We start from the raw sequence: 56480 nt of genomic DNA on the forward strand, positions 1-56480 counted from the left end.
AACTGTCGATGGCGAAGGGGCCGATGGCGGTGATCAACCCCAGCAACAGGGCGAGGTGGGCGATGCTTCGAGACATGGGGTGTTCCGGGTGACGGCGAAAGATCGGCCAGCTTAGAGAGCCGCCCGAGGGGTTACAAGGTGGCGTTTACACAGGCGCTACATTTTTGGCCTTGAGCCTGTCGAGGCCGCCCATTCGGGCTGACCATTGATCTTTGCGCTGAAAAATAGATTGAATAATCACACTTAATGTTATTTAAATAACAAAACAAAAGCGCCACGACCTGCCTGGTCGTGCTGCAACAAGGTGGAATCGCAATGAGCAAGATCGCAGTCATCGGCAGCAATATGGTGGATCTGATTACCTACATCGACCGCATGCCGGCCCAGGGCGAAACCCTCGAAGCGCCGGGGTTTGCCCTCGGTTGCGGCGGCAAGGGCGCCAACCAGGCGGTGGCGGCAGCCAAGCTTGGGGCCGATGTATTGATGCTGAGCAAGGTCGGCGACGACATGTTTGCCGACAACACCCTGGCCAACTTCCAGCGCTTTGGCATCGACACTCGTTATGTGCAACGGGTGCCTGGCGTTTCCAGTGGTGTGGCGCCGATTTTTGTGCGGGCCGACTCCCACAACAGCATCCTGATCGTCAAAGGCGCCAATGCGTATTTGTCGCCGGCGGACATCGAGGCGGCGGCGGCTGATTTGCGTGAGTGCACGCTGATTGTGTTGCAGTTGGAGATCAACCTGCAGACGGTTTACTACGCCATCGAATTCGCCCACCGACATGGCATTGCGGTGCTGCTTAATCCGGCGCCGGCGCTGCCTGGCCTGGATGCCGACTACCTGGCAAAACTGGATTTTCTGGTCCCTAACGAATCGGAGCTGGCGCTGATCACGGGCCTCACCGTGGACTCGCCGGACTCGGCCCGCGCCGCTGCGCAAACCCTGGTGGCCAGCGGCATTCGCCACGTCATCGTCACGCTCGGCGAGCAGGGGGCGTTGTACGTGGGCGAGGAGGGCACCTTCCAGGTGCCGGGCCAGCGGGTGGTCGCCCGTGACACCACCGGTGCTGGCGACGCCTTTATCGGGTGTTTCATCCAGCACTGGAACCGCGATGGCGATATCCGCCATGCCATGGAGCAGGCGGTGGCGTATTCCGCGTGCTCGGTGACGGCGCTGGGTACGCAAACCTCCTATCCCGACAGCGAAGCGTTCACGCGCTTCCAGCAACAGCGCCAAGCCGTCTAACTCAGCTCCTTAATCCAGCCCGGAGAACAATAATGAACAAACCTGCGCTGCAACAGACACCCGATGGGTTCTACCTGAACCGCACGCCCTGGTTCGCTTTTATTCTGCTGTGCAGCATCTTCGCGTTGTGGGCCGCGGCGGCGAGCATGAACGACGTGCTGATCGCACACTTCAAGAAAGCGTTTTTGCTCAGCGATTTCCAGACCGCCTTTGTGCAGTCGGCGTTTTACCTGGGCTACTTTTTTGTGGCGATTCCGGCAGCGATGGTGGTGCGCCGCCTGAGCTACAAAAGTACGATCCTGATCGGCCTGTCGCTGTACATGCTCGGCTGTTTGCTGTTTTTCCCGGCGGCGTCGACGGCCAAGTACGGCATGTTCCTGCTGGCACTGTTTGTGATCGCGGCCGGGCTGTCGTTCCTGGAAACCGCCTGCAACACCTACTCGACGCTGATGGGCCCACGGGAAACCGGGACGCGGCGCTTGAACATCTCGCAGACCTTTCACCCGTTCGGCGCCATGGCCGGGGTTTATGTGGGCAGCTTTGTGATGTTCAAGGACACCGATGCCACCACTGCACAGCTCAAGCAGATGAGTGTCACCGATGCGGCGGTGCAACAATTGCAAATGATCCAGTCCACGCTGTTGCCCTACAAGTGGATGATCGCCGTGCTGGTGTTGATGTTCATCCTGATCGCCATTACTCGTTTCCCGGCCTGCAAGGGCAACGCACCTGTCGACAATACGTCTGGCAGCTTGCGCAAAAGCCTGGGGCGGCTGTGGCGTAACCCGCGGTTTACCTTTGGCGTGCTGGCGCAATTTCTGTATGTGGGCGCACAGGTGGGCGTGTGGAGTTTCACCATTCGCCTGGCCATGCAAATGGGCGGCATGAATGAGCGCAGCGCTTCATGGTTTCTACTGACCACCTTTGCCGCCTATTTTGTCGGCAAGTTGATCGCCAATCTATTGATGCGGCGCCTGCACCCGGCCAAGGTCTTGGCGATCTACGGGGTGCTGTGCATTGTGCTGCTGGCCTACACCATTCTGGTGCCGAACATTTCTGCGGTGTACGCCGCGGTCGGCGTGAGTATTTTTCTCGGCCCGTGCTGGCCGACCATCTACGGCCTGACCATCGATGGCCTGGGTGAAGACACGGGTGTCGGCGGTTCATTGCTGGTGATGAGCATCGTCGGCGGCGGGGTGATTCCGATCTTCCAGGGCCTGTTGTCCGACGCCAGTGGCGGCAACATGCAGCTGGCCTATAGCGTACCGCTGCTGTGCTTTATCGTGATTGTGATGTACGCGGTCAAATGCCTGCGCCAGCCGGACGCGTTGCCCTCAAGTGCAGCCGCGGCGGTGGCCTCATGAATACGCGTATCCCGTTGTACCGGGCGGTGTTTGCCGAGCAGGAAAGGGTGCTTTTGCAGTCTGAGGATTTCAAGGTCAGCGCCTGGACTTATGCGTCTGGCGTGTTGGCGGTGAGCCTGGAGAACAGCCGTGGACGTCTGGTCGTGTTGCCGTATCAAGGGCAGATGATCTGGTCGGCCGAATTTGACGGCTGCGACCTGACCATGCGCAACCTGTTCGACGCGCCCAGGCCAAGCCCGACGGTCATCGACACTTACGGTTGCTTCATGTTTCACAGTGGCCTGTTGCGCAACGGATGCCCGGCGCCGGATGACACGCATGCCTTGCACGGTGAAATGCCCTGCGCGCCCATGGACTCGGCCTGGCTGGAACTCGGCGAGGGCTTTGTGCGCCTGGGCGGCTCGTATCACTATGCCAAGGGATTTGGCGATCGCTACCGGGCGAGCCCGAGCGTAACGCTGCGCGCCGACTCAGCCTTGTTCGATATCGACATGGACGTGACGAACCTGGCCGGCAAGCCGATGGACCTGATGTACATGGCCCACATGAACTACGCGTACGTGGACGGCGCTCGATTCGTCGAGCCACTGGGCATGCAGCGCTTGCGCCTGCGCACCAGTGTGCCGGACCACGTCAAGCCGACGCCGGACTGGAGCGCCTACATGGCGCAACTGGCCGAGCATCCAACCCAGTTGGCCAGCCTCGACACGCCTGCGCTGTACGACCCTGAGATCGTGTTTTTCTTCGACGACGTGGGCACAGACGCCACGGGCTACGCACATTTCTTACTGGATCATCCGGCTGGTACGGCGTTCTACACCCGTTACCGCCCCGAACAATTCGCGCACGCTGCACGCTGGATTCTGTACACGCCGGATCAGCAAGTGGCGGCGTTCGTGCTGCCATCGACCTGCGAACCCGAGGGCTATAACGCCGAGAAAGCCAAAGGCCACGTGCGGTGCCTGGCGGCCGGGGCCAGCGCCTCGTTCAGCGTGACCACCGGCTATTTGAATGCGCAGGAACGGCAGACATTACTGGGTTAGATCAGCAACTGCGCGCCGCTGGCCTGGATGGCCTCTTTATAAGCACGCGGGATTTTCTTGTCGCTGACCACGTACTGGAAGTCTTCCAGGTTGGCGAAGTGGGCGGTGCGCACCGTGTCGAACTTGCTGAAGTCGGCCAGCAACACGCGCTGCTGGGCCTGGCGCAGGACCTTTTGTTTGACCTCGACTTCATTGAAGTTGAAGCACGTCACGCCGAACGCCTGGCTGACGCCGGCGGCAGTCACGAAGGCCCAGGTCAGGCGCACGCTGTCGAGGATGCTGCTCTCGGCGCTGCTTTCAAAGACCTGGTTCTTGCGGTGAAAGGTACCGCCGCACAACACGATGTGGCAGTTGGCTTTGTTCTGCAGCTTGAGCAGCACGTTCAACGAACTGCACACCGCGGTGAACTCCAACTCATCGGGGATGAAATCAATGACAAAGGGCGAGGTGGTGCCGCAGTCGAAAAACACTGTGTCGCCGGGCTGTATCAACCGCGCGGCGAGCTTGCCGATACGGCGTTTCTCCTCGACGTGGCGTGTGTCCTGGTCGGCTACGCGGTAATCGCCGACCTCGCCGCTGACCCGGGTGATGTAGCCACCCAGCAGGCGTACGTGCTCGGTGAAGTGGTTGAGATCGCGGCGCAGGGTCATCTCGGACACTTCCAGCAGCGCAGCCATTTCCCGCAGGTGGATGGCGTTCTGGTCCTGCAAAGCTTGTTGGATAAGCTTGAGTCGCTCGGCTTTTTTACTGTCCACGCGTATTCCAGGGCTTGATTGTTTGTGTTAGATAAGTAACATTTAATGATATTATTGTAACGCATTAATGTGGGCATTGTGACAAGCGCGTCCCACGATCATTGGCAACATACAGGCAAGGGCACGTTAAATGAACTCTCTTCAACCCGCAGCATTGGCCAAGTACATCGATCACACCTTACTGGCGCCCGACGCCTCCCGTGAGCAAATTCGCACCTTGTGCGAGGAGGCCATGCAGCATGGTTTTTATTCAGTGTGCCTGAACTCCGCGCAAGTGCCTTACGCCGCCTCATGCCTGACTGACAAGAACGTGGTGATCTGTGCGGTGGTGGGCTTTCCACTGGGTGCCGGCTTGAGCGACACCAAGGCCTTTGAAGCTGAACGAGCGATTGCCGCCGGGGCAGGGGAGATCGACATGGTGCTCAATATCGGCTGGCTGAAGGAAGGGCTGCTTGAGGCGGTGCGTGAAGACATCGCCGCGGTTCACAGGGCCTGCGGCGCTGTGCCGTTGAAGGTCATTCTGGAAACCTGCCTGTTGAGCGACGAACAGAAAGTCCAGGCGTGTGAAATCTGCCGGGACCTGGGGGTGGCATTCGTGAAGACGTCCACCGGGTTCAGCCGTAGCGGTGCGACTGCAGAAGACGTGGCGCTGATGCGCAAAACCGTGGGCGCCGACGTTGGCGTAAAAGCCTCCGGTGGCGTGCGTGATTATCCGACGGCGGTGAAGATGATCGAGGCCGGGGCTACGCGTCTGGGCAGCAGTTCGGGCATTGCCATAGTCAATGGGGCAACGACGGCGGCGAGCGGTTATTGATTGGTGCTTATATAACTCAACTAAATAGACATTTAGTTGAGTTATGCAATTAGATTATATTGAGGGGCGACTTTCAAGACGGGCGAGGGCAGCCATGCGACGCTCGCTGATGCGTTCCACAGCGTCCATGTGCTCTGTTCCCCACACACACAGCGTCCCCAATGCCGTGGCCAGCGAGCGCCCGAATGGCGTCAGCGAGTATTCAACCTTCGGCGGGATTTCCTGGTAGTCGACGCGGGCGATGATCTCATCACGCTCCAACTCCTTGAGTTGCTGGATAAGGACCTTATCAGTCACGCCACCGATCGCACGCCGTAGCTCTCCATAGCGGTGAACGTTCTGCGCCAGATGATAAAGGACCAGCGGCTTCCATTTCCCGCCAATCACCGCCAGGGCCGCATCGAGCCCGCAGCTGAACGTGTTACTTGACATGGCTCTACTCGCTGAATTGGGTACTTACCAAAAGGTGCATACTATTCAAAACAATAGCGCGGATCTAGAGTCGAGCCTCGACATTCTCGGGAGTTCACCATGAGCAGGCTCAACGGAAAAATTGCAGTGATCACCGGCGGCAACAGTGGCATCGGCCTGGCAACCGCCATTCGCTTCGCAACCGAAGGCGCACAGGTGGTCATTGTGGGGCGCCGGCAGCAGGAATTGGACAACGCGCTACGCCTGATCGGCCCTGAAGCCATTGCCATTCAGGGCGACATTTCAAACCTGGACGACCTGGATCGCATCTTCACGCAAATCAAAGCTGCCAAAGGCCGAATTGACGTGCTGTTCGCCAATGCGGGCCTGGGGGATTTTCAGCCGATTGGTTCGATCACGGAGGAATCGTTTGACCGTACGTTCGGCATCAACGTCAAGGGCACCTTGTTCACCGTGCAAAAGGCTTTGGCACTGATGAGCACTGGAGGCTCTGTCATCTTGACCGGTTCAACCACAGGCACCATGGGCACACCGGCGTTCAGCGTATACAGCGCCACTAAGGCCGCGCTGCGTAATTTCGCCAGAAGCTGGGCGCTGGACCTCAAAGGCACTGGCATTCGCGTCAACGTACTTTCGCCCGGGCCGATCGCGACGCCTGGCCTGGACCTGGCGTTGTCAGGCACTGGCCAGAAGGATGCGATCATTGACGACATGACTGCACAGGTTCCACTGGGCCGCATCGGCCAGGCAGAAGAAGTTGCGGCCGCAGCATTGTTCCTGGCATCGGATGAGAGCAGCTTCATGACCGGCAGTGAAATGTTCGTGGATGGAGGATTTGCCCAGGTGTGAAGCCAACAGGGGTTTTGCCCGTTGAAATCTGACGGGCACTGCCGCTGATTACGTAACATGATATTACGCATAATGTATATTATGTTAAATAGTATGTTATGTCACATAAAGTCCGTCAGAACCGACCTGGCCACCGAGACAACACTCCAGGTGGGCGCCAACAACAGCGGCAAGTCCTCAGCAACGTTGGCGCTGGGCAAGGTTGGCTTACAAATATCTCAAGCCGTAAGCTCTGCACTGTTCGAACTTCCGAGTACCTATCAGGGACGATCCAGCATGCCCGCAACGCTCATCCCATCAGAGAATGCGCAATGGTTCGCAATGCTCGGTCTGGGCGACATGCCCGACTACAGCGCCATCTCCATCACGCTGAGCAACGAGCCCATCGAGCATTGGTTTTACAAGCGCAATAAATTGAGACCTGAGAGCCTGAAGCTCCGGTTACTCGTTCCTTCCTTAGGAGGCTGGCGGGTCGAGCTGGAACGGCACGACGAGCTGTTCCTGGCTCAATGGCGCCCCAAGGACGACCTGCGAATTGAGTCTCAGCAATTGCGTTATCGAAAGCTAGTGGCGTGGCCACGCCTGTCGAGCATCATCGATTTTCCGCAATTGATCGGATCGCTGGAGCGCAGCCTTGAGGTAAGTGTCTTGCCGCATGCAGATATCGGCGCGCGCCTGATTGACCCCGAGACCTTGGCCGCAAATCTACAGCTACGCCAGTGGCTGGCTCCGTGCGCCAGTAGCCTCGGATGGAGCCTGAAAGTGCAGCCGATGTAGAGGCTGAACAACCAATCGGCACCACGCCTCGCATTAGAAATGCCTCAAGCCCCACCTCAATGCCGATCTCTTTAGCCATCGCGATCATGATGTCCAAGCGGTCGGCATTCACGATGAAACCCACGTGCTCGTTACCGCCAGTATTCAGGAGCAGATAGCTTGCGCCCTGCCCCCTCAATATTCAGTGTTCTCCTAGGTCAGAGCATTCAATAGTTCGTTAAGTGTGTTCGACATCCGCTTACGGCACACGCCCATACGGATCCGGTTTAGGTTGAACCTCTGCTGCTCGGGTGAACTCCCAACTCTAAATCTAGGAGGAACTCATGAGCCAAACAGCTTTGGTCGTCGGCGCCAGCGGTATTGTCGGCAGCGCCATCACTCAGTTATTAATCGACAACCATTGGCAGGTCGCCGCGCTATCGAGGCGCCCGTCGCAATCGCAAGGCGTGATCCCCATCGCCGCAGACCTCCAAGATCCCGCTTCGCTGGAACGTGCGCTTGCGGACCTGAAACCTACTCATGTGTTCATCACCACATGGTCACGGCAAGCCACCGAAGCCGAAAACATCCGCGTTAATGCCGCCATGGTACGCAACGTGCTGAATGCTATTCGACCAGCCAGGAGCGTTAAGCACGTAGCACTGGTTACTGGCCTGAAACACTACCTCGGGCCTTTCGAAGCCTATGGTAAAGGCAGCCTCCCGCAAACACCGTTCCGCGAGGATCAGGGGCGTCTGAATGTGGAGAATTTCTATTACGCCCAAGAGGACGAACTTTTCGCCGCTGCCGAAAAGGACGGCTTCACCTGGAGCGTTCACCGCCCGCATACCGTCACCGGCTTTGCCGTCGGCAACGCGATGAATATGGCAACCACCCTCGCCGTCTACGCCTCGATTTGCAAACAAACCAGTCGCCCTTTTGTATTTCCGGGATCAAGCGTGCAGTGGGACAGCCTCACCGATATGACGGATGCACGGCAGTTGGCGAAACAACAACTGTGGGCGGCCACTACGCCGGCGGCGGCCAACCAGGCTTTCAATGTCACTAATGGCGATGTGTTTCGCTGGAAGTGGATGTGGAGCCGAATTGCCGAATACTTCGACCTGCCTGCTGCCGATTATCCCGCCTCACTTTCACCTCTCGAGAAGCAAATGGCTGACGACCAAGCCGTGTGGACGCAAATAGTGGCGGAGCACGGCTTGAAAGAAGCCGATATTGGTCGCCTGATATCCCCCTGGCACACCGATGCAGACCTCCCATCGAAGTCGTCACTGATATGTCGAAGAGCCGTGCAATGGGCTTCACCGCCTACCAAGCGAGCGATCAAGCCTTTTTCGATGTGTTCGACAAACTCCGCGAGATGCGCTTGATACCCTAGGTCGTGCCACAACGGATAGGCTCAAGGGCATTCGCTCAAGCATTCTGTAGCACAAACACCAAGCAAAAGCGCGTACCCGTACCAGTGCTCTCAACGGTTACGCGCCCGCCATGCAATTGCATGATTGAGCGCACGATTGCTAACCCCAAGCCACCAGAATCGTCCGGCTGATTGCGTGACGGGTCGCACCGGTAGAAGCGCTCAAACAGCCGAGGTAAATGTTGCGCTGAAATCGGCGGGCCTTGGTTGTGCACGGTGACTTCGATCCTGTCCTCCCGCACCACACTGCTAATCGTCACCGCGCTGGCAGTAGCGCCATAACGCAGCGCGTTGGACAGCAAGTTAGCCAATGCTCGACGGACCAAGGCCGGATCGGCACGCAAGTGGTCATGGGCCTGATTGATCAGCGTGACGTCACGCTCTTGCGCCACGCCTTCAAAATACTCACACAGTTGCTCGACTAGATCGTGCAGGTTGATGAGCTCATCACTGACCGACGCATGCGACTGCTCGTTACGAGCGAGAAACAGCATGCTGTCGATCATTCGTGCCAGACGCTCATATTCTTCCTGATTGGAAACCAGCAGGTTCTGATAGTCCTCAATTGAACGACCATGCCTCAGGGATTGTTGAGTATGCCCCATCAGGTTAGTGAGCGGAGTTCGCATCTCATGGGCCAGATCCTCTGAGAACCGTGATAGCTGGGCGAACCCCTCTTCGAGGCGTGCGAGCATTTGATTAAGCGCCTGGCTGAGCACTTGCAGTTCACTAAATTCGTTGAACTCATCCAGCCGTAGATGCAGATGGTGTGCATCAATGGCGGCAGCGCGCTTGGCCAGCAGGCGCACAGGTCGTAACCCTCGCTGACTGACCCACCCGCCGAGTACGAAAGCCAGCAGCGCGCCGACCGACATCGCGAGCCACAGCTTGAGTCGGTAAGCCCCCAGCATTTGCTCGCGCTCGCTCAATAACTTGCCAGCGATCAGGGTCAAGCCGCGATCACCCTGCATGACATGCTGCCAGGCAAGCCGCACCGGCACCGAAGTATCACCGTCACCCAATTGAGCCTGGGCTGCAGCTGGTAACGTGGGCAAGCTCATGCTGACGGGGTTGATTTCGATCAGCACCTGGCCTGTGTCATCGATGATCCACAGCAGGTTGTCGCGATTGCCCAGCATATTTTCGTATAGCTTGGGCCGATTTCTGAGTTGCTCGACGCTGACACTGTCGTTGATCAGCGCCTGCATGCGCTCCAGGCGCCCGAGCAGGGCCTGGTCATCGCGCCACGCGATTTCTCGCTGTAACGACTGATAAAGGTAAAAACCAATGGAGCCCAGCAGCAGCGCGCTGACTAACGCGAACATGACCGCCAGGCGCAAGCTCAGGGCGCGCGGAAGCAGTTTCAGGATTGCACCTCAAGCATGTAGCCGATGCCACGCACTGTCTGTATCAACTTGAGCGGGTAAGGATCGTCAACCTTGGCGCGCAGTCGCCGGATGGCGACGTCGACCACATTGGTATCACTGTCAAAGTTCATCTGCCAGATCTGCGAAGCAATCAACGAGCGCGATAGCACCTCCCCTTCACGGCTGACCAGCAGGTGCAACAGGGCAAACTCCTTGTTGGTCAGGGTGAGGCGCTCTCCCCCGCGCGTCACTTTACGCCGCAACAGATCCAGGCTCAGGTCTGCAACCATGAATTGCTCGACCTCGCGTGGCGGCCCCCTGCGCAGCAAGGTACGTACGCGCGCCAACAACTCGGCATAGGAAAAAGGTTTGACCAGGTAATCATCGGCCCCTGCCTCAAGCCCCTTGACCCGATCCTCCACAGAGTCCCTGGCCGTCAGAAAAAGCACCGGGGTTTGCCACTTGCGCCGAATAATCTGCAGCAATTGCCATCCATCCAGGCCCGGCAGCATGACGTCCAGGATGATCAAGTCGAACTCACTTTCCTGCGCCAGATACTGGCCCTCCAGGCCATCCAGGGCGACTTCCACCACGTAGCCCGATTCAGTCAGGGCTTTGTGCAGGTAATCCGCTGTTTTCGTTTCATCTTCTACGACCAGGATACGCATCTTTTCCTCCGGAACTGGAGCATAGGCTAGCGCGCCCGAGCGTTTTGGCACATTACATCTTGGTAATCATCAGGCAATCATTTTGACGGAGTGCACGGGGCATCATGCCTGGCTATGACTCAGCCAGACCACACAAAGGACAAAGCATGCGTATAAGCCTATCGACCTCATTGCTGATGTCACTCGCCATGAACTCAGCGCTCGCCGTTGCAGCCCCGGATCAAGTGCTGCAGCGCAACGACGTATCACTGGCAATGGCCAATGATTTGCTCAACGCCGCGCTGGCAGCCTGCCATGCCGATGGCCGTACAGGTGTTGCTGCCATTGTCGACCGTGGGGGCAATTTAGTCGCCCTGCAGCGTGACGATAACGTGGGCCCACACAACACATTAGCCGCTCAACGCAAGGCCTACACCGCCCTGTCGACCAAGACGCCAACGCGACTATTGGCAGAGCGGGCCCGCAGTACCCCCGATGCAGAAAACCTCAACACCCTGAATGAGTTATTGCTGCTGGGCGGCGGCCTGCCGTTGCTGTTTGAAGGGCAAGTCATTGGCGCGATCGGAGTGGCCGGTGCCGGTGGTGCCGCAAACGATGAAGGGTGCGCATTGGCCGCTATCGACAAAATCCTACCTACCGTCAAAAACTAAGGACATCATCATGACTGGATTAAAAATATGCTTCGCGGGCCTTGTATTGAGTGTCGTATCGTCACTGGCGCTGGCGGCAGGAAACCCGCTCAGCGTGCATGTGCTCAACTTACAAGATGGTCTGCCCTCCCCTGGCGTCAATGTCACGCTGGAAAAACAGGACGGCAACCACTGGAACATGCTCAACAGCGCCGCGACAAATGAGCAAGGGCGTATTCCCGGGTTGTACCCCGAGGGTCAGGCGCTGGAGAAAGGCACCTACCGCGTCACGTTTAAAACCGGGGAATGGTTCAAAGCGCACAAAGTTGCCAGTTTCTTTCCGGAGGTACCGGTCATTTTTGAGGTAGACGGTACGCTTTCGCACTACCACATCCCATTACTGCTCAGCCCCTACGGTTTCTCGACCTACAGAGGCAATTGAGCGCCGACCAGACATAGAGACAAGGCCGCCCCAGAACTCATGGGCGGCCTTTTTGCTTAATGATTTTGCATCAATATCGTGTCCGTACCTGTATCACACCGTTGGCCACGCCCAGTACAGCAAAAACAGAGTGCCCATTGTCAGCCTGTTTCTTTCAGCCTATCTTGTACAAAACCTATACAAGAGCATGGCCCATGTACAAGAAAGTGAATTGGCCGCTGACGCTGTATTTTGACGGTGAATGCCCTCTGTGTGCGCGCGAAATCAAGCTCCTGCGCGGCCATGCCGTAAAGGATCGACTGCTGTTTGTGGACATCAGCAGCCGTGCATTCGACGCCCAGGCACTCGGGTTCACATTCGAGCACATGCAGTCCTCGCTGCACGCGCGTTTCGCTGATGGACGCTGGGTAACAGGCCTGGATGCCACCCTATGGAGCTGGCGAGCCGCGGGCCTGGGTTTTTGGGCAACACCACTGACGTGGCGGGCACTGCGCCCATTACTCGAATTCAGCTATCGGCTTTTCTGCCGCTTACGTCCCCATTTGGCGTGGTTGCCTCACCCAGACAGTGGGCGCCGCTGTGTCGATAGCCGTTGCGCGGTGCCTGCTTCCAACCCCGGCTCAGACGAGCAGTCCACATCGAAAAAAACGCACACCTAGACCGCTTTGCTTGGTCATGGGCCGACGAAGAGTCAGGGTCATGGCTGACCTGGCATGTCCTAGGGCGTACGCCTCAGATCGTGCGCAGCAGATACTCCCCTACTGCCAAGGATTGCCGTCACAGAAAGCGCAGCAAGGCTGCGAGGAATCAAGATGAACGCATCGACCCCATCACTCGCCGCACATTACCGTGAAATTCTCGTCGGCGTAGGCGAGAACCCTGAACGTGAAGGACTGCTGGACACACCCAAGCGTGCAGCCAACGCGATGCAGTACCTGTGCAATGGCTACACGATGAGTCTGGAGGATGTGATCAATGGTGCATTGTTCGAATCGCAAAACGATGAAATGGTCATCGTGCGCGACATCGAGCTGTACTCATTGTGTGAGCATCACATGCTGCCCTTCATCGGCAAGGCGCATGTAGCGTACATCCCCACCGGAAGGGTGCTGGGCCTCTCGAAGGTGGCCCGAGTGGTGGATATGTTCGCCCGTCGCCTACAGATCCAGGAAAACCTTACCAAACAAATTGCCGACGCCATCCAGCACATCACCGATGCCGCCGGCGTGGCCGTGGTCATCGAGGCGAAGCACATGTGCATGATGATGCGGGGTGTGGAGAAACAAAATTCGGTGATGACCTCATCGGTAATGCTGGGCGCCTTTCGCGAGTCCTCTGCGACACGTCAGGAGTTCCTGCAACTGATAGGGCGACGGGGCTAACACCAACACATCGCATCAGAACGCAGGAGAGCCTGGATGAACACTTCCTTCACGATGAATTCCCTGGGTGAGGGCTATCGTGCCCTCGTGATAGGCGCCAGCGGGGCGTTGGGCTCGGCTTTTTGTGAGTTGCTTAACCAGGACCCACGGTGCGCGCATGTTCATGAGCTGGGGCGCAACAGTGTTCCATTCCTCGACCTGGAGAATGCCGACAGTATCGCCAGCGCCGCAGCCGAATTGACTGAGCAAGCACCGTATCAGTTGATCTTGCATGCCGCAGGTTTGCTCCATCGCGACAAAATAAAGCCTGAGAAAAGTTATTCCGCGATAGATGCAGACGCGTTGCAGTCGGTATTTCAAGTCAACACCATCGGGCCTGCGCTGGTTTTGCGCCACTTTTTACCCTTGCTTGACCCTCGCGGCGCGATGGCGATGCTCTCTGCCAAGGTGGGTAGCATCGGCGATAACCGCTTGGGCGGCTGGTATGCCTATCGCGCCTCCAAGGCAGCCCTGAACATGCTGATTAAAACGGCGGCCATCGAACTGGCAAGAACCCGACCTCAGAGCCGACTGCTGAGCCTTCACCCGGGCACAGTTGTATCAGCGCTGTCGCAACCCTTTCGAGGCGCGTCTGCCGCCAGGCCGGCAAACGTGGCCGCCTACGAATTACTGTCGCTGATCGACCGACTGGAGCCCGCCGACAGCGGCAATTTCTTCGCTTATAACGGAGAGCGCCTTCCCTGGTAGGTACGCAGGGCTATGCCAATGCCTCAGCGGTGCAACGCCTTGGTTCGGCTGCGCAAATACCGCACCAGCGCCGCAAGGCTCACAAGGGCTACCACCCCGATGAAGATCGGCAGGCGATACGGTCGCAGGTCGCCAAAGAAATGCTGCAATGCTTCGCCAGCCCAATAGCCGGCGCTGACGAACAGAGTGGCCCAGATTGCCGCACTCAGCATATTAATCAGCGCGAAACGCCAAGGGGCCAGACCGCTTGCACCTATCACCATAGGCCCTACTAAGCGCATTCCGTAGAGAAAGCGCACAGCGAATACAGACGTCATCGGGTAGCGATGGATAAGGCGCTCCACCCGTTGGATGGCAGACTGGTGACGCTTGAGTTTGGGCAGCAGGCGGCTCCCGGAATAACGTCCGGTCCAGAACAGTAAATGATCGCCGAGTATGCCGCCCAGGGTGGCCCAGCCGATCACATGCAGCCATTGCAGAGTGCCCTGGTGTGCAGCCATACCGCCGAGGAGCAAAACTGTTTCGCCTTCCAGCAGGCAGCCCACGAAGATGACCCAGTAGCCGTAGACGGCAATCAGCGCGTTGAGGTCGAGATGTTCGAACATGGGCATTCCCGAATGCGGTGGAGGCAACGGCGGCATCATTGCATGTGTTCGACCCAGCACTAATGGGCATAAACAGATCGGTTCCTCGATCGATTCACGCCAATGCGTTAGCCGTCACGTTCGACGCCTTAGCGAGATGGGTATGCGTCCCGCCGAGCCATAATTCTGTGATTGACCTAAGGTCGGTGCTAGCCAGTTGATCCAGCGTGCCTGGCGTGTCCATTGCGCTGTGCCTTACCAATAAGCAGACCTACAGGCTTAGGTCCTCGCACTGTCGAGGTAGACGCCCTGGGCAGTGCGAGGGAAAGCGACACAAGCCCTCTTTTTGCAGCTTAGCGGCGCAAGAGACGGTCCAGCACAAGCAGGGCTACTGCGCCAATGGCCAGTGCAGCAACCGGTTTTTCCTTGACGAACGTAGACACGCTGTCGAGTGCATCGCCATAGGTTTGGGTCAGCTGGCCCGCAGCTTGACGTCCAGCGCCTTCAGCTTCCAGCTTCGAATCACCCATCAGCTTCCCGACCGCGCTCTGCGCCTTGCCGGCCAGTTTCTCTGCAACACCTTCTACCTGTTCACTCTTCATATTCATAAACCTTCGTGTCAGTGGGACGCTTAAATAAGCCCACTGCGATGGCGCCACGTTCAACACCATCGCAGCCAGGGGATGTGGACAAAAAAGTTGACCGGTGGTGAAGAGTCGGAGTTCCACTTTTTATGAGCACCTCGTCTGCGACGCCCATAAAAAGAGACGCTGTAAAAAGCACCTTCACAGCGAGTCGTCGGCCATGCTTCGGTCGGTCACAGGGATACGTTCAATTATTCCGAAACGCGCTTGACCCTCAAGTTGTCCTAGAATGATGTGAAATTCGCCGGGGCTCTGAAGATGATCGACGCAGAACTGCTGAAACTGATGGTTGAAACCTCGGAAGATGGCATTGTCATTGCGGAGCAGGAAGGCGATGAGCATATCCTGATCTACGCCAACCCCGCCTTTATGCGCCTTACGGGCTATAACGCTGACGAAACGCTATACCAGGACTGCCGCTTCCTGCAGGGTGACGACCGAGACCAGGCGGGTTTGGTCGTGATCCGCGAGGCGATAAAGTCGCATCAGCCCTGCCGGCAAATCATTCGCAACTACCGTAAGGACGGCAGTGCCTTCTGGAATGAGCTATCGATTACTCCCGTATTTAACCAGGCAGATCAGCTCACCTATTACATCGGCATCCAGAAGGATGTCAGCGCCGAAGTCGCGGCCAGCGAACGCGTGCGCGAACTTGAGGCGCAAGTTGCCAGCCTGGAAGCTCAACTGGCTCAATTGCACAGGCTGTTACCAGGCAAGCCCAGGTAATGCGCGGTCGGCATCCTCATGGCTGCTGGCGTCGTTAACGATCACGCTGGCGCCATCCTGGGCCCATTGCTTGGCAATCGCCGCGCCGATACCTTTGGAAGCGCCAATCACAGGCGGGTCAGAGTCGATCCCGCGCGATGCCGCTGCGCGTACGAAGAATATCGGCCAGCACCGCCAACGCGATTTCCGCCGGAGTCTTGCTGCCCAGGTTCAAACCGATCGGCGCATGGATGCGTGCCAATTGGGCCTCGTCCAACCCGCCAATTCGCCGCAAGCGCTCGAAGCGCTTTTGTGACGTGCGCATCGAACCCATTACACCGATGTAAAACGCGTCGGTGCGCACCGCCTCCATCATCGCCAGATCATCAATACGCGGATCATGAGTCAACGCGACCACCGCAGTGTCGCTGTGGCAGCCGCCGTCAGCGATGAACACCGACGGCAGCTGGCGGCGGATCTCGACGTTGTGCAGCACCACGCCTTCGAGCACCTCGTCGCGTGGGTCGCACAGAATCACCTCAAACCCCAGGCCCACGGCAAACTCGGCGCAGGCCTGGGCAACACTGGAATAGCCCGCCAGCAGCAAACGCTGCGCCGCGCCGACCCGCACACGAACCCGGTCGATCTCGCGCTCGATGCGCGCGCCCTGCTCGCTGTCTGCACACACGCGGCGCGCACCGCTGGCCAGGTCGACTTCGCGGATTAGTCGGCGCTGGCCCAGCAACGCGCACTCCAGCTCGCGCAGATGCGCCTGAACCGCGCAGTCCGGCGCAAGCTTCTCCACCAGCACATCGAGCACGCCGCCACACGGCAGGCTCACGCGCGAGCGCGGGTCCTCGCCTTCGCCGTAACGAACGACGTTGACCGCCTGCTCAAACGCGCCTTCGGCCACCCGCTCAAGAAAGTCTTCCTCCACGCAGCCACCCGACAGCGAGCCGATCCATTGCCCGCTCACGTTCACTGCCAGCAACGAGCCCGGCGCACGGGGCGCCGAGCCGTAGGTGGCGAGCACCGTGCACAGCCAAACCGGCTGGCCGGCCGTCGACCATTCCAGCGCCCGGCGAATGACTTGCAGATCCAGATGCTGCATGTCAGTGCGCCTTGTGCTCGGCTGGCGGTGCATCGGCCTGAAGCTCCTGCACGTCGCTGACCGCCAGCTCACTCGACTGACCGCCCCAACCCTGGCGCAGATAATTGAGCAGATCGGTCAGCTGTGCCGGAGTGAGCTTGTCGGCAAAGCCGGGCATCGGTTGCATGCGTTCAAAGCCGGTGAATGTCTGCTCGCCGATGCCGTCTTCGATCACCCGCAACAGGTTGCGCGGATCTTCCAGGCGCAACGTGGTGTTGCCGCGCATGGCCACCGCGATGTGCGGCTTGCCCTCGCCGTTCGGCGCGTGGCAACCGGCGCACACGTTCAGGTAATCCTGACGACCGCGTTGGGCGCTTGGGCTCATGTTGTCGAGTGGCACCTCGCTCAGCACTTTGGCAGCCGGGGCGGGATCGCCGAGCAGATAGGTGGCCATCGCCGCCAGGTCCGGGTCACTGAGGCCCTGGGTGCTGTTGTGGAACACCGGGAACATCTCGTTGAACATCGTGCCCTGGGCGCTCATGCCGTGCTTGAGGAAGGTGCTCAGGTCTTGTTGATTCCAGCCGCGAGCGGCCAGGTCAGTGGCCAACAGGCTCGGTGCCAAGTAGCCGTTGAGCAGGCCGCCGGTCAGGCGTTTGTCCTGCTGCATGGCGCCAGGCAACCCGCGTGGGGTGTGGCATTCGCCGCAGTGCCCGAGCACTTCGACCATGTATTCACCCCGCTTGAAGGTGTCGCTTTTGCCCTCGGCCGGCGCGAGTTTCACGTCTTTGCCGTAGAGCAGGTTCCAGCCCATCAAGCCCAGACGCACGTTGAACGGAAAACTCAGGCGAGTGACCGGCGCCGCACGTTCAATCGGCTCGATGGTTTTCAGGTACGCATGGATCGCGTCCGAATCTGCGCGCGGCATCAGATGATATGAGGTGTAGGGCATTGCCGGGTACAGGTTCGCACCATCGCGGCGTTTGCCTTCGGTCAGCGCGGCGAAGAATTCGTCATCGTTGTACACACCAATGCCGTGCGCTTTGCTCGGGGTGATGTTGGTGCCGTAGATGGTGCCGAACGGCGACACAATCGGCAGGCCCCCCGCAAACGGCGCGCCGCCCGGTGCGGTGTGGCAGGCCATGCAGTCAGCGGCGCGGGCAAGGTATTCGCCGCGCTTCACTTGATCGTCCGCGTGCGCCAACAACGCCGGCGCAGCCAGACCAACCGCCAATGCCAGGCGGGAAAGTAGATGCTTCATGCTTAACCCTCCTTGACCAGGCCGAGATCGGTCAGCACGTTGCGGGTCGCGTTGTAGTAACGCACGTAGCCGGTGCAGCGGCAGATGTGGTGACCGAGGCTGTCCTCGATGACTTTTTCCAGCTGGCTTTTAGCGATGGGCTGACGCTGCAGCTTCTCGACCAGTAGGGTCGCGGCATTGACGAAACCCGGCGCGCAATAGCTGCACTGGAAGGCGAATTCGTCGACGAAACGCTGCTGGATCGGGTTCAGTTGAGTGACGTTGCCCTGCTCGTCGCGGGTCGCGTGCCCCTCGATGGTCCGCACTTTTTTGCCTTCGAAATAGTGGGCGCCGGTGATGCAGGTGCGCACTTCTTCGCTGGTGCCGTCCGGGTTGTCGAGGATCACCACGCAGGCGTGGCAAATGCCCTGGCCGCAGCCGAGCCGCGAACCGGTGAGGTTTTTGTATTCGTGCAGGTAGTCGATCATCGGCAGGTCATCAGGGATGTCCACCGGGCCGACGGATCGACCGTTGAGGGTCAGTTGAAACGGACGGTTAGCCATTGAGGGCCTCCTTGATGCGCGCAGAAGTGATAGGCAGGTCGCGGACACGTTTGCCGATGGCGTGGGCCACGGCGTTACCGATAGCGCCGACGATCGGGATCATCACCACTTCTGCGATGCCCTTGGACGGGTCGCTCGGCGACAACGGCGGCAGGATTTCAGCCGTCTGGTTCCACACGGCAACGTGTCGGGCCATCGGCAAGCGGTAACGGTTGAAATTCCAGTCACCCTCCCCCGGCCCGCCTTCGTACAGCGGCATCTCTTCCATCAACGCATGGCCGATGCCCATGGCGATCCCGCCTTCGAGCTGCCCCTTGACCAGCTCTTCCACCAGCACCCGACCGCACTCGACCCACGAGTGGTGGTTGAGCACTTGCACTTCGGCGGAGCCCTTGTTCACTTTCAACTCCACCAGCGTCGCGACCGGGCTGTAGTAAGTCACCGCCGCGTTGTTCAACTGGGTGTCCGGGTAGTGGACGTTCTGGCGATCCAGCAGATGGAAACCGTTGCTGGTCATCTGTGCCAGTTTCGCCTTCGGCGCGCCGTCGCCGTACTTCACCGCCAAAGCATCCAGGGGCAGACGCTCGCGCACGCCGTCGATGCTGTACTCGGCCTCGGCCCAGCTCCAGCGGTTGAAGCCGTGCACAGTAGCGCCGGTCACCAGGCCCTTTTCGTGCGCGTACCTGGCCAATTGCTCAAAACTCAACGGCTGCATGCCGTTGGCGGTGAGTTTGCCGTCGACCCAATGCGCATCTTCGCGGCGTACCACGTACGGGTTGGCCTGGCCGCCGTAAGGGCCTTGGCCCCAGATCTGCAACGCTGCCGGCCACAAGCCGTGGTTGAACAGCACCCGTGAGGCTTCACGGGTGGCGTGGCTGAAGTAGTACGCGGAGTTGGTCGCCGACGAGGCCGACGCCAGTTTGCCGACCCAACGCGGGTTGCGCAAAAAACTATCCTGTTCGGCCTGGCTCATGGTGTACGGGTTGCCGCCCGTGGTCAGTTGCAACTCTTTCCATTCGGTTTCGCCGGTCTTCACTTGCGTGGCCGGAATGCCGATGAAATCGGCCACCACCAGGGCTTGCGAGGTGGACATGCCGGTGCCGATTTCAATGCCGATATGGCGCAACGTCACGTGCCCTTCAGCGGTGAATTCGATGCTGGCCATCGGCGCCTCGGAACCGGTGCCGAAGTCTTTTTGGCAGATGGCAAAACCGACGCCATACCAGTGATCCGGGTCAGCGGCTTCGCGTGTCTTTTTGATCAGGTCGCGATTTTTCCAGACGTCATGGGCAGCTGCCTTGTCGAGAATCTCGTGCAAGCGCAATGCGCCGGCCGGCACCGCGCCCTGGGTGTTTTTCATGCCCGACAGCATGGCGTTTTTCTTGCGCAGGTCGATGGCGTCGATGCCGAGACGGCCGGCGATTTCGTCGACCATCATCTCGGTCGACGCCATGCTTTGCAGGGTGCCGTAACCGCGCATCGAGCCCGCTTCAACCGCGCGCGAATGGTAGGCCGTGACCTGCAGGTCGTTCTGCGGCATGTAGTAGATCGACTGCGCTGCCGTGGCGCCAACCGCCGCCACCGAAGGGCTGTAGTTGATGCGCCCGCCGCCATCGACGTTCATCTCGGCGCGGAAAATTTGGAAGCTGTGATCGTTTTTGTCCACCGCCAACTGGTAGCGGATGTCGAACGGGTGACGCTTGATGCCGCTCTGGAACTGCTCATAGCGGTCGTTGGCCAGGCGCACCGGCACACCCGCGCCGTACAACGCGGCGAGGGCTGCGTAGTAGACAAAAATGTTGTGGTCCTTGGAGCCGTAACCGACGGTGTAGCCCGGGTGCATGTTCAGATTCGCCAGGCCGAAGCGCGATGGCGCAATCATCTTCGCGGTTTCGGTGGCCGCTTCCAGCGGGCACTGGGTGGCGACGACAAAGTGCAAAGTCTTGGTGGCCGGGTCGTACCAGCCGTTGCCGTTGTCCGGTTCCATCGCGGCCGGTTCAATCGACGGGGTTTTGTAGCGCTCGTCAAACACCAGCCAGTGTTCGGGCGGCGCGTCGATTTGCTGCTTCATCCGGTCGGCGTAAAACAGCCCGCGCTCGGTGAGGTTGCCGTGCAGGTCCGGCTGGGAATTCCACACCGGACGACGGTTTTTCAGCATCGGGAACAGGATCGAATCCTTGAGGCTGGCGAATTCATCTTCGTCCGCCGAGGCCGCACCGCCAACGCGTACATAGCGGAAGCTGCCATAGGGATCACGTTCGTAATACGGCGCAGAGGCGCCGTAACGGATCGCTTTGTCATTGAATTTGAGTTTGGCCTTGGCCTGCCGGAACCGCTCGAAGTCGTTCCAGATCAGGATCGCCACCGGGTGACCGATGAACATCGGCACCTGGCCTTCGGGCAACAGCGGATCCGGCGCGTGCTCTTCCGGGAAGACGATGCCGTCTTTGTCCAGGTCGGCGGCCGTCACGATGCGGTCAGGTTGCAGGTCGGCGCCAAGCCACGACAGATCGTAGCCGGCGTAGATGCGATCGGCCTTGGTGGTTTTCAGCAACAGGGCGTGGCCCTGTTGCTGCGGCCAGCCCGGCATGTCCTTGGAACGGATGTCGCGGGCAAAGACTTTGCTGCCGCAGACCTTGGACAAGGCGTCGTTACGCGAGCGCGCCTTGCCATTGTTGCCGAGCCATTGCTCGGACGGCACGGTCACGCTGTTTTCCATCAAGGCAGCCAGCGCCTGGGTGCTGAGCGGTGTAAGCGTCACGCTCACACCCGCCACCAGCCCGCCCTGAAGGAACGAGCGCCGGGAGATATCACGGTTGGACATGGATCATCCTCTGGGCGGTTATAGGTCCGCCCTTATGGTTATGTTCTGGGGATCTCGGGTCTGGCAGAAGCGCTTTTGCCGGAACAAAAGGCTGTACGTGGCAGTGCAAAGCTGACCGAAAGGTTAACTTTATAGGTTTATGCGTCAGCCGCAAACAAGCTGTTACAAAAAATTGACCGAAGAATCAAATCTGCGAACCGCATGCCAACGCCACCTACAAGATCTTGTAGGTGCCAAGCCTGTGCAAGTCCTCTATAAAAATCGCACTCACCCCCACCCCCAAGGAGCTCCGGGCCATGCACATGGAAGAGCACACGCTGAGCGCAATGAGCGACGAGCTCAAACTCAGGCTAGGCCGCTTTCGGCACGAGCAATTTGTCGAGAAACTCGGCTGGCGGCTGCCTGGCCATCCGCACCAGGCGGGTTGTGAATGGGATCAGTACGACACCGAGCATGCGCGCTACCTCTTGGCGTTCAGCGAGCACCGCGCCATTGTCGGCTGCGCGCGTCTGATACCCACCCCATTCCCCAATCTGCTGGAGGGTGTTTTCAGCCATACCTGCGCTGGCACGCCGCCCAAGGATCCTGCCATCTGGGAAATGACACGCTTCACCACCCGCGAGCCGCAATTGGCCATGCCGTTGTTCTGGAGAAGCCTGAAGACCGCCAGCCTGGCAGGCGCCGATTTTATTGTCGGCATCGTCAACAGCACGATGGAGCGCTATTACAAAATCAACGGGGTCAACTACGAACGACTGGGACCGGTCACCGTGCACCAGGACGAAAAAATCCTCGCGATCAAACTCTCGGCTCATCGTGAACACCACCGGGGCGTCCGCCCGCCTTCAGCCTTCATGCCCGGCGCACTGTTGAAAGACACCGCTTGATACCGGCCGAGTCATCCTTTGGGAATGGCTCGGCGGCAGTCGATGAACCTCAGATATACCCCAGCGCCACCGCGTAAGACACCGCCTGCACACGGTTGCTGGCGCCGATTTTGCGTTGGATATTGCGGTGATGGTAATTCACGGTGTCGGTGCACACGCCCATGATCACGCCAATTTCCTCGGAGGTTTTGCCGTCCGCGGTCCAGCGCAGCACATCACACTCCCGTTCGCTGAACTCGACATCCGTGTTGAACACACGAACGTCATTCTCCAGTTCAGAAATTTTCTGGTGGGCCGCCGCGGCAAACGCTTTGGTCACTGGCTTCAAGGCTTCGAACTCCTGAGGGCTGATGACGTTGTCCTTGCGTGCGATGCTCAACACCCCTACCCGGCCCTGGGTGTTGAACGAGGGTTGCGCCAGGCCATGGCACAGACTCGAATCGTTGGCCTCAGACCACAGCTCAGGGCACCCCTTGAATAGCTCATTGCTCCACAAAATGGGGGCGGACGAGACTTTGCTGTGTTTCACCGTGGGGTCAATCGCCGCGTAGTTCGCTGCCTGGTATCGCGCTATCCAATCCTTGGGATAATTGCTGTACATATACGTTTTGGGCCGCATGAACGGCGTTGCGCTGCACATGCCATAGGCGAAAAAATCAAACTGCAGTTCACGTAAAGCCCTCAATGCAACAGCCGTAAATTCCTGCATGTTCATAGTTTGCGCAAAGATACTGTAAAAATAAGCATCCCATCCCAACAGCTGTCCTAATTCCATTTGAACACCACTCGAGTTGGAAACGAGTCGTGAGACTAGACGAACCTGAACTCATGTCAATACACAACGTTCGAAGGTTATAGACCGCTTCGCAATAGCGAAGGGTTTATTGTGCCTAACGAACTAACTAGCCATAGGCCATTGATAGCCTCGCGATGTTAGCGGGCCATCGGTACGGTTTGGCCGACGAACGAGCCGGTTGATTCATAATAGTGCAACACACCCTCCGATGGATTTGCATCCAACCCGTTCACGCACCCGCCGCTACAAGATCTGGTAGTTCCTGCCGCAAGAAGTGCCGGTGTATAAACAACACGCCTCAGCACGCTCTCACCCTTCACAGTTAAAACCTGTCAATACTGACGTGCGTTATTAACTAAATATTTACTTGATTTTCAAAAATATTAATCAAACTAAGGAGAACATGGCCCATGTCGGTTTCGCTTTGCGCCAGTGGCTTTAATGATCAGCTTGAACTTCGCCGAAAAAACCGCGCCACCGTGGAACAGTACATGCGCACTCATGGCAAAGATCGCCTGCGTCGGCATGAACTGTTCACCCCGGATGGCAGCGGCGGTTCGTGGAACACCGAAACCGGTGAACCCCTGGTATTCAAGGGCCACGCGAAACTTGCCGCCCTTGGCGTGTGGCTGGAGCAATGCTTCCCAGACTGGCAGTTTCACAACGTGCGGGTGTTTGAAACCGACAACCCCAACCACTTCTGGGTCGAAAGTGATGGCCGTGGCAAAACCCTGGTTCCCGGCTATCCGGAAGGTTATTGCGAAAACCATTACATCCATTCTTTCGAATTGGACAACGGCAAGATCAAGCAAAACCGTGAATTCATGAACCCCTTCGAACAACTGCGCGCCTTGGGCATTCCGGTGCCAAGCATCAAGCGTGAAGGTATCCCCGCCTCATAAACCCTTTCATTATTGGAGAGTGAACATGCCTACTCATGCAGTGCGACAACTAACCGCTCACGACAGCAGCGAACTTCGCCGCAAGAACCGCGCCACGGTCGAGCAATATATGCGCACCCATGGCCAGGATCGCCTGCGCCGCCATGAACTGTTTACCGAGGACGGTTCGGGTGGCTTGTGGACCACAGACACCGGCGCGCCCATTGTAATCAGTGGCAAAGCCAAGTTGGCCGAACATGCTGTTTGGTCACTCAAGTGCTTCCCGGATTGGGAATGGTACAACGTCAACGTATTTGAAACCGACGACCCCAACCATTTTTGGGTCGAGTGCGATGGCCACGGCAAGATCCTCTTTCCAGGTTATCCCGAAGGGTATTACGAGAACCACTTCCTGCACTCCTTCGAGATGGAAGACGGCAAAGTAAAACGCAATCGCGAGTTCATGAACGTCTTTCAACAACTGCGCGCCTTGGGCATCCCCGTGCCGCAAATCAAGCGTGAAGGCATTCCTACTTAATCCTTTGGGAGAGTAATCGCATCATGGAAGACTTACTGAAACGGGTTCTAAGTTGTGAAGCGTTCCAGCAGCCTCAATGGAGCGAGCCCTCACAATTGCATGACGCGCAGGCCTACCTCAGGGACAGCGCATCGCTGATTCGCGTCGAAGACATCCTGGTGCTGCGTGCCACCTTGGCCAGGGTGGCGGCGGGCGAAGCGATGATCATCCAGTCTGGAGACTGCGCCGAGGACATGAATGAAAGTGCTCCCAGCCATGTGGCCCGCAAGGCCGCGGTGCTGGACATCCTGGCCGGTGCGTTCCGGCTGGTGACCCAGCAACCGGTGGTGCGCGTCGGGCGGATTGCCGGGCAGTTCGCCAAGCCGCGTTCCAACAACAGCGAGCGCATCGGCGATGTCGAGTTGCCGGTGTACCGCGGTGACATGGTCAACGGCCGCGAAGCGGTCTGCAACCATCGCCAGCATGATGCACAACGCCTGGTACGAGGCTATCGCGCGGCCCAGGACATCATGCACCACCTGGGCTGGAAAGAACCCGCCAGCAAGGAACAGCTCAGCGGCTCTCCCGCCTGGACCAGCCACGAAATGCTGGTGCTCGACTACGAATTGCCGCAAGTGCGCAAGGACGAACAGGGCCGGGTGTTTCTCGGCTCAACCCACTGGCCGTGGATCGGCGAGCGTACCCGTCAGTTGACGGGTGCTCACGTGGCACTGCTCAGCGAAGTGCTCAACCCGGTGGCCTGCAAGGTCGGCCCGGACATCACCCAGGACCAGTTATTGAGCCTGTGCGAGCGCCTGGACCCACGGCGCGAGCCCGGCCGCCTGACCCTGATTGCGCGCATGGGCGCCCACAAAGTCGCTGATCGCCTGCCGCCACTGGTTGAAGCGGTGCGCCACGCCGGGCACAAGATCATCTGGCTCAGCGACCCGATGCACGGCAACACCATCGTCGCGCCCTGCGGCAACAAGACCCGCATGGTGCAGACCATCACCGAGGAAATCACCGCCTTCAAACATGCCGTGACCTCGGCCGGTGGCGTGGCTGCCGGCCTGCACCTGGAAACCACCCCTGATGACGTCAGCGAGTGCGCCTCCGATGCCGCCGGCCTGAGCCAGGTGGCCAGCCACTACAAAAGCCTGTGCGACCCACGCCTGACCCCTTGGCAAGCCATTACTGCAGTGATGGCCTGGAAAAACCTGCCCTCCTCCACCCTTGCCTACCTTTGACTGGAGTTTGTCGCCATGACTGGCATTCCATCGATTGCCCCGTACGCCCTGCCTACTGCCCGCGACCTGCCCGTCAACCTCGCGCAATGGCGCGTCGACCCCGAGCGCGCCGTGCTGTTGGTGCATGACATGCAGCGTTACTTCCTGCGGCCCTTGCCCGATGCCCTGCGTGAGGCCGTCGTGGCGAATTCCGCGCGCATTCGCCAGTGGGCTGTCGACCACGACGTGCCGGTGGCTTACACCGCTCAGCCAGGCAGCATGAGCGAGGCACAGCGCGGGCTGCTCAAGGATTTCTGGGGCCCTGGCATGAAGGCCAGCCCCGCCGACCGCGAGGTGGTCGACGCGCTGACGCCCAAGCCGGGTGACTGGCTGCTGACCAAGTGGCGCTACAGTGCATTCTTCAACTCCGACCTGCTGGAGCGCATGCACGCCAACGGGCGCGATCAGTTGATCCTGTGCGGGGTGTATGCCCATGTCGGGGTACTGATTTCTACCGTGGATGCCTACTCCAACGATATCCAGCCGTTCCTTGTTGCCGACGCGATCGCGGACTTCAGCAAGGCGCACCACTGGATGGCGATCGAATACGCCGCCAGCCGTTGCGCCATGGTCATCACCACCGACGAGGTGGTGCTATGAGCCAAGCTGCCGCCCGCCTCATGGAACGCATTCTGCAGCCGGTGCCCGAGCCGTTTGCCCTGTTGTATCGTCCCGAATCCAGCGGCCCGGGGCTGCTGGACGTGCTGATTGGGCAGATGTCGCAGCCGCAGGTCCTGGCCGATATCGACTTGCCTGCCCCCTCAATCGGTGCCCCGCGCCTGGATGTACTGACGCTGATTCCCTACCGCCAGATTGCCGAACGCGGCTTTGAGGCGGTGGACGATGAGTCGCCGCTGCTGGCGATGAACATTACCGAGCAACAGTCCATCGGCATTGAACAGTTGCTGGGATTGCTGCCAGACGTGCCGATCCAGCTCAACGGCGAACGCTTCGACCTCAGCGACGCCCGCTATGCCGAGATCGTCAGCCAGGTGATCGCCAACGAAATCGGCTCAGGGGAAGGCGCCAACTTCGTGATCAAACGCACCTTTATGGCGGAAATCAGCGAGTACGGCCCCGCCAGCGCGCTGTCGTTCTTTCGCCATCTGCTGGAGCGCGAGAAAGGTGTTTACTGGACCTTCATCATTCACACCGGCAGCCGCACCTTCGTGGGCGCCTCGCCCGAGCGGCACATCAGCGTCAAGGATGGGCTCGCGGTGATGAACCCCATCAGCGGCACCTACCGTTACCCGCCCGCGGGGCCCTGTCTGACGGACGTCATGGCCTTTCTGGCCGACCGCAAGGAAGCCGATGAGCTGTACATGGTGGTCGATGAAGAGCTGAAAATGATGGCGCGCATTTGTGACGACGGCGGCCACGTTCTCGGTCCTTACCTTAAGGAAATGACGCATCTGGCCCACACCGAATACTTCATTGAGGGCAAGACCCGACGCGATGTGCGCGACATCCTGCGCGAAACCCTGTTCGCCCCGACCGTCACCGGCAGCCCGCTGGAAAGCGCCTGTCGGGTCATCCAGCGCTATGAGCCGCAAGGCCGCGCGTACTACAGCGGCATGGCCGCGCTGATCGGCAGCGATGGCAAAGGTGGACGCTCCCTGGACTCGGCCATCCTGATTCGCACCGCCGACATCGATAACAGCGGCCAGGTACGCATCAGTGTGGGCTCCACCATCGTGCGTCATTCCGAGCCCATGACCGAAGCCGCCGAAAGCCGCGCCAAGGCCGCCGGCCTGATAGCGGCCTTGAAAAACCAGGCGCCCTCGCGCTTTGGCAGCCATCTGCAGGTCCGCGCAGCGCTGGCCAGCCGCAATGCCTACGTCTCGGACTTCTGGTTGATGGACAGCCAGCAGCGCCAACAGACCCAGGCCGATTTCAGCGGGCGCCAGGTGCTGATCGTCGATGCCGAAGACACCTTCACCTCGATGATCGCCAAGCAGCTGCGGGCCCTGGGCCTGATAGTGACGGTGTGCAGCTTCAGCGATGAATACAGTTTCGACGGTTACGACCTGGTGATCATGGGCCCAGGCCCCGGCAACCCGAGTGATGTTCAGCTGCCGAAAATCGACCATCTGCACGTGGCCATCCGTTCCTTGCTCAGCCAGCAGCGGCCATTCCTCGCGGTGTGCCTGAGCCATCAGGTGTTGAGCCTGTGCCTGGGCCTGGAGCTGCAACGCAAGGCCATTCCCAATCAGGGCGTGCAAAAACAGATTGACCTGTTCGGCAACGCTGAGCGGGTGGGTTTCTACAACACCTTCGCCGCACAGAGTGCCAGTGACCGCCTGGACATCAACGGCATCGGCACCGTCGAAATCAGTCGCGACAGCGAGACCGGCGAGGTGCATGCCTTGCGTGGGCCGTCGTTTGCCTCGATGCAGTTTCATGCCGAGTCGCTGCTGACCCAGGAAGGCCCGCGCATCATCGCCGACCTGCTGCGTCACGCCCTCATTCACACGCCTGTCGACAGCAACGTATCGGCCGCCGGGAGATAACCATGCACCACTACGTCATCATCGATGCCTTCGCCAGCGTCCCGCTGGAAGGCAACCCGGTCGCGGTGTTCTTCGACGCCGATGATTTGCCGGCGCCGCAAATGCAACGCATCGCCCGAGAAATGAACCTGTCGGAAACCACCTTCGTGCTCAAGCCACGCAACGGCGGTGATGCGCTGATCCGGATTTTCACCCCGGTCAACGAACTGCCCTTTGCCGGCCACCCGTTGCTGGGGACGGCCATCGCGCTGGGCGCGCACACCGACAATCACCGGCTGTACCTGGAAACCCAGATGGGCACCATCGCCTTTGAACTGGAGCGCCAGAACGGCAGCGTGATCGCCGCCAGCATGGATCAGCCGATACCGACCTGGACGGCCCTGGGCCGCGATGCCGAATTGCTCAAGGCCCTGGGTATCAGCGACTCGACCTTTCCCATCGAGATCTATCACAACGGCCCGCGCCATGTGTTTGTCGGCCTGCCGAGCATCCAGGCCTTGTCGGCTCTGCACCCTGACCACCGTGCGCTGTCGAGCTTTCACGACATGGCGATCAACTGTTTCGCCGGCGCCGGGCGGCGTTGGCGCAGCCGGATGTTCTCACCGGCTTACGGCGTGGTTGAGGATGCGGCCACCGGCTCGGCTGCCGGGCCGTTGGCGATCCATTTGGCGCGCCATGGCCAGATCGAGTTTGGCCAGCAGGTGGAGATCTTGCAGGGTGTGGAAATCGGCCGCCCTTCCCTGATGTTTGCCAGGGCTGAGGGCCGCGCCGATCAACTGACGCGCGTCGAAGTCTGCGGCAATGGCGTCACCTTCGGGCGGGGGACCATCGTGCTATGAACAGTTCATTACAAGGTAAGCCGCTGCTGGGTAAAGGCATGTCCGAATCCCTCACCGGCACACTGGATGCACCTTTCCCCGAGTACCAGACACTGCCCGCCGACCCCATGAGTGTGCTGCGCAACTGGCTGGAGCGCGCACGGCGCGTAGGCATCCGCGAACCCAGGGCGCTGGCGCTGGCCACCGCCGACGGCCAGGGCCGGCCCTCGGCGCGCATCGTGGTGATCAGTGAGATCAGCGACACCGGGGTGTTGTTCAGCACCCATGCCGGCAGCCAGAAAGGCCGTGAGCTGAGCCACAACCCGTGGGCGTCGGGCGTGCTGTATTGGCGCGAAACCAGTCAGCAGATCATCCTCAATGGCCAGGCCGTGCGCTTGCCGGATGCCAAGGCGGATGAGGCGTGGCTCAAGCGCCCGTATGCCACGCATCCGATGTCGTCGGTGTCTCGCCAGAGCGAAGAACTGCAGGATGTTCAGGCCATGCGCAACGCCGCTCGCGAACTGGCCGAAGGCCAAGGTCCACTGCCGCGTCCTGAGGGCTATTGTGTGTTCGAGTTGCGTCTTGAATCGCTGGAGTTCTGGGGGAATGGGCAAGAGCGGCTGCATGAGCGGTTGCGCTATGACCGCAGCGATAACGGCTGGAGGGTGCGGCGTTTGCAGCCCTGACTGCACAAAACTACGAACATCGAAGGACGCTGTAGATCTCAGAAACCACCTGAGCCGTGGCGTCCTCGATCGTTGTTTCATTACGGCATAAAACCCAGCCGTGATCGGTCATCGCGCGCTCGAACGCCTGAGTACACGCGACATGCTCTTGCAGCTTGTGCATCACGGTACTGCTCAGCCCACGCCGTCGCTCGGCTGCCCTCGCCCAAGAAATTTCAGGGGCGGTGACCACGCCGACATGCAGGTCGGGCACTTGCACGTTTCGATCAATGTTCAACTGCAGAATGTCTGCAAACCCGACGATCCGGCGAAACGCTGCATCAGAGGGGTACCAGCGATCAATCAAGATGATGCTACCGGCGGGCTGTCTGGCCAGTACGTGCCGGGAAATCCAGGCACGGCTATCAGCAAAGCGCTCACACACCCTCAGCTCCAACTCCCGGCTGGGGTGTCTGACGAGAGTGTTAACCAGGGCCATGGTTTCCGCCCTGTAGGGGTCGCTTTTTTGCTCGCTGAGTCGGATCACCTTTTGCTTGTCTGCCCTCAGCACTTGGGTCACAGCTTCCAAAAGCGTGGTTTTACCAGTGCCCTTGGGGCCATCGAGAGAAACAAACAGTGGACGACTCATACTTCACATAATGATTGGTAGCGGTTTATTGGGCTCTGTTCGTTCGCTGGAGCCGCCTGGCGCGACGACGCGAATCGAGTGCGGAGCCCATATGAACAGACATTACTGAAGGCGTCGATGAACAATTGGCAAACCCGCCATCAAGCTACCCCGCCCAATTCCAAAGCACGGGGTGCCAGGCGGACTCAAGGGTGATCCTTCAGCAGAAACGAAGTCCCCCACGCCAACGGCGCCAAGCCCAAATGTGCCGCCAGCGTCTGGCCGATATCGGCAAAGCTGCTGCGCTCGCCCAGCCAGCCAGCCGCAACGCCTGCGCCAAAAGCCAAGACCGGCACATGCTCACGGGTATGATCGCTGCCCGGACGCGATGGGTCGCAACCGTGGTCGGCGCTGATGATCAGCAACGTCTGTGGGTCCATCAACGCCAATAATTCCGGCAGCCTGCGGTCGAACGCTTCCAGCGCGGCAGCGTAGCCGGCCAAGTCGCGACGGTGCCCGTAGAGCATGTCGAAGTCGACGAAATTGGCGAACACCAGGCTGTTGTCCGGCGCTTGCTGGTAAGCCTTGAGCGTGGCATCGAACAGCGCGTCGTTGCCATCTGCCTTGTACAACCGGCTGATGCCGCGGTGCGCGAAGATATCGCCGATCTTGCCCACCGCCTGCACGCTGCCGCCGGCTTCGCACAAATGATCCAGCAGCGTCGGCGACGGCGGTGGCACCGTGTAGTCGCGACGATTGCCGGTGCGGCGAAACTCGCCCGCGCGCTCGCCGGTGAACGGCCGGGCAATGACCCTGCCGACGGTGTATTCATCACACAAATCGCGCGCGATTTCACACACCCGGTACAGCTCATCCAGCCCGAAATGGCCTTCATGGGCGGCGATCTGCATCACGCTGTCGGCCGAGGTGTAGCAAATCGGTTGCCGGCTGCGGATGTGTGCTTCGCCCAATTCGTCCAGCACCGTAGTGCCCGAGGCATGGCAATTACCCAAAACACCCGGCAACCCGGCCCGCTCAATCAGGTCGGCCAGCAGCTTGGGCGGAAACGACTCGACCGGCCGCTCGAAATACCCCCAGTCGAACAACACCGGCACGCCCATCATTTCCCAATGCCCGGACGGTGTGTCCTTGCCTGAGGATTGCTCGCGCGCATGGCCGTAGGCGCCGACCGGGGCAGCGTCGCCCCAGTGGCCCGGCAACGGTCCGTCACCGCTGGCCGCGGCGGCGGCGCCCAGGCCCAGGCGACCCAGATTTGGCAACCACAGCGGCCCCCGACGCAGTGGCCCATCGGCCTCACCGCGGGCACATGCCTGGGCGATATGGCGCAAGGTGTCGGCGCCGGTATCGCCAAAAACAGCAGCGTCGGCACTGGCGCCGATGCCCAACGAGTCCAGCACCAATACGATGGCTTTGCTCATAGGATGTCCTGGATCAAATCACGTGAGGCCAGGCTCGAACCGCCTGACCGATAGGCGGCGCGCAAGGCGGATGCGCCCTGCGCGGCCTGCTCTGGATTGCGCGCGTGAACCCAGCCCAGCGGCCGTTGCGCGTTCACCTGTTCACCAACAAAGGCCAACTCGCTGAAACCCACGGACAAGTCCAGCACATCGTCGGGATGACTGCGCCCACCGCCCAATGCCACCACTGCCAGGCCCACCGCCCGGGTATCGATCTCGGTAACGCAGCCCTCTTCCTCGGCCCACACCGGCACCGACACGGCGGCCTTGGGTAAATGCGCTTCAGGGTTTGCCGTGAAGCCCGGCGGGCCGCCCAGAGCGACGACCATTTGCTCGAAGCGCTGCAAGGCTGCCCCGCTCTGCCAGGCCTGAAGCAATTGATCACGGGCCTGAGCCTCATCCCGCGCCAAACCGGCCATCGTCAATGCCTGGGTGGCCAGCGCCAGGGTCACCGCCCACAGGCGCTCACTGCGCACCTCGCCCTTGAGCAAGGCGACTGCTTCGGCAACCTCCAGGGCGTTACCGGCACTGCGGGCCAGGGGTTGATTCATGTCGGTGATCAGCGCGCGGGTATTGACCCCGGCACCGTTGGCCACCGCGACGATGCTGGCGGCCAGTTCGCGTGCCTGTTCCGGCTCGGCCATGAAGGCGCCGTTGCCGGTTTTCACATCCATGATCAGTACGTCGAGGCCGGCGGCGAGTTTTTTGCCGAGGATCGACGCGGTGATCAGGTCAATTGACTCCACCGACCCGGTCACATCGCGGATTACATACAAGCGCTTGTCCGCCGGCGCCAGGTTGGCGGTCTGGCCGATGATGGCGCAACCGACGTCGGCCACCACCGCGTGCAGGCGTTCGGGGCTGGGTTGGCAGTCGTAACCGGGAATGCTCTCGAGCTTGTCCAGGGTGCCGCCGGTATGGCCTAGCCCACGCCCGGAAATCATTGGCACGTAGCAACCGCAGGCCGCCAGCAACGGCGCGAGCAGCAAGCTGATCATGTCGCCGACGCCACCGGTGGAATGCTTGTCCACGACCGGCCCCGGCAGGTCCCACTTCAGCACTTGGCCGGAATCGCGCATCGCCTCGGTCAAGGCCAGGCGTTCGCTCACGTCCATGCCCTTGATGAACACTGCCATGGCGAACGCCGCCACCTGCCCATCGCTGAGGCTGGCGTCGGCAATGCCGGCGACAAAGCGTTGAATGTCCATTGCGGCCAGGGCGTGCCCGTCGCGCTTACGCCGAATCACTTCTTGTGGCAACCACATACTGTGCTCCTTACAGCGAAATGAAAAAGCCGACAATCGCCGCGCTCATCAGGTTAGAAAGCGTGCCGCCGATCATCGCCCGCAAGCCCAGCCGCGCGAGTTCCTCACGGCGTTGCGGGGCGATCCCCGTGAGGCCGCCCAGTTGAATGGCAATCGAAGACAGATTGGCAAAGCCGCACAGGGCGAAGGTGACGATCACCTGGGTGTGCACCGACAACAGCGGCACGCCGGCTTCGGCGGCTTTGGCCGGGGTCAAATAGTTGGCCAGGTCGGCGTAGGCGACAAACTCGTTGAGCACCAGTTTTTCGCCGATAAAACCGCCGGCCATGACCGCCTCATGCCACGGCACCCCGAGCAGAAAAGCGATAGGCGCCAGCACGTACCCAAGGACCAGTTGCAAGGTCAATTGCGGGTAGCCAAACCAGTTGCCCGCCCAGCCCAGAAGCCCGTTGAACAGCGCGATCAACGCGATAAATGCCAGCAGCATGGCACCCACCGACAAGGCCAGGCGCAAGCCAACCTGGGCGCCATCGGCGGCGGCGTCGATGATATTGGTGGGGCGATTCTCGGCCTGGCCCAGCTCCTCGATCACCTGTTCGGTGCGGGCGGCTTCGGTTTCCGGCTCCATGAGTTTGGCCATCAACAGAGCGCCCGGTGCCGACATGAAGCACGCCGCGATCAGGTACTTGAGCTCCACGCCCAGCCCGGCATACCCCAGCAGCACCGAGCCGGCCACGGCGGCGAAACCACCGACCATCACCGCGAACAACTCAGAGCGCGTCAGCTTGGCAATGAAGGGCCGTACCACCAGCGGCACTTCCGACTGGCCGATGAAAATCGCCGAGGTCACCACCATCGACTCGATGCGGCTGGTGCCCAGCAACAGGCGCAAAGTGCCGCCCACCAGCCGGATGATCCAGCCCATCACACCGATGTAATATAGCACCGAGATAAAGCTGCCGAAGAACACGATCATCGGCAACACCCGGATGGCGAACACAAAACCACCACTGCCGAACACTTCAAACATATGCGGCGAGCTCAGGCCGCCGAACAGAAACTCGATGCCTTTGTTAGCGTATAGCTGCAGCGACGCCACCGCCCCTGACAGCGAGGCGAGCACCGTCTGGCCCCACGGCACGTAAAGCGCAAACGCGCCGATCAAGACCTGGATCAAAAACGCCACCGAAACCGTGCGCCAGTTGATCGAGCGTCGTTGATGAGATAAAGCAATGGCAATGAGAATAAGCGTCGCTATTCCGACAAGACTGATCATGCAGGCGTCTCAACAATGGACCACGCGAATGCAGACCCGAAGGCCTGCCCAGGGTTAGAAAGCGTCGAAGGCGCCCGGCAGCAATTGCTCCAGGGTCCAGGTGCGCGTGGCGGCCGGGTCACTGCCCTGACAGATCACCACCGCATCCTTGGCCATCAACTCCAGCATCACCTGGCGGCAGGCACCGCAAGGGCTTATCAGTGAAACGTTGGGTGCATAAACAGCCATGGCTTTGAAACTGCGCGGGGCATGGCCCTGGCTGATAGCGCTGAACAAGGCGCTGCGCTCGGCACAGTTGGTCAGCCCGTAGGAGATATTTTCCACGTTGCAACCCTGTACCACCTCACCGTCGGCGGTCAGCAATGCCGCACCCACGGGGAAATGGGAGTAAGGCGAGTACGTGCTCTGGGCGGCACGCTTTGCCTGTTCCATCAAACGCTCTTCAATTGTCATGCACCGGGTCATCCCATCTTATTGCGAGCACGTCCAGGGCGGGCGTGACGCTATTGTGGTGTTATTTAAATAACAATTGATGTGAATATTCAATCTTTTTCTGCGCCTGTGAACGCACGTTCATGATGCCCGCGCAATTGCAGCGCACCACCTATCGCCTGAGCGGTCGCTGATCGCCTCCTTGCACACCGCGCAGCACGCGGAAACTGCGCATGAGGTAACTGGCGTTGGCAGGTTCAAGCACACCGATCTGAGCTGGCCGACCAGGCACGAATGAAGTAAGCCGGTCGAAAAGTCGATTGCGGTTTTATTCACCTACAACGGCCACTGCGCACACCGCTTGACCAGCTCATCCACCACGTACCTCACCTTCGGCCGCAAGTGCGATACCTTCGGCCACACGGCATGTACATCAACGGCTTCCGGTTCGTAGGTGTGCAGCACCTCAACCAGGCGCCCCGCGTCGATATCGTCCTGGAACAGGCTGCGCGGCATCTGGCACAGGCCAGTGCCGGCGACCGCCGCCAGAATCATGGCTTCGCCATCGCCAATCTGATGCGCGGCGGGAGGCGCGTACCACTGCGTACGCCCTGCCTGCATGACTCGCCAGGCCAAAGGCTGGCCACGTCGATGCCCGACAATGCAGCGGTGATGGCTCAGGTCTTCAAGGGTTTGAGGCATTCCAAACCGTGCCAAGTAACCGGGCGCGGCACAAATGGCCCAGCGTTGGCGCGTCAACCGCCGCGCTACCAGCCCACTGGTGTCCGGCAATTCGCCGAAGCGCACCAGCAAATCAATCCCCTCTTCGAACGGGTCCACCAAGTGATCGGAAAACGTCAGGCTCAATTGCAGCGCGGGGTATTTATTGGCGATCTCGAACAGCAAGGGCGCAACCACGCGACGCCCGAAAGCCACTGGCACATCGACGCGCAAGCGCCCCGAAGGCTCACCCCCATTGGGGCCCAAGCCACTTTCGGCGGTGCCGATTTCTTCCAGTGCCGTAGAGCACGCCAGGTAGTAAGCCTCGCCATCGGCGGTGAGGGAAATTCGCCGTGTGGTGCGATGAAACAGCTGCGTGCCCAAGCGCTCTTCAAGGCGTGCGATGGCTTTGCCCACGGCAGATTTCGACAGGCCCAAGCGCTCCGCAGCCTGTGTGAAGCTGGCCGAACGCGCGGCGACGACAAAGGTGATAACACCCTGGAAGGAATCGATAGGGACCATGCCGCACCCGCTGATTGTAGAGTTTTAGTCTACCCAGACTATAGCCAGAGGCCGTTTATCGCCAGCTTGCTCAACAGTAGGATGGCCTCAGTCACATAGCGGTGCACATGGCGCACTGCTCCCAGATCAATCTCTCAAGAGGAATACGTCATGCCCGTCGTACGAGTGAGCTGGTTCGAAGGTAAAGAACACGCGCAAAAAGCCGCAGTTGCCGCCGACATCACCGAAAGCATCGTCAAACACACCGGCACTGATGCCAGTTACATCTACGTCATTTTTGAAGACGTTGCGCCGTCCGATTGGGCCGGTGCCGGCAAACTCTTCGCAGGCGCCCCCGACAAGTCTTGAGCGCCTCCCACTCAACAGGCGCCGCCTGGCGCCTCTGACGGAAACCCAGCATGCACCCTTATATTTCCTGTTTGTTTACCCTTGAAGTACAGCCCGCAGCGTTCGCCGAATTCAAGGCGCTGATCGCCACCATCGTCACGGCCACCCGTGCCGAGCCCGGCACCCTGATTTACGAATACAGCGCACATGAGGATACCCGCACCGTGCATATCCTCGAGCGCTACAACGCTGATGCCGTGGTCAGCCACGTCGACACCACGTTTGCACCCTTCGGCCAGCGCTTCCTGGAACTGTGCAGCATCACCAGCCTGGTGGTGTACGGCACGCCGGACGCCGAGATCCGCAAGCGCCTGGACCCATTCGGCGCGGTGTACATGACCCCGTTTGACGGCTTCAGCCGCCAAACTGCGGAATCTCCAGCCCCAAACTCTCGCGCAACGTCGTCCCCTCATACGCCGTGCGATACACCCCGCGCGCCTGCAGCAACGGTATGACTTCCTGCGTAAACCGCGCGAACTGCTGCGGATGCCCAATATAGATATTGAACCCATCCACCGCCCGCGCCTGGAGCCATTCCTCCATCTTTCGTGCAACCGTGTCCGCCGTGCCCACAAACGCGCCCGGTCGCAGTTGGCGACCAAACTCTACTGCTTGGCGCAGCGTGAAACCTTTCTCCCGTGCCTGGTCGGCAATGCGCTTGGCATTGGTGAAAAAGCTGCTGCGCGCTGCTTCCAGGCTCTCTTGCGGAAACGGGGCATCGAGGTCGTATTGGCTGAAATCATGCCAGCCGAAATTGCGCCCGAACTCCTTCAGCGCCAGCTCGAAACTGTGATCGGCGTGATGGTAGTGCTGCTCGATTTCCCGCGCGTGCTCATCGGTGTCGCCCACATAGACCTCGGCGCCGGGCATCACCAGCAATTGCTCCGGGTCGCGCCCCCGTTGCGCCGCCCTGCCCTTTATATCGCGGTAAAACGCCTGGCCCTGTTCGATGCTGGCCGCGTGGGTGAAGATCACGTCCGCCGTGGCGGCGCCCAGGTCACGACCTTGCTCTGAGTCGCCGGCCTGGAAGATCACCGGCTGGCCTTGCGGCGAGCGTTGAATGTTCAGCGGGCCGACCACCGAAAAATGTTCGCCCTTGTGGTTCAGGCTGTGCAGTTTGCTGGGGTCGAGGAACTGGCCGGTTGCACGGTCACGCACGAAGGCGTCTTCCTCGTAGGAGTGCCACAGGCCTTGTACCACCTGGACGTGCTCGGCGGCGCGGCTGTAGCGCGTGTCGTAATCGTAATGTTCGTCGCGGCTGTAATTGCCGGCGGTGCCTGCGTCGCCGCTGGTGACCACATTCCAGCCGGCGCGGCCTTTGCTGATCAGGTCGAGTGAGGCCAGGCGCCGGGCCACGTTATAGGGCGAGTTGTAAGACGTGGTCAGCGTACCGACCAAGCCCAGATGCCGCGTGCTGACGGCCAGCGCAGAGAGCAGCGTCAGCGGTTCCAGGCGGTTCAGGTAGTGGGACGGCGAGCCCGGTGTGATGAATTGGCTGTCGACGATAAACATCAGGTCGAACAGCGCCGCCTCGGCCTGGCGGGCAATGTCGATGTACCAGTCGACGTTGACGCTGGCGTCGGCCGGCAATTGCGGGTCGAGCCATAGATTGTGGCGGCCCGGCCCACCACACCCCATGGTCAGGGCGCCGAGTTTGAGCTGTCGTTGGGTCATGTCAGAAGAGTTCCTTGAAGCGTTCACGGCTGGGTTTGGGCGACGGCGGGTTGCAGCGAGGCCGAGAAGGAATCATCGAACAGGCTCGCTGCGGAGTAAGACTTGACCAGGCCTAGGCTCGCGAAGAAGTCCACGGTCTTTTGCGCCTCGACAGGCGACTGGGCCGTCAGGGGCTCGACCGTCGTGCGCGCTCGTGCAAACCAGGCGCGTGCGATGTCGGCGTCGGCGCGGGTGCGCTTGGCCCACGCATCGGCATACGCGTCAGCGTTGGCCGGGCTTTGGCGCGTCCAGTCACGGGCCTTTTTCAGGCGCTGGAGGAAGTCACTGATTTGCGCGCGTTTGGCCTCGACAGCCTTGGCATTGGCGGCGATAAAGCTCTGCGCCGGGATCAAGCCTTCAGCGGTTGCGAGTACCCGCGCCCCTTGGCGTTCCTGTTGTGTGACGTAGGGTTCCCAGGTGGCGATGACGTCAACCGAGCCACCTTCCAACGCATGGGAAGCGTCGAGTGCGCTGAGGTAGCGCAGCTGGAGTGAGTCGCGCGGGACGCCGGCTTTGTCCAGCGCGGTAAGCAGCAATTGCTGGCTCCAGGAGCCCTTCCAGACCGCCGCACGTTTGCCGGCAAGGTCGGCCAGGCTGTGGATCGACGAATCCTTTCTGACCAGGATGGCCACGCCGTCGAGGTTTTGCCGGCTGACGGCAATCACCTTGATCGGTGCACCCAATGCGCCCAGGAACAGCACCGGCGCGTCCCCCAGCAAGCCGATATCCAGGCTGTTGGCATTCAGCGCTTCGGCGACCGGCGAGCCTGCGGTGAATTGCTTCCATTCAAGCGTGTACGGCAGGTTTTCGAGCACGCCCGCCGCTTCCATCACGGCTTGCGCGTTGTAGCTTTGATCGCCCACCACCAGCGTTTGCGCGTTCGCGGTCAGGCACAGCAAGGTGGCGGCCAACCCGGCCGCCAGTGTTGTCAGGTAACGCACGTTCGTCTCCAGATGCCTGGTCAGGCATGCAAGTCGATCCGCGCGTGCGGTCTCGGCAGTGTCAGTAGGGGTTCATACGATGCCGTTATAAAGACCACCTGTAAAATACTTATAACGCATAACCTAATTCACAAATAATGCAACTTAAGCATTTTCACGCGGCGCGCGTTGCGCCGGCACATTGCACAGTGCCCTGCGCCACCTACACTGGTTGAAACCGCGGCACCTCGCGGCCTTCTCAAGCCGCCCGGTCGGACGCAGCCGCACGCATTGCTCAACCATGACTGCCGTTGGCCAACTGATTAATCCGAGTAAATATGAAAGAGCAGCTTCGCCAGCGTGCACCCGCAGTGGTGCCAGTCCGCACCCCGTTTCGACATGCCTGTTTGCTGGCGCCGCTGAGCCTGCTGTGCCTCGCCCTCGCCGGCTGTACCGTGGGGCCCGACTTCACACGGCCCGACGTACCGGCCAATGCCGGCTTTGCCAAGAACCCACTCACGACCACCGCCCAGGCGGACATTGACGCCGGTGGCGCGGCGCAGCGGCTGATCGCCGGGATGGATATTCCTGGGCAATGGTGGACGCTGTTCCGCTCGCCTTCCCTCAACGCTCTGGTCGAAGAAGCCCTGCGCGCCAACCCGGACGTCAGCGCCGCGCAAGCGGCACTGCGCCAGGCCAACGAGCTGGTGTATGCCGACCAGGCGTCACTGTTTCCGTCGGTGAGCGCCAATGTGCAAAAAGCCCGCGAGAAAGTCTCCGGCGTGACCTCGGGCATCCCGGAGTCACCGATTCTCACAGTGAGTTCGGCGTCGCTGAGCGTTTCCTATGCGCCTGACGTGTTTGGTGGCACCCGCCGGCAAATCGAATCCACCACCGCGCAAGCAGAGTACGAGCGCTTTCAGCTGGAGGCAACTTACCTGACCCTGACCTCCAATGTAGTCAACACTGCGGTCAGCCTGGCGTCGTTGCGTGATCAGGTGGCCGCCACCGAAGAAATCATCACACTGCAGGGCGGTCAGCTCGACCTGCTGCAAGCTCAGCGCCGACTGGGCGCCATCGGCGATAGCGACGTGCTCACGCAGCAAACCGCACTGGCGCAAACCCGCGCAACCTTGCCGCCGCTGCAAAAGCAATTGGCACAGACCCGCAACCAATTGATGGCGTACCTGGGGCGCTTTCCAAACCAGGATCAAGGCGAACGCTTCAATCTGGCCTCGTTGCATCTGCCAGAAGAGCTGCCGGTCAGCCTGCCCTCGGCCATCGTCGGCCAGCGCCCGGATGTGCGTTCGGCGCAGGCGCAACTGCATCAAGCCAGCGCCAACATTGGCGTGGCCGTCGCCAATCAGTTGCCGCAATTCAGCATTACCGGGTCGTTGGGTTCCACGGTGGCAAGCGGCACCAAGCTGTTTTCGGCGGGCAGCGGTGTCTGGAGCCTGGCGGGTTCGATTACCCAGCCGATCTTTGACGCCGGCGCACTGGAGCATCGCAAACGTGCGGCCGTGGCTGCCTACGACGAGTCCGCCGCGCGCTATCGCGGCACGGTAATCACCGCCTTTCAGGATGTCGCCAACGCGCTGCGGGCGCTGGAGGCGGACGCCGATGCGCTGAATCAGCAGGTCGTGGCCGAACACTCCGCGCAAGCCAACCTTGACCTGGTGCAAGCCCAGTTCCGCCTAGGCGCGGTGGCGTATATCAACTTGCTCACGGCCCAGCAAACCTACCAAAACACCGTGCTCGCCCGCGTCAAAGCCCAGGCCGCCCGCTACAGCGACACCACGGCGCTGTTCCAGGCGCTGGGCGGCGGCTGGTGGAACCGCACGGATGTGAACCCCGCCACCCAGGGCACGCCGGACCGCTTCGGCCTGCCGTCGTGGCAAGAGATCATGCCGGCTCACAGTAAAGCCGCGCCCGACTTGAATCATTGAAACAGTGAGAACTCCCATGGCTGACGTTCAGACCGCCTCTACCCTGCCCCCCGAACCCGGCGTACCGCGCAAGCGTCGCCTGTGGCGGCCGATGCTGATCATGATCGTGGTGGTGCTGGTGATTGTCGCGATCATTGCCGGGGTGAAATTCGTGCAGATTTCGGCGCTGATTGCCCAATCCAAAGCGCCCTTGCCTGCCGCCGTGGTGACGGCGCTGCAGGTGCCATTCAGTGACTGGCAACCGCGCGTCTCCGCCGTGGGCTCGATGAAGGCGGTGCGCGGAGTGGATGTAACCACGGAAGTCGGCGGCATCGTGCGCACCCTCGGCTTCACGCCCGGGCAAGAGGTGGCAGCCCAGGCACTGCTGGTGCAATTGAACGCCGACTCGGACATCGCCCAATTGCATTCCCTGGAGGCAACCGCGGACCTGGCCGGTATCGTGCTCAAGCGCGACAAGGCGCAACTGGCGGTCAACGCCATTTCCCAAGCCCAAGTGGACACCGACACCGCCGACCTCAAGGCCAAACTCGCCGCCGCCGAACAACAGCGCGCGCTGGTGGCGAAAAAAACCATTCGCGCCCCCTTTGCCGGGCGCATCGGCATCACCAGCGTCAACCCCGGCCAATACCTCAACCCCGGCGACAAGATCGCCACGTTGCAGACCTTTGATCCTATCTACATCGATTTTTCGGTGCCGCAGACCCAACTGGAGGCCATTGCCATCGGCCAGGTGGTTTCGGTGACGGCTGACGGCCTGTCAAAGCAGACCTTCACCGGGCGAATCAGCACCATCGACACCCAGTTCGACTCAACCACGCGCAACGTCACCGTCGAGGCGACCGTCGAGAACCCCAAGCAAAGCCTGGTGCCCGGGATGTTTGCCCGTGCGGTGGTCAACTCGGGGACCACCCAGCGCTACCTCACCGTGCCGCAGACGTCAGTGACCTACAACCCTTACGGCACCACGTTGTTCATTGCCACGTCGAGCAAAAACGACAAGGGCGATGAGGTACTCACCGCGCAACAAACCTTCATCAAGACCGGGCCGACCCGCGGTGATCAGGTCGCGATCCTGTCGGGCGTGAAGGAAGGCGATCTGTTGATCACCAGCGGCCAGATGAAGCTCAAGAACGGCTCGCCGGTGAAGGTCGATAACAGTGCCGCGCCGCTGAACGACCCGGCACCAACTCCCCAAGAACATTAAAGGTGTCCCATGAAGCTTACCGATACCTTTATTCAGCGACCGGTGTGGGCAGTGGTGGTTTCGCTGTTCATTCTGATCCTGGGGCTGCGCTCGATCTTCGAGTTGCCGGTGAACCAATGGCCGCGCACCGAAAACACGGTAGTCACCATTACCACCGCCTACTACGGCGCGGATGCGTCCACAGTCGCCGGTTTTATCACCCAGCCGCTGGAGTCGGCCATCGCCCAAGCCCAGGGCATCGATTATTTGTCCTCGACCAGCATCACCGGTGTCTCCACCATTACCGCGACCTTGCGGCTGAACTACGACGCCAGCAAGGCCCTCACCGAGATCAATACCCAGGTCAATTCGGTAAAGAATCAACTGCCCGCGCAGTCCCAGGAGCCGGTACTCACCATTGCCGTCGGGCAGACCACCGACGCCATGTACCTGGGTTTCTACAGCGACACCCTGCCCACCAACAACATCACCGATTACCTGGTGCGGGTGGTCAAGCCCAAACTGGATTCGATCCAGGGCGTGCAAACCGCAGAGATTCTCGGCGGGCGCCAGTTCGCCCTGCGCGCCTGGCTGGACCCGGACAAGCTGGCCGCGCATAACGTCACGGCGCAGGACGTCTCCACGGCCCTGGCCAACAACAACTACTTGTCTGCCGTGGGCTCGACGCGCGGGCAAACGGTCACGGTCGACCTCACGGCCGGCACCGATCTGCACACGGTGGATGAATTCAAACGACTGGTGATCAAGCAGAAAGGCGATGCCTTGGTGTACCTGGAGGACGTGGCCACCGTCACCCTTGGCGCTGAAAGCTACGACAGCAGCGTGGCGTTTTCCGGCAAGCGCTCGGTGTTCATCGGCATCAAGGCGGCGCCGACCGCGAATATCCTGACCGTCGCCGACAGCGTGCGTGAGGCCTTCCCCGAGCTGCAATCGCAACTGCCCACTGGCGTGCGCGGCGAGATCGTGTACGACTCAACCGAGTTCATCAATACCTCGATTTACGAGGTGGTGAAGACCCTGGTCGAGGCGATGATCATTGTCTCGGTGGTCATCTACCTGTTCCTCGGGTCGTTCCGCGCGGTGATCGTGCCGCTGGTGGCGATCCCGCTGTCGCTGGTCGGCACCTTCTTCATCATGTACCTGCTGGGGTACTCGATTAACCTGCTGACCCTGCTCGCGCTGGTTCTGGCAATTGGCCTGGTGGTGGACGACGCGATCATCGTGGTGGAAAACGTCGACCGGCATATCAAGGAAGAAGGCAAAGGCGTGCTGGAAGCCGCGCTGATCGCGGCGCGGGAACTGGGTGGCCCGATCGTCGCGATGACCGTGGTGTTGATCGCCGCGTACGTGCCCATCGGCCTGCGCAGCGGCCTCACCGGTGCGCTGTTCAAGGAGTTCTGTTTCTCGCTGGCGGGCGCCGTGACCGTGTCGGCCGTGGTGGCGCTGACCCTCTCGCCAATGATGACGTCCAAGCTGTTCAAGTCCGGGCAGGAAGAAGGTCGTTTTGCACGTAAGCTCGACCAGTATTTTGACTGGCTGCGCGGGCGTTACCACCGCGTACTGTCTGGCGGGCTGAACATATGGCCGGTACTGGTGACCTTTGGGTTTGTGCTGTTCCTGCTGGTGGCCGCCAGTGGCATGACCGCCAAAAGTGAACTGTCGCCCACCGAAGACCAGGGGCTGGTGTTCATGCAGATCAAAGGCCCGCCGACGGCCTCGCCGCAGCAGATGGAGCGCATCGCCGACCAGGCCTTCCAGATCGCCAGTAAAGAGACGGAATACGCGCAGATGTTCCAGCTGACCGGGCTGCCCATCCTCAATCAAGGCCTGGGCGGCGTGCTGCTGAAAACCTGGGGAGATCGCACGCGCTCACAGGCCCAGCTGATACTCGACCTGCAGCAAAAGTGGAATCAGGTGCCGGGCGCTACCATCGCGGCCTTTCCGCTGCCGTCGCTGCCGGGCGCCCAGGGCTTGCCGGTGCAGTTTGTGATCACCACCACCGACTCCGTGGAAAACCTCAATGAGGTCGCGCAGGCCGTGATGGCCGAGGCGCAGAAACAGCAGTTGTTCTGGTTTGCCGACATGGACTTGAAACTCGACAAGCCGCAAGCCCGGCTGGTGGTGGACCGGGAGAAGATCGCCGCATTGGGCCTGACTCAGGCCGACGTCGGCGCGGCGCTGTCGGCGGCGTTGGGCGGTAACTACGTGAACTACTTCTCAACCGCCGGCCGCTCCTACAAAGTCATTCCCCAAGTGCTGCAGGTCAACCGCCTCAACCCAGAGCAGATTCTCGATTACTACATTCGCACCCCGTCCGGCTCGATGATCCAGGCACGCACCGTCGCGCATATCGAAACCTCGACGCAGCCCGAATCGATCAACCACTTCCAGCAACTCAACTCGGCCACCCTGTCAGGCGTCAGCGGCGTGGCTCAAGGTGAGCTGCTGGCCAAACTCAACACGATCCTGACCAACGTGGCGCCCTCGGGTTACACCTCGGACTTTGCCGGCGAGTCGCGCCAATTCATCCAGGAGTCTGGTGGGTTCTTTGGTTTGCTGATGTTCTCGATTCTGATCGTCTACCTCGCCCTGGCCTTCCAGTTCGAGAGCTTTCGCGACCCGGTGGTGATCCTGTTCTCGGTGCCACCCGCCCTGTTTGGCGCGCTGGCCTTCATCACCATGGGTTACGCGTCGATCAACGTGTACACCCAGGTGGGCCTGGTGACGCTGCTGGGGTTGATCACCAAGCACGGGATCCTGATCGTGCAGTTCGCCAACGAACTGCAACGCGCAGGTCACAGCAAGCGCGAAGCCATAGAAGAGGCCGCCGGCGTGCGTCTGCGCCCGATCCTGATGACCACGGCCGCGATGGTGCTGGGCGTGGTGCCGCTGGTGTGGGCCTCTGGCGCCGGTGCTGCGGGGCGGCACGACATGGGGCTGGTGATCTTCGCCGGGTTGTCGATTGGTACGCTGTTGACGTTGTTCATGGTGCCGGCGATGTATATGTTTATTGGGGAAACGCACCATCAGCAAACACCGCAGACACTCCCAGGCTCAGACTTGAGGACGACATAAACCCAAGCCCGGCAGGTCACACTTGGATTATTTCACCGCGCTGACCGCCTTCGTCGAAGCAGCCGAAGGCAACAACTTCTCGCGCGCCGCCGAGCGGCTCGGCATCAAGGCGTCAACCGTTTCTCGCTACGTGAAGGACCTTGAACAGGACTTGGGCATCGCCCTGTTCAACCGCTCGACGCGCACGCTGCACCTGACCGAGGGTGGCCGGACGTTTCTGCTGCATGCGCGCAGGGTGCTGGATGAGCTTGAACAGGCCAAGGCGGCGACGTCGGCGCTGAACCAAGAGCCTCGTGGGCTGCTCAAGCTCAACTTGCCGCCAGCGTTTGCCCGTCACCATATCCTTCCCCTGTTGAATACATTTGTGGCTCGCTACCCGCAGATCAAGCTGGAACTGGTATTGGATAACGCCCAAGTCAACCTGATTCATACCGGCGTTGACCTGGCGATTCGCATTGGCGCGCTGGCTGATTCCACGCTCAAGGCGCGCAAGATCTGCGCGGGCAACTACCTGCTGGTAGCCAGCCCGGGCTTTTGCGCTGCGCACCCTGCCCCTTCAACGCCGGCCGAGCTGGCCCGCCTGCCGGCAGTACTGAGTCAGCATGATTTTGCGTTTGCATCCTCTGATGAAGTGGTGCCGCTGGTCCCTCACGACTGTATCCGTATCAATGACCTCGATGCGCAGCTGATCGCGGCGCGCCAGGGCCTGGGGTTTGCCCTGTTACCCGACTGGTTGGTGGCAACCAGTATTGAAGCGGGCGCGTTACAGGTATGGCTGCCAGAATGGAACATCCTCGGTGCCGAGCAGGCATTTTCTGTGTGGTTCGTTTATCCACCCAAGAAGATCGTGTCGTCGAAGGTCAGGTGCTTTATCGACTTCATCGTTGAGCAGTTGGGTGAAACACCTGATTGGAAGCGCCAGGGCTGTCCGTGCCCAAGCGGACCGCCAGCCGACCTAAATGGTGGGTGTTAAACTCGGTCAAATTGTGGGAGCGGGCTTGCTCGCGAATGCGGTGTGTCAGCAAGCTCATTGTTAACTGAACGACCGCATTCGCGAGCAAGCCCGCTCCCACATTAAGGTCTCATCACATCAGCCGATGCCGTGTGGCTGTGCGTTTGCCTCTACCCCTCAGAAAGAAACGACCTCTCCCCATCAGCTAAAGCGAATATCCAGCGCGCGCAAGTAGGTTTGCAAGCCAGCATCCTGGATAGGGATCAGGAATGCTTCCTGGTCGGACTCATTGAAGTGCGCGTGCCAGTACCCCGGCGGGGTCACGAACGCCAAGCCCGGCGACCAGTCGACGCGTACCGGGTTGCGAATCTGCCCATCGGCGTCCAGTTCGGTGCCCACCAGCGAGTAACAGCCCGTGGGGCAGTCGATGATGAAATCCAGTGCAATCGATTGGTGCCGGTGCGGCTTCTGGATCGAGCCGGGCGGCAGTAGGCCGTACATGGCCCACAGCACATGCGTGACGGTTCGGGTCTGTGGAAAGTTGCGGTTACCCAGCAGGATGCTGATACGGCTGCGGTCCTGGGCACGCGGATCATCGGCCGCTTCACGCAGCTTCAGGTTGGCCAGTGCGGCCGGATACAGCGTCGGCGCGAAACGGTCGGTGCTGCGCGTAACCCCCAGGTAGCGCAACAGCGGCTCATCGTGCACGTAGTACAGGCGCGCATCCTGCGAGGCGCGGAACCGGGCTGCCAGCACGCCGGGCAGCGCGATAAAACAGCCGGCCGACCATTCGATCTGGTGTTCGCCCTGGCTGACGCTGCCCTCTCCGGCGATCACATAAAACACTTGGGAGGTGGCATTGGGGTGCAACTCCACGGTGTCATCGGCGTTCAGGCGGATGAAATGGGCACACAACCCGGGCCCGGTCGCCGGACCCTCACAGCCCAGCGCAGCGCTGAGGTCCAGCGCGACCACCCGCGACGGGCCGCTGTCATACAGCGAGGCCGGGAAGCTGTGGTAAGGAATTCGGGTAATCAGATTGGCGCTGATCGGGTTGGCTGCCTTGCTGTATTCAAAATACTCGGCATCAACTTGTTCGGGCGGAGTATCAACGGCCAGGTCGGGCTTGAATTCGCTGTTCATGGTTCACCTCAGTCTTGGGCTGGTTTGAAACAACTATAGGCATTGCGCCCACCGCGATTAAGCACTCGGTTGGCACAGCAGTTGTGCAAGATGGGGTGGCTATGCTCCTGGATGGTGCGACGGGCCTGTCCATCGCCAAAGCGTGAACCGATGATCCATGTGTCAGGCATCTATCTCATGCTCAAACGTCATAATCCCGCGTTCGTCTGCGTGGTAATCTGGCGCCACCATGAATAGACATTGATCGTCACTTGACGATGACCAGAGCCAGGAAAGAACATGCCAAAGATTTCTCACTCAGCACTGCGCCGCAACTTCCGTGAACTGCTTGCCAAACACATCTGCGTTGAAACCGCCTCCGTCTTTGACCCCATGTCTGCGCGCATCGCCGCCGACCTGGGTTTCGAAGTCGGTATCCTCGGCGGTTCAGTCGCATCTTTGCAGGTCCTCGCGGCACCCGATTTTGCGTTGATCACACTGAGTGAGTTCGTCGAGCAGGCCACCCGCATTGGCCGTGTGGCCCAACTGCCGTTCATCGCCGACGCCGACCACGGTTACGGCAATGCCCTGAACGTAATGCGCACCGTCGAAGAGCTTGAGCGCGCCGGGGTTGCGGCACTGACGATTGAAGACACGTTGTTGCCCGCGCAGTTCGGGCGTAAATCCACCGACCTGATTTCGGTTGAGGAAGGCATCGGCAAGGTCAAGGCCGCGCTTGAAGCGCGGGTCGACCCAGAGCTGTCTATCGTCGCCCGCACCAACGCTGGCGTGTTGCCGACCGAAGACGTCATCGCCCGCACCAAAGCTTATGAAAAAGCCGGCGCCGACGGCATCTGCATGGTGGGCGTCAAAGACTTCGACCACCTTGAGAAGATCGCAGAAAACCTCAGCGTGCCGTTGATGCTGGTGACTTACGGCAACCCGCAGCTCAATGACAGCGAACGCCTGGCCGCGCTGGGTGTGCGCATTGTGGTGGCCGGCCACGGCGCCTATTTTGCGTCGATCAAGGCGACTTACGACAGCCTGCGTGCGCAACGCAAGTTGACCAGCAGCACCTCGAACCTCAGCGCGACTGAACTGACGCATACCTACACGCTGCCGGAAAGCTACGTGGCGTGGGCGGAAGAATTCATGGACGTGAAAGAGTAAGCCTCAGCCAATCGGCGGCCAGTTCCGACTGGCCGCCGACCGCGGTCAGTAGTTGGCGTTGGGATTACCCACGTCCACGTAGCCATTTTTGGGCGCAATGATCACCTCCAATGGCGGCGGCGTAACGCCAAAGTCATCAAGCTGATCCTTGAGCCCGGTGTACCACTCTTCCTGCTGTTTCTTGCGCGCATTGTCGGCCTTGATGTCGGCAATGATCGCGTAGATCAAGCCACCGACCGCCGCGATGCCGCCCACGGCACCCGCCAAGGCGCCGGCCGCGCCGCCAATCACGCCTGCGGCTTCTGCAACGCCGGCCGCCACCGTGGTTATGCGCGGCACCACGTAGGTGGCGACCTCCACCATGCCGGCCACGGCCGACAGGCCATTAAGCCCCGCGAAGGTGCCCTGGAACCCGGCGCCGACCTTGTCGCCGCTCTGGGCCGAGTTTTTCGCGGAAATGGCCCCGGTGACCAAGCCCAGTACGTTACCCGCCACGCCGCCGAGGCTCTTGCCGACGTTTTCCACGTCCTTCACATACTTGGGCGCGTCGAACTTGTACGTGCCCTGCTGGGTGCGATCGAACTGGTCCTGGACAAACTTGGCGCCACCTTCAAGGAACAGTCCGGCCGCCTGAAACGACTGCCCGACGGTTTGCGCGGTGCTGCCGCCCTTGCCGCTGGCGATGCGTGTGCCGATGGCGCCTGCCAACAACACGCCGGACACGCCATGCATCACCCCGGCCTTGTACGCCGCGCTGACCCCGGCCGGCAGCTTGCCGCCCCAGGTGCTTTGGACTTTTTTGATCGCATCGTCGAACTTGGCGCCGCCGCGCATGGCGTCGTCCACGGCCCGAATGCCACTGATGATATCGGCGGTTTTCGGTGGGGCCTCGCCAGGTGGCGTGAATGCAGCGATGTTGTCGTTGATCACTTGCTCAAGGCGCGGGTCATTGGCGCCGGTAACGCCCAGGCCGCGGTAGAAGTCATCAATCGACTGGCCTTTAAGCAGGTCTTCGCGCCCCAGCTTGGCGGCGACGTCGTTGAAGCTCGAACTGCCCGCCTGCACGGTCTTGTCGTCCAGTACGGCGTCAAAGATTGCCTTGTTCACACCGGACAGAATCACCGCCTTGTCTGCCGGCACGCCGCTGGCGATCAGGTCGTTGATCTGCTTGCCGCAGGTGATCTCTGCGTACTCGGCGTTGACCTTGTCCTTGATGGCTTGCGGGGCGTTTTCCAGGGCTTTCTTGTAGTCCGGCTGTTTGCCCAGGGCCTGGGCATAGAAGTCCGGGTACTTGATAAAACTCGACAGCGCATCAGTGGTGCTCGCGCCCTTGGCGGCAAACGCGCTTTGCAGCGCGTCGCAACTCGATGAAGCGTCCAGGCGCCGCTCCATCTCGGCTTTCAAGGCTGGGTCGGCGGCGACCATTTTCTGCAGCTGTTCGGTGCCCTGGGTGTTGAGGAACTGCTGCACGTCCGGGTCTTTACTGAGCGTGTCGATGCGCCCTTGCACATCCTTGATAAAATCTTCGCGTTGCTGGCCCGGTGAGGGGCCGTCGCCGGACCACTCATTGGCCGCATCCGGCCCCTGGTGCGCAAACGCATCGGCACCCGCCTTGTAGTTGGCCAGGCCCGTGGACAGCTGGATGATCGCTGCGGTCTTGTCCGCACCGCTGGCGCTGCTGTTGCCTGTGACGAAATAGTCAGCGCCTACTTTGGAGGCGTCACCACCGGCCGCCTTGACGGCGTCATCAGTGGCCTTGGCATTCAAATCCTTGATCTGGTCATCCGCGCTGTTGCCGTCCAGGCCCTTGAGGTTGTCGTAGCCGTATTTGCCGAAGTCCTGCAGGCGCCCCGCTTCCGTGCCGTGGCGTGCTTCGCCATCCTTGGTGAAGCCGTCGATGCGGCCATTGCCCACGTTGCCGCCGTCGATGTGCTTGCCGGTCTCGTCGTAGTTCTCGACATAGTTGAGCACCTGCGCGGCACGCCAGGCCGCGTCGGCGTCGTGTTCAACGTCGCCGACACGCTCGCGCAGAGCGTCCTTGACCCCGCTCTGGTTGCCGAGGTTTTTCAGCAACGGGTTGTCTTCAATGATTTGCTCGGCACTGCGGTTGTCGCCCATCGGCCGGCCTTCACCCGGCAACGGCAGATGGTTGGACGGCGCATCGCCCTTGGGCGGCGTGCTGGGTGGGCTATGCGGCAGCTCGCCTTTGAGGGTCTCCCAGCCGTACTTGCCGAAATCCTGCAGGCGCCCGGCTTCGGTGCCGTGGCGGGCGTCACCGCCTTTGGTAAAGCCGTCGACCTTGCCGTTGCCGGCCTCATTGAGTTCTGGCCGCTTGACGGCAGGCTTGCCGTTTTCGTCGAGTTTTTCGATGTGCTCCAGCACCCGGCTCGCGCGGTAAGCGGCGTCCGGATCATGCTCAAAGTCGCCAACGCGTTCGCGCAATGTGTCTTTCACGCCACTCTGGTTGCCGAGATTCTTGAGCAGCGGGTTGTCGTCGATGATCTGCTGCGCAGTGCGAAAGTCACCTTGGGGCCGCTTTGTATCGGGGCCCAGACTGTTGTCGTCGGGCTGATTGCCTAGCGCTTTCGACACCGCTTTATTCCAGTTGGGGTTGTCGCCCGCGTTGGGGGAGCTATCAACCTGACGAAGCTGATTGACTTGCATGGCCTGTCTCCTGATCTGGCATGGGAGAAGGATTATTAGAGGGCAAGTGCAACAGTCTTGTTACATGGGCGAAATTGAATCAAGCGCAATCATATAGCCACCACTGAACGGCGGCGGCGCACATAAACTTTTAGATAACTAAGCATTAAAAAATCCGCCGCAGAGCCTGCGGCGGCAAACCAAAGGTTTTTGTCGAAGCAGAGCGGCTAAGACCCTATTAACGCTACACCCGCTGGTGATTAAAAGACGTGAAGTTTAATTAATCGAGTTTAATCCGCCACACCGCTGCAGGCCGCGAAAAATATGATAAAAATCGGCTTCGGCAACCACGCCGAGCACAATAAAAAACGTCACTACGCTCACCTGAAAACATCTGCCCATAACACTGTATGCGCCCTAAAAATTGCGATGTTTCTGCGCGCGCGTTATTTATTCCGGGGAAGTAAACACCATGATCAAACCCATGATTAGACAGTCCAGCCTGCTCACACTGGCAGTGTGCGCGAGTGTCAGCCAAGTGGCCTTTGCCGAGTCCGTCACCGACCAGGCCGATTCCAAGGGTTTTATTGACGGCAGCAGCATCACGGGCCTGTTGCGCAACTATTATTTCGACCGCGACCGCCAAAGTGGCAAGGCAGACAACCGCGACTGGACCCAAGGCGCAATGCTCAACTACGCCTCGGGCTTTACCCAAGGCACGATTGGTTTTGGCGTGGACGCCTACGCCTATGGCGCGATGAAACTCGACGCTACCCACGCGGATGCTGGCACCGGTGACCTGCCAACCGACCGTCATGGCGACCCGGAAAACGGCTATGGCTCGGTTGGCGCCGCGGTGAAAATCAAGGTCTCCAAAACCCAACTGAAGTTCGGTGACATGCAACCCACGGCGCCGGTCTTTGCTACCGGCGGCACGCGAATTCTGCCGCAGACCGCCACCGGGTTTGACCTGACCAGCAGCGAAATCGCCGGGCTGGACCTGGAAGCCGGGCATTTCACCAGCACCAACAGCGGCATGACCAGCAACCATGACCACGATATCTATGCCACCTACGCCAACGTCGCGGCCAACAGTGCGAGCTTCGTCGGCGGCAAATACACCTTTACGCCATCGCTGAGCGCAACCCTGTACGCCGGTGAGCTGGAAGATATCTGGCGCCAGTACTACACCAACCTCAACTACGTGTTGCCGTTGAGCCATGACCAGTCGCTGGCGCTGGACGCCAACCTGTACCGCACGCTCGACACCGGCAGCGCCAAGGCCGGGGCGATCAACAACACCACGTATTCGGTGGCAGCGGCCTACTCGTTCCTGGCGGCCCACACGCTGACGCTGTCGTTCCAGAAGGTGCACGGCGACACGCCGTTCGACTACATCGGCACCGGCAACAACGGCGCGGGTGAAGGCGGCGATTCGGTGTTCCTGGCCAACTCGATTCAGTGGGGCGACTTCAACGGCCCGGGCGAGCAGTCCTGGGGCGTTCGTTATGACCTGAACATGGCCGGTTACGGCGTGCCGGGCTTGAGCTTCATGACCCGCTACGTCAACGGCTCCGACATCAACGGCACGCACACGCCGGCCAACAGCGCCTACGTCGGCGACTACGGTGCCGATGGCGACCACCACGAGACGGATGTCGAGGCCAAATACGTGCTGCAGAGCGGCCCGGCGAAGAACCTGTCGCTGCGCGTGCGCGATGCGATGGTTTCGTCAAACGCGGATCAGCGCGACGGCAAATTGAACGAGCTGCGGGTGATCGTCGACTACCCGTTCACTCTGCTGTAACCACCCCAGGCTCCAGCCGTTGGCGCATGCCTGCGCTGGCGGCTGGACCGGCCTGCACCACGCACGCATCCAACGGCACGAGTGTGCCTTGGGCCGTCACCATCATCGGTTGCACCGGCTGGCCCGTCTCGCGCTCAACCACCTCGACACTGGTGCCCTCTTCGGCAAAATGCCGATTGCCCCACGCCACCAGTGCCATCAGCACCATGCGCAAATCCTCGCCCTTGGCCGTCGGCACGTATTCATACCGTGGCGGCCGCTCGCTGTAGGCGCGGCGCTCAAGCATCCCGGCGTCCACCAGGCCATTCAAGCGGCGCGTCAACATGTTCGGCGCGATGCCCAGGCTGCGTGAAAACTCATCGAAACGACGCAAGCCATGCAATGCGTCGCGCATGATCAACATGCTCCACCACTCCCCTATCCGTTCAAGGCTGCGGGCGATCGGGCATTCGTCGCTGACAAGAGACTTGCGTTGCATAAGGGTTCCCAGGTGCCGGTACAAAGTTGTGTGACGCCATGTTACTTTCATCATGATAGTGACGTCCATAGGGTCTGTACCCTCAACGCAACCGGAGTCAATTGATCATGAGCAAACGTATCGTCGTGACAGGCATGGGCGCACTGACGCCGCTGGGCGCCAGCGTGGAATCCACCTGGCAACGCCTGTTGAACGGGCAGTCGGGCATACGCCGTCTGCCTGAGGAATTGATCGGTGACCTCGCCATCAGCATCGGTGGCCAGGTGCAAAGCGTGCTGCAAGACCCTGAGGCCGGGTTTGACCCTGATCGGCTGCTGGCCGCCAAGGAACAGCGCAAGATGGACCGCTTTATCCTGTTCGCCCTGGCGGCAGCTGATGAAGCCCTCAAGCAAGCCGGCTGGGCGCCTCAAACGCCGCAGGCACAGGAACGCACGGCGACCATCATTGCCTCTGGCGTCGGCGGTTTTCCGGCGATTGCCGATGCCGTGCGCACCACCGACAGCAAAGGCCCGCGACGCTTGTCGCCCTTCACCATTCCGTCCTTTCTGAGCAACATGGCGGCCGGGCATGTGTCGATCAACTATGGCTTGAAAGGTCCGCTGGGCGCGCCGGTGACCGCCTGCGCAGCCGGTGTACAAGCGATTGGGGACGCGGCGCGGATGATCCGTGCCGGGGAAATCGATGTGGCGGTGTGTGGCGGTGCGGAAGCGGCGATTCACCGGGTCAGCCTGGCCGGTTTTGCGGCGGCGCGGGCGTTATCCAGCGACTTCAATGACACGCCAGAACGGGCGTCGCGGCCTTTCGATCAGGCACGTGACGGCTTCGTGATGGGCGAAGGGGCCGGCATCCTGGTCATCGAAGAACTGGAGCATGCCCTCGCACGCGGCGCGCAGCCCATCGCCGAACTGGTGGGTTATGGCACCAGTGCCGATGCCTACCACATGACGGCCGGGCCGGAAGACGGTGATGGCGCGCGGCGGGCGATGACTCAGGCACTGCGTCAGGCAGGCATCGAGGCAGCCCAGGTGCAGTACTTGAACGCCCATGCAACCTCGACGCCGGTGGGTGACAAAGGCGAACTGGCAGCCATCAAGACCGTGTTCGGCGCCGAGGGCGGCCCGGCCATCAGCTCAACCAAATCTGCCACCGGCCACTTATTGGGCGCAGCAGGCGGTATCGAAGCGATCTTCAGCGTGCTTGCCCTGCGCGACCAGGTCGCCCCGGTAACGCTGAACCTGGACAACCCGGACGCGCTGGCCGACGGCCTGGACATGGTGCGCGGTGAAGCGCGGCACATGCCGATTGAATATGCGCTGTCCAATGGCTTCGGTTTTGGTGGCGTGAATGCCAGCGTGCTGTTCCGCCGCTGGGCGTAACCCCCGGTTTGCCCCTGCCGTGATTTTCGGGGACCATGTGCGCCTTCTGCTACAGCCAACCAGAGGCGCCCATGGCCAACCACGACCTGAGCTACACCCCCGATCCGGATGCCGACTCGATTTCCTCCGACGTCGTCGGCTTCAACGGCATCCTGGTTTCCACCCAGATCCCGACCCGCGCCGATGGCAGCCTCGAACTCGGCGACGTCACCCTGCAAAGCGAATGCACCCTGCAAGCACTGAAAGTCGCGCTGGAAAAAGCCGGCAGTTCCATGGACCGAGTGATGCACCTGACCATCTACCTCACCGACATGGCTGATCGCGCCGCGTTCAATGAGGTCTACAAACGCTTTTTCGCCAAGCCGTGGCCGGTTCGCGCCGCCGTAGGTGTGGCCGCACTGGCCGTTGAAGGCATGCGCGTGGAAGTCACCGCGATGGCGGCCAAGGCCTGAGTTATCGCTGGCGATACCCATCAAGGGTTGGCGCGATAGCGTCAGATAGACCGAGGTGTCTGCATCGCAGGCAAGCCAGCTCCCACATTTGGAGCTCAGTTCATCAGATAGAGATGTGCTGCTGTGCTGTTGATCCGCTTTTGCTTCAACCACTCAGGTCGGCTTTCAGGCCGCCGTGCTCTGCTTTTGACTTTGATCTGACAGGCCCCGTCAACCACGCTGGCCGAACGCAGGCTTGAATCCGTGGGTAACCCGGCAGGACGCCGGGTTAGCCGCGTTGGGCCATGGATGGCCCGTCGCGGCGGCCCACGGATTCAAGCCGGAGTGAGGGCACACCGAGCCCAAGCGAGGGGCCGAGTGGTGGGGCAAAGACCTTTTGGTTACTTTTGGGGCGTTTGCCAAAAGTGACCCGCTGTAAGAGCGGAACCACCAGCCGCCGTGACCACAGCAACGGATATGCCCCCAATCCACCTCCCCCCATTCGCCCAGACAGCCCTGCGGTAGGTGCCCACCCGGCATTTCACAGCTACAATGCCCGCCTCAACCGTGACAAGCCTGACTAAAAAAACTATGTCCTTGCCCAAGCATCACCTGGAATTGCTCAGCCCGGCCCGCGATGTCGCCATCGCGCGCGAGGCTATCTTGCATGGCGCCGACGCCATCTACATTGGTGGACCAAGCTTCGGCGCACGCCACAACGCGTGTAACGAGGTGAGCGACATCGCTCAACTGGTCGAATTCGCCCGCCGTTACCACGCCCGCGTATTCACCACCATCAACACCATCCTGCACGACAACGAACTGGAACCCGCGCGCAAGCTGATCCATCAGCTGTACGACGCCGGCGTCGATGCGTTGATCGTGCAAGACCTGGGCGTGATGGAGCTGGATATTCCGCCCATCGAGCTGCACGCCAGCACCCAGACCGACATCCGCACCCTGGGCCGCGCCAAGTTTCTCGACCAGGCCGGTTTCT

The 56480-nt window shown here is 60.5% G+C and carries 53 protein-coding genes and 2 pseudogenes (1 of these 55 running past the window's edge); 32 read left to right on the top strand and 23 right to left on the bottom strand.

Annotated elements, in window-relative coordinates; all coding sequences use genetic code 11:
• Positions 1 to 315 precede the first annotated feature (315 nt).
• The 3 genes from rbsK to AACU78_RS06350 are packed head-to-tail and all read left to right on the top strand — an operon-like array spanning position 316 to position 3652.
• Positions 316 to 1245 (top strand): ribokinase, encoded by a 930-nt coding sequence (gene rbsK, locus AACU78_RS06340; RefSeq protein WP_106580326.1) that lies wholly within the window; start codon positions 316 to 318, stop codon positions 1243 to 1245.
• Positions 1246 to 1277: 32 nt separating this feature from the next.
• Positions 1278 to 2609 (top strand): L-fucose:H+ symporter permease, encoded by a 1332-nt coding sequence (fucP, locus tag AACU78_RS06345; protein WP_106580327.1) that lies wholly within the window; start codon positions 1278 to 1280, stop codon positions 2607 to 2609.
• On the top strand, positions 2606 to 3652 hold the full coding sequence (locus AACU78_RS06350) for an aldose 1-epimerase family protein (RefSeq protein ID WP_106580328.1): 1047 nt from the start codon (positions 2606 to 2608) through the stop codon (positions 3650 to 3652). Before fucP ends, AACU78_RS06350 begins: the two co-directional genes overlap by 4 nt.
• On the opposite strand, the gene deoR is transcribed toward AACU78_RS06350, so the two are convergent.
• The gene (gene deoR / locus AACU78_RS06355) at positions 3649 to 4407 is read right to left on the bottom strand and encodes a DNA-binding transcriptional repressor DeoR (protein ID WP_106580329.1); all 759 of its coding nucleotides are present in this window, start codon (positions 4405 to 4407) and stop codon (positions 3649 to 3651) included. The two genes, AACU78_RS06350 and deoR, sit on opposite strands and share 4 nt — an antisense overlap.
• Before the next feature lie 130 nt (positions 4408 to 4537).
• Here deoR and deoC point away from each other — a divergent pair, with 130 nt between their 5' ends.
• Positions 4538 to 5221: a deoxyribose-phosphate aldolase gene (deoC, locus tag AACU78_RS06360; protein ID WP_106580330.1), complete on the top strand. Its 684-nt coding sequence runs from the start codon at positions 4538 to 4540 to the stop codon at positions 5219 to 5221.
• A 54-nt stretch (positions 5222 to 5275) separates the two neighbouring features.
• On the opposite strand, the gene AACU78_RS06365 is transcribed toward deoC, so the two are convergent.
• Positions 5276 to 5653 (bottom strand): winged helix-turn-helix transcriptional regulator, encoded by a 378-nt coding sequence (locus tag AACU78_RS06365; RefSeq protein WP_106580331.1) that lies wholly within the window; start codon positions 5651 to 5653, stop codon positions 5276 to 5278.
• A 99-nt stretch (positions 5654 to 5752) separates the two neighbouring features.
• Between AACU78_RS06365 and AACU78_RS06370 the strand changes: the two genes are divergently transcribed.
• From AACU78_RS06370 to AACU78_RS06380, 3 genes and pseudogenes are all read left to right on the top strand, one after another.
• Positions 5753 to 6502 (top strand): SDR family NAD(P)-dependent oxidoreductase, encoded by a 750-nt coding sequence (locus AACU78_RS06370; RefSeq protein WP_106580332.1) that lies wholly within the window; start codon positions 5753 to 5755, stop codon positions 6500 to 6502.
• 276 nt (positions 6503 to 6778) lie between these two features.
• Positions 6779 to 7279, top strand: a complete 501-nt coding sequence (locus AACU78_RS06375; protein WP_106580386.1) for a hypothetical protein — start codon at positions 6779 to 6781, stop codon at positions 7277 to 7279.
• Between the two features lie 323 nt (positions 7280 to 7602).
• A pseudogene (locus AACU78_RS06380) lies at positions 7603 to 8657 on the top strand (SDR family oxidoreductase).
• A 35-nt stretch (positions 8658 to 8692) separates the two neighbouring features.
• Here AACU78_RS06380 and AACU78_RS06385 read toward each other — a convergent pair.
• Together AACU78_RS06385 and AACU78_RS06390 are read right to left on the bottom strand one after the other, a co-directional pair.
• Positions 8693 to 10063, bottom strand: coding sequence for a heavy metal sensor histidine kinase (locus AACU78_RS06385; RefSeq protein ID WP_106580333.1), 1371 nt, complete (start codon positions 10061 to 10063; stop codon positions 8693 to 8695).
• Positions 10060 to 10731, bottom strand: a complete 672-nt coding sequence (locus AACU78_RS06390) for a heavy metal response regulator transcription factor (RefSeq protein WP_106580334.1) — start codon at positions 10729 to 10731, stop codon at positions 10060 to 10062. Before AACU78_RS06390 ends, AACU78_RS06385 begins: the two co-directional genes overlap by 4 nt.
• Positions 10732 to 10877: 146 nt before the next feature.
• Between AACU78_RS06390 and AACU78_RS06395 the strand changes: the two genes are divergently transcribed.
• From AACU78_RS06395 to AACU78_RS06415, 5 genes are all read left to right on the top strand, one after another.
• Complete coding sequence (locus tag AACU78_RS06395; RefSeq protein WP_106580335.1) at positions 10878 to 11381, top strand: GlcG/HbpS family heme-binding protein; 504 nt, start codon at positions 10878 to 10880, stop codon at positions 11379 to 11381.
• Between the two features lie 10 nt (positions 11382 to 11391).
• Entirely contained in the window at positions 11392 to 11802 is a 411-nt protein-coding gene (gene uraH, locus AACU78_RS06400) for a hydroxyisourate hydrolase (RefSeq protein ID WP_106580336.1), read from the top strand.
• A gap of 194 nt (positions 11803 to 11996) precedes the next feature.
• A complete protein-coding gene (locus AACU78_RS06405) occupies positions 11997 to 12461 on the top strand; it encodes a thiol-disulfide oxidoreductase DCC family protein (RefSeq protein WP_106580337.1) in 465 nt (154 codons plus the stop codon).
• Positions 12462 to 12614: 153 nt separating this feature from the next.
• Complete coding sequence (gene folE / locus AACU78_RS06410; RefSeq protein WP_106580338.1) at positions 12615 to 13184, top strand: GTP cyclohydrolase I FolE; 570 nt, start codon at positions 12615 to 12617, stop codon at positions 13182 to 13184.
• A 36-nt stretch (positions 13185 to 13220) separates the two neighbouring features.
• Positions 13221 to 13931, top strand: a complete 711-nt coding sequence (locus AACU78_RS06415) for an SDR family oxidoreductase (protein WP_106580339.1) — start codon at positions 13221 to 13223, stop codon at positions 13929 to 13931.
• Between the two features lie 23 nt (positions 13932 to 13954).
• On the opposite strand, the gene AACU78_RS06420 is transcribed toward AACU78_RS06415, so the two are convergent.
• The gene (locus AACU78_RS06420) at positions 13955 to 14536 is read right to left on the bottom strand and encodes a DedA family protein (RefSeq protein ID WP_106580340.1); all 582 of its coding nucleotides are present in this window, start codon (positions 14534 to 14536) and stop codon (positions 13955 to 13957) included.
• A gap of 332 nt (positions 14537 to 14868) precedes the next feature.
• The gene (locus AACU78_RS06425; RefSeq protein WP_106580341.1) at positions 14869 to 15117 is read right to left on the bottom strand and encodes a CsbD family protein; all 249 of its coding nucleotides are present in this window, start codon (positions 15115 to 15117) and stop codon (positions 14869 to 14871) included.
• A gap of 300 nt (positions 15118 to 15417) precedes the next feature.
• On the opposite strand from AACU78_RS06425, the gene AACU78_RS06430 reads away from it, so the two are divergent.
• Complete coding sequence (locus AACU78_RS06430; RefSeq protein ID WP_106580342.1) at positions 15418 to 15885, top strand: PAS domain-containing protein; 468 nt, start codon at positions 15418 to 15420, stop codon at positions 15883 to 15885.
• On the opposite strand, the gene AACU78_RS06435 is transcribed toward AACU78_RS06430, so the two are convergent.
• From AACU78_RS06435 to AACU78_RS06455, 5 genes are read right to left on the bottom strand one after another with little or no spacing between them, the layout of a single operon-like run.
• Positions 15865 to 15996, bottom strand: a complete 132-nt coding sequence (locus tag AACU78_RS06435) for a hypothetical protein (protein ID WP_371924202.1) — start codon at positions 15994 to 15996, stop codon at positions 15865 to 15867. The genes AACU78_RS06430 and AACU78_RS06435 overlap by 21 nt on opposite strands.
• A 7-nt stretch (positions 15997 to 16003) precedes the next feature.
• The gene (locus AACU78_RS06440; protein ID WP_106580343.1) at positions 16004 to 16975 is read right to left on the bottom strand and encodes an XdhC family protein; all 972 of its coding nucleotides are present in this window, start codon (positions 16973 to 16975) and stop codon (positions 16004 to 16006) included.
• Position 16976: 1 nt separating this feature from the next.
• Positions 16977 to 18212: a c-type cytochrome gene (locus tag AACU78_RS06445; protein WP_106580344.1), complete on the bottom strand. Its 1236-nt coding sequence runs from the start codon at positions 18210 to 18212 to the stop codon at positions 16977 to 16979.
• 2 nt (positions 18213 to 18214) lie between these two features.
• Positions 18215 to 18754 carry a (2Fe-2S)-binding protein gene (locus tag AACU78_RS06450; RefSeq protein WP_106580345.1) on the bottom strand — a complete coding sequence of 180 codons (540 nt, stop codon included), beginning with the start codon at positions 18752 to 18754 and terminating at the stop codon, positions 18215 to 18217.
• Entirely contained in the window at positions 18747 to 21578 is a 2832-nt protein-coding gene (locus AACU78_RS06455) for a xanthine dehydrogenase family protein molybdopterin-binding subunit (RefSeq protein WP_106580346.1), read from the bottom strand. The genes AACU78_RS06450 and AACU78_RS06455 overlap by 8 nt, the downstream gene beginning before the upstream one ends.
• Positions 21579 to 21808: 230 nt before the next feature.
• Between AACU78_RS06455 and AACU78_RS06460 the strand changes: the two genes are divergently transcribed.
• Positions 21809 to 22465 carry an acyl-homoserine-lactone synthase gene (locus AACU78_RS06460; protein ID WP_256587061.1) on the top strand — a complete coding sequence of 219 codons (657 nt, stop codon included), beginning with the start codon at positions 21809 to 21811 and terminating at the stop codon, positions 22463 to 22465.
• A 49-nt stretch (positions 22466 to 22514) separates the two neighbouring features.
• Here AACU78_RS06460 and AACU78_RS06465 read toward each other — a convergent pair whose 3' ends face one another.
• Complete coding sequence (locus AACU78_RS06465) at positions 22515 to 23240, bottom strand: autoinducer binding domain-containing protein (protein WP_106580348.1); 726 nt, start codon at positions 23238 to 23240, stop codon at positions 22515 to 22517.
• A 431-nt stretch (positions 23241 to 23671) separates the two neighbouring features.
• On the opposite strand from AACU78_RS06465, the gene AACU78_RS06470 reads away from it, so the two are divergent.
• From AACU78_RS06470 to phzG, 7 genes are read left to right on the top strand one after another with little or no spacing between them, the layout of a single operon-like run.
• The gene (locus AACU78_RS06470) at positions 23672 to 24163 is read left to right on the top strand and encodes a PhzA/PhzB family protein (RefSeq protein WP_106580349.1); all 492 of its coding nucleotides are present in this window, start codon (positions 23672 to 23674) and stop codon (positions 24161 to 24163) included.
• Between the two features lie 25 nt (positions 24164 to 24188).
• Positions 24189 to 24680 (top strand): PhzA/PhzB family protein, encoded by a 492-nt coding sequence (locus AACU78_RS06475; RefSeq protein ID WP_106580350.1) that lies wholly within the window; start codon positions 24189 to 24191, stop codon positions 24678 to 24680.
• Positions 24681 to 24703: 23 nt separating this feature from the next.
• Positions 24704 to 25906, top strand: coding sequence for a 3-deoxy-7-phosphoheptulonate synthase (locus AACU78_RS06480; protein WP_106580351.1), 1203 nt, complete (start codon positions 24704 to 24706; stop codon positions 25904 to 25906).
• A 15-nt stretch (positions 25907 to 25921) separates the two neighbouring features.
• Positions 25922 to 26545, top strand: a complete 624-nt coding sequence (locus AACU78_RS06485) for an isochorismatase family protein (protein WP_106580352.1) — start codon at positions 25922 to 25924, stop codon at positions 26543 to 26545.
• 20 nt (positions 26546 to 26565) lie between these two features.
• Entirely contained in the window at positions 26566 to 28455 is a 1890-nt protein-coding gene (locus AACU78_RS06490; protein WP_371924204.1) for an anthranilate synthase family protein, read from the top strand.
• A gap of 2 nt (positions 28456 to 28457) precedes the next feature.
• Positions 28458 to 29294, top strand: a complete 837-nt coding sequence (locus tag AACU78_RS06495) for a PhzF family phenazine biosynthesis protein (protein WP_106580354.1) — start codon at positions 28458 to 28460, stop codon at positions 29292 to 29294.
• The gene (gene phzG, locus AACU78_RS06500; RefSeq protein ID WP_106580355.1) at positions 29291 to 29959 is read left to right on the top strand and encodes a phenazine biosynthesis FMN-dependent oxidase PhzG; all 669 of its coding nucleotides are present in this window, start codon (positions 29291 to 29293) and stop codon (positions 29957 to 29959) included. Before AACU78_RS06495 ends, phzG begins: the two co-directional genes overlap by 4 nt.
• 10 nt (positions 29960 to 29969) lie before the next feature.
• Here phzG and AACU78_RS06505 read toward each other — a convergent pair whose 3' ends face one another.
• The 6 genes from AACU78_RS06505 to AACU78_RS06530 all read right to left on the bottom strand — a co-directional run bounded on the left by AACU78_RS06505 (position 29970) and on the right by AACU78_RS06530 (position 36259).
• Positions 29970 to 30587, bottom strand: coding sequence for a dTMP kinase (locus AACU78_RS06505; protein WP_106580356.1), 618 nt, complete (start codon positions 30585 to 30587; stop codon positions 29970 to 29972).
• A 185-nt stretch (positions 30588 to 30772) separates the two neighbouring features.
• Complete coding sequence (locus AACU78_RS06510; RefSeq protein ID WP_106580357.1) at positions 30773 to 32005, bottom strand: phosphopentomutase; 1233 nt, start codon at positions 32003 to 32005, stop codon at positions 30773 to 30775.
• The gene (deoA, locus tag AACU78_RS06515) at positions 32002 to 33309 is read right to left on the bottom strand and encodes a thymidine phosphorylase (protein ID WP_106580358.1); all 1308 of its coding nucleotides are present in this window, start codon (positions 33307 to 33309) and stop codon (positions 32002 to 32004) included. Before deoA ends, AACU78_RS06510 begins: the two co-directional genes overlap by 4 nt.
• A gap of 10 nt (positions 33310 to 33319) precedes the next feature.
• Positions 33320 to 34585, bottom strand: a complete 1266-nt coding sequence (locus AACU78_RS06520; RefSeq protein WP_106580359.1) for a NupC/NupG family nucleoside CNT transporter — start codon at positions 34583 to 34585, stop codon at positions 33320 to 33322.
• Between the two features lie 54 nt (positions 34586 to 34639).
• On the bottom strand, positions 34640 to 35038 hold the full coding sequence (locus tag AACU78_RS06525) for a cytidine deaminase (protein ID WP_256587063.1): 399 nt from the start codon (positions 35036 to 35038) through the stop codon (positions 34640 to 34642).
• Between the two features lie 315 nt (positions 35039 to 35353).
• Complete coding sequence (locus tag AACU78_RS06530) at positions 35354 to 36259, bottom strand: LysR family transcriptional regulator (RefSeq protein ID WP_106580361.1); 906 nt, start codon at positions 36257 to 36259, stop codon at positions 35354 to 35356.
• A gap of 150 nt (positions 36260 to 36409) precedes the next feature.
• Here AACU78_RS06530 and AACU78_RS06535 point away from each other — a divergent pair, with 150 nt between their 5' ends.
• Together AACU78_RS06535 and AACU78_RS06540 are read left to right on the top strand one after the other, a co-directional pair.
• Positions 36410 to 36607, top strand: coding sequence for a tautomerase family protein (locus tag AACU78_RS06535; protein ID WP_169366682.1), 198 nt, complete (start codon positions 36410 to 36412; stop codon positions 36605 to 36607).
• A 50-nt stretch (positions 36608 to 36657) separates the two neighbouring features.
• Positions 36658 to 37008 (top strand): annotated as a pseudogene (locus tag AACU78_RS06540) (putative quinol monooxygenase); the annotation flags it as partial.
• Here AACU78_RS06540 and AACU78_RS06545 read toward each other — a convergent pair.
• Positions 37001 to 38320, bottom strand: coding sequence for an LLM class flavin-dependent oxidoreductase (locus AACU78_RS06545; RefSeq protein ID WP_106580364.1), 1320 nt, complete (start codon positions 38318 to 38320; stop codon positions 37001 to 37003). The pseudogene AACU78_RS06540 and the gene AACU78_RS06545 overlap by 8 nt on opposite strands.
• Positions 38321 to 38343: 23 nt before the next feature.
• Positions 38344 to 39300 (bottom strand): ABC transporter substrate-binding protein, encoded by a 957-nt coding sequence (locus tag AACU78_RS06550; RefSeq protein ID WP_106580365.1) that lies wholly within the window; start codon positions 39298 to 39300, stop codon positions 38344 to 38346.
• Between the two features lie 317 nt (positions 39301 to 39617).
• Between AACU78_RS06550 and AACU78_RS06555 the strand changes: the two genes are divergently transcribed.
• The 4 genes from AACU78_RS06555 (at position 39618) to AACU78_RS06570 (ending at position 46477) form a co-directional block, all read left to right on the top strand.
• A complete protein-coding gene (locus AACU78_RS06555; RefSeq protein WP_256587064.1) occupies positions 39618 to 41225 on the top strand; it encodes an efflux transporter outer membrane subunit in 1608 nt (535 codons plus the stop codon).
• Between the two features lie 91 nt (positions 41226 to 41316).
• Complete coding sequence (locus tag AACU78_RS06560; protein ID WP_177410141.1) at positions 41317 to 42429, top strand: efflux RND transporter periplasmic adaptor subunit; 1113 nt, start codon at positions 41317 to 41319, stop codon at positions 42427 to 42429.
• Positions 42430 to 42438: 9 nt separating this feature from the next.
• Positions 42439 to 45504: an efflux RND transporter permease subunit gene (locus AACU78_RS06565; protein WP_106580367.1), complete on the top strand. Its 3066-nt coding sequence runs from the start codon at positions 42439 to 42441 to the stop codon at positions 45502 to 45504.
• Between the two features lie 22 nt (positions 45505 to 45526).
• The gene (locus tag AACU78_RS06570) at positions 45527 to 46477 is read left to right on the top strand and encodes a LysR family transcriptional regulator (RefSeq protein ID WP_106580368.1); all 951 of its coding nucleotides are present in this window, start codon (positions 45527 to 45529) and stop codon (positions 46475 to 46477) included.
• A 180-nt stretch (positions 46478 to 46657) separates the two neighbouring features.
• Here AACU78_RS06570 and AACU78_RS06575 read toward each other — a convergent pair whose 3' ends face one another.
• Complete coding sequence (locus tag AACU78_RS06575; RefSeq protein ID WP_106580369.1) at positions 46658 to 47599, bottom strand: cupin; 942 nt, start codon at positions 47597 to 47599, stop codon at positions 46658 to 46660.
• Between the two features lie 279 nt (positions 47600 to 47878).
• Here AACU78_RS06575 and AACU78_RS06580 point away from each other — a divergent pair, with 279 nt between their 5' ends.
• Positions 47879 to 48748 carry an isocitrate lyase/PEP mutase family protein gene (locus tag AACU78_RS06580; protein WP_106580370.1) on the top strand — a complete coding sequence of 290 codons (870 nt, stop codon included), beginning with the start codon at positions 47879 to 47881 and terminating at the stop codon, positions 48746 to 48748.
• 45 nt (positions 48749 to 48793) lie between these two features.
• On the opposite strand, the gene AACU78_RS06585 is transcribed toward AACU78_RS06580, so the two are convergent.
• Positions 48794 to 51412 carry a hypothetical protein gene (locus AACU78_RS06585; RefSeq protein WP_106580371.1) on the bottom strand — a complete coding sequence of 873 codons (2619 nt, stop codon included), beginning with the start codon at positions 51410 to 51412 and terminating at the stop codon, positions 48794 to 48796.
• Positions 51413 to 51875: 463 nt separating this feature from the next.
• On the opposite strand from AACU78_RS06585, the gene AACU78_RS06590 reads away from it, so the two are divergent.
• Positions 51876 to 53198: an OprD family porin gene (locus AACU78_RS06590; protein ID WP_106580372.1), complete on the top strand. Its 1323-nt coding sequence runs from the start codon at positions 51876 to 51878 to the stop codon at positions 53196 to 53198.
• On the opposite strand, the gene AACU78_RS06595 is transcribed toward AACU78_RS06590, so the two are convergent.
• Positions 53185 to 53676, bottom strand: a complete 492-nt coding sequence (locus AACU78_RS06595; RefSeq protein WP_106580373.1) for a winged helix-turn-helix transcriptional regulator — start codon at positions 53674 to 53676, stop codon at positions 53185 to 53187. The genes AACU78_RS06590 and AACU78_RS06595 overlap by 14 nt on opposite strands.
• 107 nt (positions 53677 to 53783) lie before the next feature.
• Between AACU78_RS06595 and fabF the strand changes: the two genes are divergently transcribed.
• The 3 genes from fabF to AACU78_RS06610 all read left to right on the top strand — a co-directional run.
• Complete coding sequence (gene fabF, locus AACU78_RS06600) at positions 53784 to 55052, top strand: beta-ketoacyl-ACP synthase II (protein ID WP_106580374.1); 1269 nt, start codon at positions 53784 to 53786, stop codon at positions 55050 to 55052.
• Between the two features lie 71 nt (positions 55053 to 55123).
• Positions 55124 to 55504 carry a RidA family protein gene (locus AACU78_RS06605; protein WP_106580375.1) on the top strand — a complete coding sequence of 127 codons (381 nt, stop codon included), beginning with the start codon at positions 55124 to 55126 and terminating at the stop codon, positions 55502 to 55504.
• A gap of 570 nt (positions 55505 to 56074) precedes the next feature.
• On the top strand, positions 56075 to 56480 hold the start of the coding sequence (locus AACU78_RS06610) for a peptidase U32 family protein (protein ID WP_106580376.1). Its footprint extends 1574 nt past the window's final position; the window shows 406 of its 1980 coding nt (coding positions 1-406); it begins with the start codon at positions 56075 to 56077; its stop codon lies beyond the right edge, outside the window.

Source organism: Pseudomonas sp. R9.37 (assembly GCF_963878885.1).
Lineage (GTDB): Bacteria > Pseudomonadota > Gammaproteobacteria > Pseudomonadales > Pseudomonadaceae > Aquipseudomonas.

Bases quoted from the DNA above. Each gene is read 5' to 3' on its own strand.
- phzG (WP_106580355.1), top strand. From the start codon at position 29,291: ATGAACAGTTCATTACAAGGTAAGCCGCTGCTGGGTAAAGGCATGTCC.
- AACU78_RS06405 (WP_106580337.1), top strand. From the start codon at position 11,997: ATGTACAAGAAAGTGAATTGGCCGCTGACGCTGTATTTTGACGGTGAA.
- AACU78_RS06485 (WP_106580352.1), top strand. From the start codon at position 25,922: ATGACTGGCATTCCATCGATTGCCCCGTACGCCCTGCCTACTGCCCGC.
- AACU78_RS06420 (WP_106580340.1), bottom strand. From the start codon at position 14,536: ATGTTCGAACATCTCGACCTCAACGCGCTGATTGCCGTCTACGGCTAC.
- AACU78_RS06425 (WP_106580341.1), bottom strand. From the start codon at position 15,117: ATGAAGAGTGAACAGGTAGAAGGTGTTGCAGAGAAACTGGCCGGCAAG.
- AACU78_RS06525 (WP_256587063.1), bottom strand. From the start codon at position 35,038: ATGACAATTGAAGAGCGTTTGATGGAACAGGCAAAGCGTGCCGCCCAG.
- AACU78_RS06505 (WP_106580356.1), bottom strand. From the start codon at position 30,587: ATGAGTCGTCCACTGTTTGTTTCTCTCGATGGCCCCAAGGGCACTGGT.
- AACU78_RS06545 (WP_106580364.1), bottom strand. From the start codon at position 38,320: ATGACCCAACGACAGCTCAAACTCGGCGCCCTGACCATGGGGTGTGGT.
- deoA (WP_106580358.1), bottom strand. From the start codon at position 33,309: ATGTGGTTGCCACAAGAAGTGATTCGGCGTAAGCGCGACGGGCACGCC.
- AACU78_RS06395 (WP_106580335.1), top strand. From the start codon at position 10,878: ATGCGTATAAGCCTATCGACCTCATTGCTGATGTCACTCGCCATGAAC.
- fabF (WP_106580374.1), top strand. From the start codon at position 53,784: ATGAGCAAACGTATCGTCGTGACAGGCATGGGCGCACTGACGCCGCTG.
- AACU78_RS06560 (WP_177410141.1), top strand. From the start codon at position 41,317: ATGCTGATCATGATCGTGGTGGTGCTGGTGATTGTCGCGATCATTGCC.
- AACU78_RS06535 (WP_169366682.1), top strand. From the start codon at position 36,410: ATGCCCGTCGTACGAGTGAGCTGGTTCGAAGGTAAAGAACACGCGCAA.
- AACU78_RS06450 (WP_106580345.1), bottom strand. From the start codon at position 18,754: ATGGCTAACCGTCCGTTTCAACTGACCCTCAACGGTCGATCCGTCGGC.
- AACU78_RS06490 (WP_371924204.1), top strand. From the start codon at position 26,566: ATGGAACGCATTCTGCAGCCGGTGCCCGAGCCGTTTGCCCTGTTGTAT.
- rbsK (WP_106580326.1), top strand. From the start codon at position 316: ATGAGCAAGATCGCAGTCATCGGCAGCAATATGGTGGATCTGATTACC.
- AACU78_RS06585 (WP_106580371.1), bottom strand. From the start codon at position 51,412: ATGCAAGTCAATCAGCTTCGTCAGGTTGATAGCTCCCCCAACGCGGGC.
- AACU78_RS06440 (WP_106580343.1), bottom strand. From the start codon at position 16,975: ATGCAGCATCTGGATCTGCAAGTCATTCGCCGGGCGCTGGAATGGTCG.
- AACU78_RS06350 (WP_106580328.1), top strand. From the start codon at position 2,606: ATGAATACGCGTATCCCGTTGTACCGGGCGGTGTTTGCCGAGCAGGAA.
- AACU78_RS06390 (WP_106580334.1), bottom strand. From the start codon at position 10,731: ATGCGTATCCTGGTCGTAGAAGATGAAACGAAAACAGCGGATTACCTG.
- AACU78_RS06365 (WP_106580331.1), bottom strand. From the start codon at position 5,653: ATGTCAAGTAACACGTTCAGCTGCGGGCTCGATGCGGCCCTGGCGGTG.
- AACU78_RS06555 (WP_256587064.1), top strand. From the start codon at position 39,618: ATGAAAGAGCAGCTTCGCCAGCGTGCACCCGCAGTGGTGCCAGTCCGC.
- AACU78_RS06595 (WP_106580373.1), bottom strand. From the start codon at position 53,676: ATGCAACGCAAGTCTCTTGTCAGCGACGAATGCCCGATCGCCCGCAGC.
- AACU78_RS06530 (WP_106580361.1), bottom strand. From the start codon at position 36,259: ATGGTCCCTATCGATTCCTTCCAGGGTGTTATCACCTTTGTCGTCGCC.
- folE (WP_106580338.1), top strand. From the start codon at position 12,615: ATGAACGCATCGACCCCATCACTCGCCGCACATTACCGTGAAATTCTC.
- AACU78_RS06455 (WP_106580346.1), bottom strand. From the start codon at position 21,578: ATGTCCAACCGTGATATCTCCCGGCGCTCGTTCCTTCAGGGCGGGCTG.
- AACU78_RS06575 (WP_106580369.1), bottom strand. From the start codon at position 47,599: ATGAACAGCGAATTCAAGCCCGACCTGGCCGTTGATACTCCGCCCGAA.
- AACU78_RS06475 (WP_106580350.1), top strand. From the start codon at position 24,189: ATGCCTACTCATGCAGTGCGACAACTAACCGCTCACGACAGCAGCGAA.
- AACU78_RS06445 (WP_106580344.1), bottom strand. From the start codon at position 18,212: ATGAAGCATCTACTTTCCCGCCTGGCATTGGCGGTTGGTCTGGCTGCG.
- AACU78_RS06580 (WP_106580370.1), top strand. From the start codon at position 47,879: ATGCCAAAGATTTCTCACTCAGCACTGCGCCGCAACTTCCGTGAACTG.
- AACU78_RS06375 (WP_106580386.1), top strand. From the start codon at position 6,779: ATGCCCGCAACGCTCATCCCATCAGAGAATGCGCAATGGTTCGCAATG.
- AACU78_RS06480 (WP_106580351.1), top strand. From the start codon at position 24,704: ATGGAAGACTTACTGAAACGGGTTCTAAGTTGTGAAGCGTTCCAGCAG.
- deoC (WP_106580330.1), top strand. From the start codon at position 4,538: ATGAACTCTCTTCAACCCGCAGCATTGGCCAAGTACATCGATCACACC.
- fucP (WP_106580327.1), top strand. From the start codon at position 1,278: ATGAACAAACCTGCGCTGCAACAGACACCCGATGGGTTCTACCTGAAC.
- AACU78_RS06590 (WP_106580372.1), top strand. From the start codon at position 51,876: ATGATTAGACAGTCCAGCCTGCTCACACTGGCAGTGTGCGCGAGTGTC.
- AACU78_RS06470 (WP_106580349.1), top strand. From the start codon at position 23,672: ATGTCGGTTTCGCTTTGCGCCAGTGGCTTTAATGATCAGCTTGAACTT.
- AACU78_RS06415 (WP_106580339.1), top strand. From the start codon at position 13,221: ATGAACACTTCCTTCACGATGAATTCCCTGGGTGAGGGCTATCGTGCC.
- AACU78_RS06520 (WP_106580359.1), bottom strand. From the start codon at position 34,585: ATGATCAGTCTTGTCGGAATAGCGACGCTTATTCTCATTGCCATTGCT.
- AACU78_RS06605 (WP_106580375.1), top strand. From the start codon at position 55,124: ATGGCCAACCACGACCTGAGCTACACCCCCGATCCGGATGCCGACTCG.
- AACU78_RS06565 (WP_106580367.1), top strand. From the start codon at position 42,439: ATGAAGCTTACCGATACCTTTATTCAGCGACCGGTGTGGGCAGTGGTG.
- AACU78_RS06465 (WP_106580348.1), bottom strand. From the start codon at position 23,240: ATGGAATTAGGACAGCTGTTGGGATGGGATGCTTATTTTTACAGTATC.
- AACU78_RS06430 (WP_106580342.1), top strand. From the start codon at position 15,418: ATGATCGACGCAGAACTGCTGAAACTGATGGTTGAAACCTCGGAAGAT.
- AACU78_RS06510 (WP_106580357.1), bottom strand. From the start codon at position 32,005: ATGAGCAAAGCCATCGTATTGGTGCTGGACTCGTTGGGCATCGGCGCC.
- uraH (WP_106580336.1), top strand. From the start codon at position 11,392: ATGACTGGATTAAAAATATGCTTCGCGGGCCTTGTATTGAGTGTCGTA.
- AACU78_RS06495 (WP_106580354.1), top strand. From the start codon at position 28,458: ATGCACCACTACGTCATCATCGATGCCTTCGCCAGCGTCCCGCTGGAA.
- AACU78_RS06370 (WP_106580332.1), top strand. From the start codon at position 5,753: ATGAGCAGGCTCAACGGAAAAATTGCAGTGATCACCGGCGGCAACAGT.